This is a genomic window from Methylocystis sp. H62 (assembly GCF_015709515.1).
Taxonomy (GTDB): domain Bacteria; phylum Pseudomonadota; class Alphaproteobacteria; order Rhizobiales; family Beijerinckiaceae; genus Methylocystis.
The window spans coordinates 1-46,443 of record NZ_JADNQZ010000037.1 but is presented as its reverse complement, the minus strand read 5'-3'; the positions used below and the strand labels follow the sequence as shown (position 1 = coordinate 46,443).

The 46,443-nt window shown below is 59.7% G+C and carries 44 protein-coding genes and 11 pseudogenes; 17 read left to right on the top strand and 38 right to left on the bottom strand.

What is annotated here, in order from left to right; genetic code table 11:
- Positions 1 to 186 precede the first annotated feature (186 nt).
- A complete protein-coding gene (locus IYY11_RS02485) occupies positions 187 to 594 on the bottom strand; it encodes an ISAs1 family transposase (protein ID WP_196402592.1) in 408 nt (135 codons plus the stop codon).
- 294 nt (positions 595 to 888) lie between these two features.
- Here IYY11_RS02485 and IYY11_RS02475 point away from each other — a divergent pair.
- Positions 889 to 1,467, top strand: a pseudogene (locus tag IYY11_RS02475) (TCP-1/cpn60 chaperonin family protein); the annotation flags it as partial.
- A gap of 170 nt (positions 1,468 to 1,637) precedes the next feature.
- Here the strand turns inward: IYY11_RS02475 and IYY11_RS02470 are convergent.
- The gene (locus tag IYY11_RS02470) at positions 1,638 to 2,900 is read right to left on the bottom strand and encodes an ISKra4 family transposase (RefSeq protein WP_246719574.1); all 1,263 of its coding nucleotides are present in this window, start codon (positions 2,898 to 2,900) and stop codon (positions 1,638 to 1,640) included.
- 9 nt (positions 2,901 to 2,909) lie between these two features.
- On the opposite strand from IYY11_RS02470, the pseudogene IYY11_RS02465 reads away from it, so the two are divergent.
- Positions 2,910 to 3,056: pseudogene (locus tag IYY11_RS02465) on the top strand (ISNCY family transposase); the annotation flags it as partial.
- A 325-nt stretch (positions 3,057 to 3,381) separates the two neighbouring features.
- On the opposite strand, the gene IYY11_RS02460 reads toward IYY11_RS02465, so the two are convergent.
- Entirely contained in the window at positions 3,382 to 3,552 is a 171-nt protein-coding gene (locus IYY11_RS02460) for a hypothetical protein (RefSeq protein ID WP_196402590.1), read from the bottom strand.
- A 47-nt stretch (positions 3,553 to 3,599) separates the two neighbouring features.
- Here IYY11_RS02460 and IYY11_RS02455 point away from each other — a divergent pair, with 47 nt between their 5' ends.
- A complete protein-coding gene (locus IYY11_RS02455; protein WP_196402596.1) occupies positions 3,600 to 3,830 on the top strand; it encodes a DUF1403 family protein in 231 nt (76 codons plus the stop codon).
- Between the two features lie 250 nt (positions 3,831 to 4,080).
- Here the strand turns inward: IYY11_RS02455 and IYY11_RS02450 are convergent, their stop codons facing one another.
- The 9 genes and pseudogenes from IYY11_RS02450 to IYY11_RS23605 all read right to left on the bottom strand — a co-directional run.
- Positions 4,081 to 4,362 (bottom strand): formate dehydrogenase subunit delta, encoded by a 282-nt coding sequence (locus IYY11_RS02450; RefSeq protein ID WP_196402589.1) that lies wholly within the window; start codon positions 4,360 to 4,362, stop codon positions 4,081 to 4,083.
- Positions 4,359 to 7,230: pseudogene (gene fdhF / locus IYY11_RS02445) on the bottom strand (formate dehydrogenase subunit alpha). Before fdhF ends, IYY11_RS02450 begins: the two are co-directional and overlap by 4 nt.
- 8 nt (positions 7,231 to 7,238) lie before the next feature.
- Positions 7,239 to 7,547, bottom strand: a complete 309-nt coding sequence (locus IYY11_RS22700; RefSeq protein WP_312029685.1) for a hypothetical protein — start codon at positions 7,545 to 7,547, stop codon at positions 7,239 to 7,241.
- Between the two features lie 39 nt (positions 7,548 to 7,586).
- Positions 7,587 to 7,892, bottom strand: coding sequence for a hypothetical protein (locus IYY11_RS22695; RefSeq protein WP_246719578.1), 306 nt, complete (start codon positions 7,890 to 7,892; stop codon positions 7,587 to 7,589).
- 363 nt (positions 7,893 to 8,255) lie between these two features.
- Positions 8,256 to 8,714 (bottom strand): MucR family transcriptional regulator, encoded by a 459-nt coding sequence (locus tag IYY11_RS02425; RefSeq protein ID WP_196402587.1) that lies wholly within the window; start codon positions 8,712 to 8,714, stop codon positions 8,256 to 8,258.
- 495 nt (positions 8,715 to 9,209) lie between these two features.
- Positions 9,210 to 9,617 (bottom strand): response regulator, encoded by a 408-nt coding sequence (locus tag IYY11_RS02420; protein ID WP_312029684.1) that lies wholly within the window; start codon positions 9,615 to 9,617, stop codon positions 9,210 to 9,212.
- Positions 9,571 to 9,915 carry a sensor histidine kinase gene (locus IYY11_RS02415; RefSeq protein ID WP_196402586.1) on the bottom strand — a complete coding sequence of 115 codons (345 nt, stop codon included), beginning with the start codon at positions 9,913 to 9,915 and terminating at the stop codon, positions 9,571 to 9,573. The genes IYY11_RS02420 and IYY11_RS02415 overlap by 47 nt, the downstream gene beginning before the upstream one ends.
- Before the next feature lie 31 nt (positions 9,916 to 9,946).
- Positions 9,947 to 10,147 (bottom strand): HWE histidine kinase domain-containing protein, encoded by a 201-nt coding sequence (locus IYY11_RS23610; protein ID WP_281431662.1) that lies wholly within the window; start codon positions 10,145 to 10,147, stop codon positions 9,947 to 9,949.
- Positions 10,148 to 10,174: 27 nt separating this feature from the next.
- Positions 10,175 to 10,801: pseudogene (locus IYY11_RS23605) on the bottom strand (PAS domain-containing protein); the annotation flags it as partial.
- Positions 10,802 to 11,077: 276 nt separating this feature from the next.
- Between IYY11_RS23605 and IYY11_RS02405 the strand changes: the two are divergent.
- Entirely contained in the window at positions 11,078 to 11,581 is a 504-nt protein-coding gene (locus IYY11_RS02405; protein ID WP_196402584.1) for a hypothetical protein, read from the top strand.
- A gap of 240 nt (positions 11,582 to 11,821) precedes the next feature.
- Here the strand turns inward: IYY11_RS02405 and IYY11_RS02400 are convergent, their stop codons facing one another.
- Both IYY11_RS02400 and IYY11_RS02395 read right to left on the bottom strand, forming a co-directional pair.
- A complete protein-coding gene (locus IYY11_RS02400; protein WP_196402583.1) occupies positions 11,822 to 12,079 on the bottom strand; it encodes a hypothetical protein in 258 nt (85 codons plus the stop codon).
- Positions 12,080 to 12,572: 493 nt separating this feature from the next.
- A complete protein-coding gene (locus IYY11_RS02395) occupies positions 12,573 to 12,809 on the bottom strand; it encodes a hypothetical protein (RefSeq protein ID WP_196402582.1) in 237 nt (78 codons plus the stop codon).
- A 398-nt stretch (positions 12,810 to 13,207) separates the two neighbouring features.
- Between IYY11_RS02395 and IYY11_RS02390 the strand changes: the two genes are divergently transcribed.
- Positions 13,208 to 13,420, top strand: a complete 213-nt coding sequence (locus IYY11_RS02390; RefSeq protein ID WP_196402581.1) for a hypothetical protein — start codon at positions 13,208 to 13,210, stop codon at positions 13,418 to 13,420.
- Positions 13,421 to 13,448: 28 nt separating this feature from the next.
- Here IYY11_RS02390 and IYY11_RS02385 read toward each other — a convergent pair whose 3' ends face one another.
- From IYY11_RS02385 to IYY11_RS02320, 17 genes and pseudogenes are all read right to left on the bottom strand, one after another.
- Entirely contained in the window at positions 13,449 to 13,775 is a 327-nt protein-coding gene (locus tag IYY11_RS02385; protein WP_196402580.1) for a hypothetical protein, read from the bottom strand.
- A 739-nt stretch (positions 13,776 to 14,514) separates the two neighbouring features.
- Positions 14,515 to 15,156, bottom strand: a complete 642-nt coding sequence (locus IYY11_RS02380; RefSeq protein ID WP_196402579.1) for a glutathione S-transferase family protein — start codon at positions 15,154 to 15,156, stop codon at positions 14,515 to 14,517.
- A gap of 446 nt (positions 15,157 to 15,602) precedes the next feature.
- On the bottom strand, positions 15,603 to 15,740 hold the full coding sequence (locus tag IYY11_RS22690) for a hypothetical protein (protein WP_246719573.1): 138 nt from the start codon (positions 15,738 to 15,740) through the stop codon (positions 15,603 to 15,605).
- Between the two features lie 431 nt (positions 15,741 to 16,171).
- Positions 16,172 to 17,056, bottom strand: coding sequence for a TniQ family protein (locus IYY11_RS02365; protein WP_196402578.1), 885 nt, complete (start codon positions 17,054 to 17,056; stop codon positions 16,172 to 16,174).
- Positions 17,053 to 17,934: pseudogene (locus tag IYY11_RS02360) on the bottom strand (TniB family NTP-binding protein). The gene IYY11_RS02365 and the pseudogene IYY11_RS02360 overlap by 4 nt, the downstream one beginning before the upstream one ends.
- A gap of 51 nt (positions 17,935 to 17,985) precedes the next feature.
- Positions 17,986 to 18,408, bottom strand: a complete 423-nt coding sequence (locus IYY11_RS22685) for a Mu transposase C-terminal domain-containing protein (protein WP_246719572.1) — start codon at positions 18,406 to 18,408, stop codon at positions 17,986 to 17,988.
- Positions 18,409 to 19,145: 737 nt separating this feature from the next.
- Positions 19,146 to 19,226 (bottom strand): annotated as a pseudogene (locus tag IYY11_RS23600) (hypothetical protein); the annotation flags it as partial.
- 1,096 nt (positions 19,227 to 20,322) lie between these two features.
- Entirely contained in the window at positions 20,323 to 22,044 is a 1,722-nt protein-coding gene (locus IYY11_RS02350; RefSeq protein WP_196402577.1) for an OFA family MFS transporter, read from the bottom strand.
- Positions 22,045 to 22,097: 53 nt separating this feature from the next.
- Positions 22,098 to 22,892: an ABC transporter ATP-binding protein gene (locus tag IYY11_RS02345; protein ID WP_196402576.1), complete on the bottom strand. Its 795-nt coding sequence runs from the start codon at positions 22,890 to 22,892 to the stop codon at positions 22,098 to 22,100.
- 10 nt (positions 22,893 to 22,902) lie between these two features.
- Positions 22,903 to 23,784 (bottom strand): nitrate ABC transporter permease, encoded by an 882-nt coding sequence (ntrB, locus tag IYY11_RS02340; RefSeq protein WP_409455211.1) that lies wholly within the window; start codon positions 23,782 to 23,784, stop codon positions 22,903 to 22,905.
- 26 nt (positions 23,785 to 23,810) lie between these two features.
- A complete protein-coding gene (locus tag IYY11_RS02335) occupies positions 23,811 to 25,121 on the bottom strand; it encodes a CmpA/NrtA family ABC transporter substrate-binding protein (protein ID WP_196402574.1) in 1,311 nt (436 codons plus the stop codon).
- A 424-nt stretch (positions 25,122 to 25,545) separates the two neighbouring features.
- Entirely contained in the window at positions 25,546 to 25,827 is a 282-nt protein-coding gene (locus IYY11_RS23425) for a hypothetical protein (RefSeq protein WP_312029687.1), read from the bottom strand.
- Positions 25,828 to 25,919: 92 nt separating this feature from the next.
- Positions 25,920 to 25,967, bottom strand: a pseudogene (locus IYY11_RS23420) (hypothetical protein); the annotation flags it as partial.
- A gap of 110 nt (positions 25,968 to 26,077) precedes the next feature.
- Positions 26,078 to 26,173: pseudogene (locus IYY11_RS23415) on the bottom strand (ABC transporter substrate-binding protein); the annotation flags it as partial.
- Positions 26,133 to 26,573: an ABC transporter substrate-binding protein gene (locus IYY11_RS23410; protein ID WP_312029683.1), complete on the bottom strand. Its 441-nt coding sequence runs from the start codon at positions 26,571 to 26,573 to the stop codon at positions 26,133 to 26,135. The pseudogene IYY11_RS23415 and the gene IYY11_RS23410, both read right to left, overlap by 41 nt.
- 264 nt (positions 26,574 to 26,837) lie before the next feature.
- Positions 26,838 to 27,131, bottom strand: coding sequence for a hypothetical protein (locus tag IYY11_RS02325; RefSeq protein ID WP_196402573.1), 294 nt, complete (start codon positions 27,129 to 27,131; stop codon positions 26,838 to 26,840).
- 2 nt (positions 27,132 to 27,133) lie between these two features.
- Positions 27,134 to 28,306: an alpha-amylase gene (locus tag IYY11_RS02320; RefSeq protein ID WP_196402572.1), complete on the bottom strand. Its 1,173-nt coding sequence runs from the start codon at positions 28,304 to 28,306 to the stop codon at positions 27,134 to 27,136.
- 795 nt (positions 28,307 to 29,101) lie between these two features.
- Between IYY11_RS02320 and IYY11_RS02315 the strand changes: the two genes are divergently transcribed.
- The 3 genes from IYY11_RS02315 (at position 29,102) to IYY11_RS02305 (ending at position 31,140) form a co-directional block, all read left to right on the top strand.
- Positions 29,102 to 29,281, top strand: coding sequence for a hypothetical protein (locus IYY11_RS02315; protein WP_196402571.1), 180 nt, complete (start codon positions 29,102 to 29,104; stop codon positions 29,279 to 29,281).
- Positions 29,282 to 29,330: 49 nt separating this feature from the next.
- Complete coding sequence (locus tag IYY11_RS02310) at positions 29,331 to 30,533, top strand: NAD-dependent formate dehydrogenase (RefSeq protein WP_196402570.1); 1,203 nt, start codon at positions 29,331 to 29,333, stop codon at positions 30,531 to 30,533.
- A 310-nt stretch (positions 30,534 to 30,843) separates the two neighbouring features.
- A complete protein-coding gene (locus IYY11_RS02305) occupies positions 30,844 to 31,140 on the top strand; it encodes a hypothetical protein (protein WP_196402569.1) in 297 nt (98 codons plus the stop codon).
- 98 nt (positions 31,141 to 31,238) lie between these two features.
- On the opposite strand, the gene IYY11_RS02300 is transcribed toward IYY11_RS02305, so the two are convergent.
- A complete protein-coding gene (locus IYY11_RS02300; RefSeq protein WP_196402568.1) occupies positions 31,239 to 31,556 on the bottom strand; it encodes a hypothetical protein in 318 nt (105 codons plus the stop codon).
- Between the two features lie 126 nt (positions 31,557 to 31,682).
- Here IYY11_RS02300 and IYY11_RS02295 point away from each other — a divergent pair, with 126 nt between their 5' ends.
- From IYY11_RS02295 to IYY11_RS23405, 3 genes are all read left to right on the top strand, one after another.
- Positions 31,683 to 32,711: a class I fructose-bisphosphate aldolase gene (locus IYY11_RS02295; protein ID WP_196402567.1), complete on the top strand. Its 1,029-nt coding sequence runs from the start codon at positions 31,683 to 31,685 to the stop codon at positions 32,709 to 32,711.
- A gap of 246 nt (positions 32,712 to 32,957) precedes the next feature.
- Positions 32,958 to 33,149, top strand: a complete 192-nt coding sequence (locus tag IYY11_RS02290) for a hypothetical protein (protein ID WP_196402566.1) — start codon at positions 32,958 to 32,960, stop codon at positions 33,147 to 33,149.
- Between the two features lie 217 nt (positions 33,150 to 33,366).
- Complete coding sequence (locus tag IYY11_RS23405) at positions 33,367 to 33,717, top strand: GcrA family cell cycle regulator (protein WP_196402565.1); 351 nt, start codon at positions 33,367 to 33,369, stop codon at positions 33,715 to 33,717.
- A gap of 90 nt (positions 33,718 to 33,807) precedes the next feature.
- Here IYY11_RS23405 and IYY11_RS02280 read toward each other — a convergent pair whose 3' ends face one another.
- Together IYY11_RS02280 and IYY11_RS02275 are read right to left on the bottom strand one after the other, a co-directional pair.
- Positions 33,808 to 33,972, bottom strand: coding sequence for an alkylphosphonate utilization protein (locus IYY11_RS02280; protein WP_196402564.1), 165 nt, complete (start codon positions 33,970 to 33,972; stop codon positions 33,808 to 33,810).
- Between the two features lie 52 nt (positions 33,973 to 34,024).
- Positions 34,025 to 34,246, bottom strand: a pseudogene (locus IYY11_RS02275) (transposase); the annotation flags it as partial.
- A gap of 125 nt (positions 34,247 to 34,371) precedes the next feature.
- On the opposite strand from IYY11_RS02275, the gene IYY11_RS02270 reads away from it, so the two are divergent.
- Positions 34,372 to 36,156: an alpha/beta hydrolase gene (locus IYY11_RS02270; RefSeq protein WP_196402562.1), complete on the top strand. Its 1,785-nt coding sequence runs from the start codon at positions 34,372 to 34,374 to the stop codon at positions 36,154 to 36,156.
- Here IYY11_RS02270 and IYY11_RS02265 read toward each other — a convergent pair.
- Positions 36,156 to 36,597, bottom strand: a pseudogene (locus IYY11_RS02265) (Mu transposase domain-containing protein); the annotation flags it as partial. The gene IYY11_RS02270 and the pseudogene IYY11_RS02265 overlap by 1 nt on opposite strands.
- A 246-nt stretch (positions 36,598 to 36,843) precedes the next feature.
- Between IYY11_RS02265 and IYY11_RS02260 the strand changes: the two are divergent.
- The gene (locus IYY11_RS02260; RefSeq protein WP_196402597.1) at positions 36,844 to 37,605 is read left to right on the top strand and encodes a hypothetical protein; all 762 of its coding nucleotides are present in this window, start codon (positions 36,844 to 36,846) and stop codon (positions 37,603 to 37,605) included.
- A gap of 313 nt (positions 37,606 to 37,918) precedes the next feature.
- On the opposite strand, the gene IYY11_RS02255 is transcribed toward IYY11_RS02260, so the two are convergent.
- Together IYY11_RS02255 and IYY11_RS02250 are read right to left on the bottom strand one after the other, a co-directional pair.
- Positions 37,919 to 39,553, bottom strand: coding sequence for a phosphoenolpyruvate carboxykinase (locus IYY11_RS02255; RefSeq protein ID WP_196402561.1), 1,635 nt, complete (start codon positions 39,551 to 39,553; stop codon positions 37,919 to 37,921).
- 171 nt (positions 39,554 to 39,724) lie between these two features.
- The gene (locus tag IYY11_RS02250) at positions 39,725 to 40,099 is read right to left on the bottom strand and encodes a phasin family protein (RefSeq protein ID WP_196402560.1); all 375 of its coding nucleotides are present in this window, start codon (positions 40,097 to 40,099) and stop codon (positions 39,725 to 39,727) included.
- A gap of 889 nt (positions 40,100 to 40,988) precedes the next feature.
- Here IYY11_RS02250 and IYY11_RS02245 point away from each other — a divergent pair.
- Both IYY11_RS02245 and IYY11_RS02240 read left to right on the top strand, forming a co-directional pair.
- Positions 40,989 to 42,238 (top strand): annotated as a pseudogene (locus tag IYY11_RS02245) (IS3 family transposase).
- A gap of 306 nt (positions 42,239 to 42,544) precedes the next feature.
- Entirely contained in the window at positions 42,545 to 42,805 is a 261-nt protein-coding gene (locus tag IYY11_RS02240) for a hypothetical protein (protein WP_196402559.1), read from the top strand.
- Between the two features lie 129 nt (positions 42,806 to 42,934).
- Here IYY11_RS02240 and IYY11_RS02235 read toward each other — a convergent pair whose 3' ends face one another.
- Positions 42,935 to 43,579, bottom strand: coding sequence for a glutathione S-transferase family protein (locus tag IYY11_RS02235; protein WP_196402558.1), 645 nt, complete (start codon positions 43,577 to 43,579; stop codon positions 42,935 to 42,937).
- A gap of 116 nt (positions 43,580 to 43,695) precedes the next feature.
- On the opposite strand from IYY11_RS02235, the gene IYY11_RS02230 reads away from it, so the two are divergent.
- Together IYY11_RS02230 and IYY11_RS02225 are read left to right on the top strand one after the other, a co-directional pair.
- On the top strand, positions 43,696 to 44,910 hold the full coding sequence (locus IYY11_RS02230) for a polyhydroxyalkanoate depolymerase (protein WP_196402593.1): 1,215 nt from the start codon (positions 43,696 to 43,698) through the stop codon (positions 44,908 to 44,910).
- A 108-nt stretch (positions 44,911 to 45,018) separates the two neighbouring features.
- On the top strand, positions 45,019 to 46,296 hold the full coding sequence (locus IYY11_RS02225) for an ISL3 family transposase (RefSeq protein ID WP_196402557.1): 1,278 nt from the start codon (positions 45,019 to 45,021) through the stop codon (positions 46,294 to 46,296).
- Positions 46,297 to 46,443: the final 147 nt, after the last annotated feature.

Genomic DNA, 46,443 nt, shown 5'->3' with positions numbered 1-46,443 from the left:
ATCAACGGCGCCCATTCGTCGTCATCGAGGGCGGCGCCGGGAGCATAGACTTCGACACGCCGGTCTTCCTGGCGATTTCGCGTCAGATTGCGGCTGTCGTCGACGGCGATTGGAGCCGCCGTCGCGGCGATGTGCTCGCAGCGTTGCGACAAACCCGGCTGATTAGCTTTGACTTGAACGATCAGTTCATTGCCGGTCCCGCGTGCGATCTCGAAGGTTTTTTTGGCAGTGCATGGCGTCGAGCGTGAAGACGCGGTCGCTCAGGCCCATGGCGGCGATCAGCGCCTGCGCGGCGGGGATCTCGTTCGATTTCTCGTCGATCACTTCATGCGCGAGAATGATCCGATGGTCGACGGCGAAGGCGCTGAGCACATGTGCGGCCTTGCGGTCGGCGAAAGCGTCGAAGCTTTGCCGCAACGTCTTTCCGTCGATGGCGATGAAGCGGGACGGCGCGGCGGCGCAGGAAACGTCGAGACTTTCCGCATGACGGCGAAACGCCTGCTCGACTTCGTTCGGATCGAGTCGGCGCAGGATTCCGCGCACGGAGGAATAAGGCTGGCGCTCGTCGCAGCGCAGCGTCCGGAAAAGCCGCATTGAGCACGCAAAGCCTCGCGCGGATCAGGGCATGGATTTGGCGATACGACCGAGCGCCGCTCAGCATCGCGATGATCGAAAACAGAATGACGCCGACCTGACCGTAAATCTTTCCTTCGGCGCGCCGCCGATCCGGGATGGCGGCAAGACAGGATGCAAGATCGATCGTCGTCATAGGGCAACCTCCGATTCGGGTTGCTCCCCATAGATTCAGACACTTCCCGACCTGAAAAGCGAAAAATCACCCCTCTCGGTCAAACCAAAGCACTGAGCGTTGAACAGCCCTGATTGCGGATGGCGCACAAACAAGTCCTGTTTCGCTCCGCCGCGCGTGAAAAGATACTACGCGGCGCCACGCAGCTCGCCGATGCGGTTCGTGTGACTTTGGGGCCGCGATCGAAATCTGTATTAATCGAAAGGAAGTGGGGCGCTCCGATCGTCTGCAACGACGGCGTCACCATCGCAAAGGAATTCGATCTCAAGGACCCAGAGGAGAATCTGGGCGCTCGGATGCTGTGCCAGGCAGCCGAAAGGACGGGCGACATGGTCGGCGACGGAACGAGCACAGCAACGATTCTGGCTCACGCGATATTGGCCGACGGCGTACGCAACGTCGTCGCCGGCGCAAGCGCGATCGACATCAAGCGCGGCCTGGATCGGGCCGCCAAGGGCGCGATCGAAGCATTGCGGGCCCTATCGCGACCAGTGGCGACGCGCAAAGAAAAGGCCCAGGTCGCCGCGATCTCGGCGCACAACGATCCCACCATCGGCGAGCTCGTCGCGGAGGCCATGGACAAGGTCGGCAACGAAGGCGTGATCACGGTGGAGGAATCCAAGACGACAGAGACGGTGCTCGACGTCGTAGAAGGTATGGGGAGCATGCAAAGTCGTGGGGTTCGTCACGCTGAGAGCCGCATTGGGTGATTTTCATTGTCTGGTTCGAAGTCTGGATAGAGCCGCCTGAACGAGCCAGCGAGGGTCTTGTTGAGAACGGCAACACGCACGTCAAGAAAGGGCTGCACAGTCCACCTATTCCATCGCATCTACTGCTTCTTGATCATGCGCTTTGATAGGATTTCATTAACTGCGCTTTCCACAAATGCGGTTGAAATCGGCAGCCGATCGCGGTGTCGCCGTCCGTAGTTCACGAGCGCAAGTTCATTGGCGTAGAGATATTCAATCAAATCGTTGATATGTCGCGGGACCGCGGCGGCGCCTTTGACGTCTCTGACATGAGCGGCGTCGAACCAATGCATCAGGCGCGCCAAGCGCCCAAGACATGCGCTGGAGCGGCCGTGCCTGAGTCTCCACTTGGCGCTCTCGAGTTCGCGGATCGGATGGCCTTGGAGGTAGTCGCTGAAAGTGCCGGCGCCAAGGCCGCGCGCCGCCTGCAGGGCGTGTTCAAAACGCATGGCGATATGGAACCAGTCGAGGACGAGACTCGCCTCTGGCATGACCTGACGCTGCAACTTCCACAGTCCAGGGTCGCCGTCGCAAAGCACCGTCGCCGGCGCGCCGAGACGGACGCCCGCGCTCACAACCGCATCGGCAAATTCGCTCGCAGAATTGCCGTTGCGAGCAAAGGCGAAGCGATGCTGCGATCCATCGACATTGAGCACCTTGCCCGTTAGCACTTCGAAATTCCGCTCGGGGCGACGATGCCGGCTGCGCAGATAGCCTCCATCAAGGCCGATCACGACTGCGGGGGTCACTGCGTCAATGTCGGGATCCGCCACTCCCTCGGGACGCAGTCGCGCGATATGCTCGCCGACACGGCGAGTTCGATTGCGCACCGTACCGGCATTGACGGCGCCGCCGATGGGCAGCAACTCCGCGAGCAGATCAGCCACCTTGGCAAACGGCGCAAGCGCGGCGAATTTGGCGGTGACGTAGGCGAGTTCGGGCGCTATGCCGCGTTCAAGCGTCAACGCCGAAAAACTTCTCGGTTCATCCGCGACTTCGCGGCAGCATTGGCAGTTCGTGAACCGACGAACTCGAAGCGGCACGTCGCCGAAGAGGGATCGAAAGGTGACCGATCTGTACCCTTTGCTCGCCAAGGTCGAACCGCAATGCACGCAGCAGCGGAAGCGCTCGCCCATCGTCTCCACCTGCGTGCGAACCATTTCCGTTTGAATAGCAGCGGTAAGGCGTTTCCCTTCGCCAAGCGAAAGACCAAGCGTTTCCGGGACAGTGAACTCGTCTCTTTCGATCCGGGCCACCTCCGCCGCTTCGTCCCCAAAGTCCGCGACAAGCTTCACCCGCCAAACAGCTTTTGCATAGGCTCGCCTCCCCCCACAACCTTGCATGCTCTCCAGGTCGATCAGGCTGCGATTGTCGAAAACAAGCGATTGGGACCAGTGTTGGCCTATATCGCAGAACGCCAGAAGCAGCTCGGCGTGAGCCGCAGTAAGAAGGCGCCGCGCCGGGGCGGCCAGGCCAAGAGCATTTTCAAGGTAGGCTGAAGGTCTCTGAAAGATCGCGGTTCTGTTCGAGCAGCGCGGCAGCGCAACCCCGACTAGCGAAGACAACATCCGCGTCGAACTCAAGGACATGCGCGGGCTCGAGCCGGTCAATGGAATGGTGAGTTCCGGCGGAAAGTTTCTTCGCCGGCTGCTCAAATCAGCAAAACTGTCGCGGTTTGCGGCGTAATGACCAGCCCGACGCTTAACGCAGCGTTCGGTCTTCTCTTTGTTGAGCCCGGCGTCTGGCGACCTTGTTGAAAAAACTCCACTCCGGTTCACCCAAAAAGCTCAGCTTGGCGGCGCGATCCATTTTCGAGAACGGGTTTCAGGCATTGAAGGCATGAAGCCGACGCGGCGACTCACGCCCGCCGAGAACGCTAAGGTCGTCGTATTGAAACAGGCCTCTCCCAGCTTCGTCGTAATGCGCCAACTCGCGATGCGCTTTCGAAGCATTCTGCGCGGCGATGATCCAGACAAGCTCAATAATTGGCTTCATGACGCAAAGCATTCCGGGGTGCGTTCTATGCAGCGCTTGCCGGCGAACTGTGGCGTCGCTCGGAAACATTGTTGAGTCACGCGCCGAAATTGCGCGCCAAAAGAGCGGTGCGCGTCGTCGATTTGCTGCTTTCGGATGATTGCGTTTCGGCGTCGCGCGCGGCGAAGGCGGCGGGGCTTTCCGATCGCGCTGCGCGGCGTCTGTTCGATCGACTGGTCGCGGTCGGTGCCATTCGGGAACTCACCGGCCGCGCCAATTTTCGGCTGTATGGACTGTAGCGTTTTCGAGCAAAGTGGGAACCGGTTTGCGTGAAGTAAACGCGCAAAAAAATGTGATGGGAGGGACGCCGACATGCGGTCGACGAAGGCGGCGCGCGCTGATGGCGCAGCGTCCGATGAGACGCGCGCACGGCCCAGCCGTTGCGCGACAGGGCGGGGCGCCGACCTGCTGTTCGACGCCGACATCGTCATTTCGCAGCCTTTTTGGCCGGCTTATATGACCGCGAGCGGATTGCGAAGGTGCCCAAGGTCACGCCTTAGGCGGGCCATAATAGCCGGGCTTCCCGTGCGACTCGTCGCGCAAAAGCGCCGCGCCTTCGACGACATGGAGCGCAAGCCCCGCGCCGCCGGCGGCGATATGCTCCAGCAGCTCCTCGCGCATCCGCGGATCCCAGTAGGTCCGCAAATGATTGCGAATGCCCTCAGCACAACGTTCCGGTGGATAGGCAGAGAAGAAATCCCCGATCTGATTGGCCATCACGATAATGCGCTCCAGCGCTATCACGTCGCCGTCTTGCGCCGAGCCTGTCATTCCGCGGGCTCCAGTTCTTTCGCCGGCGTCTTGACGCCCGGCCTTGCGCCTTCATTGGCGTCGGCGGAAGCGGGTGCCGAAATGCGCACCACATCCACTGCCGTGACCTTGTATTCCGGACAGTTCGTCGCCCAGTCGGAAAGGTCCGAGGTGACGGCGTTCGCCTTCGATTTCGCGTGGTGGAAGGTCGTGTAAACGACGCCGGAATTGACGCGCTCCGAAATCTGCGCGCGCAGTTCGATCTGACCGAAGCGGCTCGAAATATGCACCCAGTCCCCGTCCCTTAGGCCACGAGGCGCAGCGTCGTCCGCGTTGATCTCCAGCACGTCCTCGGGATGCCACATGGAGTTCGCGGTGCGGCGCGTCTGCGTGCCGACATTGTATTGCGTGAGAATGCGGCCCGTCGTCAACAGCAGCGGATACTGGTCCGACGTACGCTCCGCCGTCGGCACATATTCCGTCAGCATGAAGGTCCCCAGTCCGTTGGCGCGCGGGAACTTCACGCGATGAAGAACCTCCGTGCCCTCGGGCGCTTCCTCGTCGCAAGGCCATTGCGCCGAACCGATCCGGTCGATAAGCGCGAAGCTCATGCCGCGATAGGCGGGCGAGAGCCGCGCGATCTCGTCCAGAACCTCCCCGGCGCTCGAATAGGAGATCCGATAGCCCATCGCGTTCATGAATTTGACGGTGATCTCCCAGTCTTCGTAGCCGGCGAGCGGCTCCACGACCTTACGGACGCGCGAGACGCGGCGCTCGGCGTTGGTGAAGGTGCCATCCTTCTCCAGCGACGACGAGCCGGGGAAGAAGACATGCGCGTATTTCGACGTCTCGTTGAGGAAGAGATCATGGAGTACGACGCATTCCATGTTCTTCATCGCGGCGATGACATGATGCTGGTTGGGATCGCTCTGCACCGGATCCTCGCCCATCACGTACATGCCCTTGAACGCTCCGGAGACGGCCGAGTCGAGCATGTTGGGCAGGCGCAGGCCCGGCTCCGCGTCGAGCGTCACGCCCCATTCGGCCTCGAAACTATGGCGCGTGGCGTCGTCGGTGACAAAACGATAGCCGCTAAACACATGCGGCCAGCTGCCGAGGCAGCTTCCACCCTGCACATTGCCCTGGCCACGCAGCGGGTTCACGCCCACGCCTTCGCGCCCGAGCATGCCGCAGGAGAGACCCAGATTGCCCAAGCACATCACGCCGGTCGAGCCTTGCGAATGTTCGGTCACGCCGAGCCCGTAATAGATCGCGCTGTTCGGGCCGCCCGCATACAGGCGGGCCGCCTTGCGTATGTCTTCCGGATCGACGCCCGCGATCGGACCGACAACTTCCGGCGCATATTTGTCGGAGCCGACGAGCGCCTTCCAGTTCTCGAATTCGTTAACCTCGCAGCGGGCGCGCACGAAAGCCTCGTTATAGAGCTTCTCGCGCACGATCACGTGAGCGAAGCTGTCCAGCGTCGCGACATTCGTGCCCGGACGGATCGCAAGATGAACGTCCGCCTTGCAGTGCGCCGACTCAACTGTCTCCGTCTTGCGCGGATCGATGACGACCAGCTTCGCGCCCTGGCGGATGCGCCGCTTCATCAGCGAACCGAAGACCGGATGACCCTCGGTCGGATTGGCGCCGACCACCATGATGACGTCGGCCTGAAGGATCGAGTCGAAATGTTGGCTCGCCGCGCCCCAGCCGATCGTGTTGGTGAGGCCGAACTGCGTCGGCGAGTGGCAGATGCGGGCGCAATTGTCGATGTTGTTGTTGCCGAGCACGGCGCGCGCGAATTTCTGCACGAGGAAGATTTCCTCATTGGTGCAGCGCGAGCTCGAGACGGCGCCCACGGACTTGACGCCGTACTTGGCCTGGATGCGCTTGAACTCGCTCGCTGCATGGCTGAAAGCCTCTTCCCAACTCACCGGCGCCCACGGATCTTCAATTGAGGCGCGAATAAGCGGTGTTCGCACGCGGTCCGCAGCGATGTAATAGTCATAAGCGAAGCGGCCCTTGATGCAGCTATGGCCGTGGTTCGCCTTTCCCTCCTTCCAGGGAGTCATGCGAACAATCTTGTCCCCGCGCGTCTCGGCCTTGAAGCCGCAACCGACGCCGCAATAGGCACATGTCGTGACGACAGATTTCTCAGGCTTCAGCGGATTGGGCATGACGGTACTCTCCCTCGAACAGGCTCTTTTCGACCAGTGCGTGACTAGGGCACGCCTGCACGCAGGCGCCGCAGCTGACGCATTCCGATTCGAAGAACGGCTGGTCCTGACTGGCCACGACCTTTGACTCGAAACTTCTCCCCGCGATCGTAATCGCGAAGGTGCCCTGCACCTCGGCGCAAGCGCGCACGCATCGGCTACAGACGATACACTTGGCCGGGTCGAAGAGAAAATATGGATTCGAAGCGTCGATTTCACTGTCGAAATGATTGCATCCCGCCCCGTAGCGGTTCTCCGCGACGCCCTCCGCCTTGAGAGTTTCGTGGAACTCGCTCCAGCCGTCTGGAATTTCGCTCGGCGGAAAGTCCGAAAGGTAAAGCTCCAAGACCCCGTGGCGTAACCTTTGCAGTGTCGGCGACTGCGTCCGCACACTCATGCCTTCGGCGACGGGCGTCGTGCAGCTGGCCGGATAGCCGTTTCGCCCCTCGACCTCGATGAGGCAGACGCGGCAGCTGCCGAAAGGTTCCAGCATATCGGTCGCGCAAAGCTTGGGGATGTTGCGGCCGGCCTTGGCCGCGGCAAGCATCACGGAGCTTCCCGCCGGAACGCTGACGGTCACGTCGTCGATTTCAAGCGTTACGGGCGACCCGTCTCTGGGCGGGGTGCCAAAATCGATCTCGTCCTTCAGTCCGCGCAGTTCAGACCACATTTGCCACCTCACCAATCCAAAGCTGTTTTTCTTGTATCCTTCAAGAAGTGAGCCGACCCTCTTGAAGAGCAGGTTAGGACGCTTTCCTTCCCCCATCCAGTTGTTTCCATCTCTGGCGACGGGCGACACTCTCCATCTACTCGTGCATCACATCTGCACTTGTCGCCGAATTGGCGAACCGCGTCGCCAAACTTGATCTCGAACTCGCCCTCAACCGTCGAATAGACGGCCGAGCCTGGGCAAGAGAGCGCGCATTGGCCGAGCCGGTTGACGAACTGCTTCTCGGCATCCTTCGACGACATCGCGAAGAGCAGCACGCGGGGTGTCGATTTGCTTTCAAGGGGGTCTGCGTCACTTTACGTGCACATGGCCGTTTCGAATGGAAGCATTCGCGCTCGCAGCAGCTCAATGCCTGCGCGGCCGTACATGGCGCGCTTAAGTGTCTTGAGGCGATTGATCTGCCCCTCGGCTTGGCCACTGCTCCAATGTTCGACGATGGCGTTCCTGACGGCCTCGATATCTCGAAAATCCACCATCTCCTCGTATTCGGTCGTCTCATCAGGGTCATCGGCGGCGAGTCCGATCAGCTCATCGCGCAGCGCGGGCAGGGCGGCGGTCTTCCTGATCCAAACGACGACGGCGAATTTCGGCAGGAGGGGCATGAGAGATCCTACGGCGGCGTCGCGTATTCTGGTTTCCGACGTGTGCGGTCATCCTTGTGCGCGCTCCGCGTAATACACGTTCCAGAGCTGCTCGAGCTCTGCAAGGAGCCTGGCGAATTCGCCCTCCGCATCCGCGACGGTTTGATCGGTTTTGTCGACTCCCCTCGTCCTTGAGCTGCGTCAGTCTCCTTCCGCGCTGCTGCAACTGGACGAACGCCGCCCGCCAGTCATCGAGGAAGCGTTTGTCATGTTCGTCTGGCATTCGGGGTGTGGCCTCTTATCAATTATATGATAAAGGGCATTATCATACGTAGTGAAGCTCAGGAAGGATCGTGGCAGCGACGCGCACGTCCACCGCGATTGTTAGGCGCTCGCCGTCGGCTTGCGGCCGCCCGGAGCCGGCGCGACCTTCTTGCGCGCGTGACCGAGCCCCATGCCCTTCGCCAGTTCCGACCGCTGCGCCGCGTAATTCGCCGCGACCATCGGATAGTCGCCGGGCAAGCCCCACTTGGCCCGATACTCGTCGGGCGACATTCCGAGCAAACGGAGGTGCCGCTTCAACGATTTGAACTGCTTCCCATCATCCAGACAGATGAGATAGTCAGGCGTGACCGACTTACGGATAGAGACTGCGGGCCCGGGTTTTTCGCGCGGCAAAGCCGCCGTCGCCGGGGTGCCCGTCGCGAGACGACGCAACGCCGTATCCACGGACAAGATCAGGGCGGGAAGCTCCGAGGCTGGCAGCGAATTGCGAGAGACGAACGCCGCTACGATTTCGGCGGCGAGCTCGGTTATATTCGGCTGATCTGTATTTGATGACACGGAAAATCCTCGTCGATAGGTTCGCTGCTTCCGGCACCATCAAAAATCGTGCCTCAATTCTTTCTTCACGAATCCGCCGGGCAAATCCGCCGCCCCTGATTCAGGCACGCTTCGTGCTCGTCTCGTGCCTGAAGTCTCGAGGCGGGATACTCGAATTCACAAGCGGGTAGGACTCCCTATCGTCTGTCGTCGGCACACACGGCCAATCGCGCTGGTCACGCGCCCAATTGTGCAAGTAACTTCTGCAACAAAGAATCCAAGCAGAATCAATGGTCCCGCGACAGCGGATTCCTGGAAAGTGAAGGAGGATCAACAATGTTCGCTATCCTACGTGGCGCGAGCGGCCGCCGCCACGAAGTGGATTTCCTAAACGATCCTGTCCTCGTCGAGCTCTCGATGGAGGCGACCACCATTCAAATCACAATTCTGCTCCCTAGCGCCGTTTAAAACCACCGCGCGGCGAATGCGCGAGCCTGGCGTTACGAACCAGAGTTTTTATTCCGGAAAAAATCGCGCAAGCGCCCGCGTATCGATTGGCTTTTTGAAATGCGGGGCATTCGCGTAGGCGGTAGGTACGATCCACGCGTCATGGGCAGTGGCGAAGACGAACGCCACCCCACGCGCCTGCAAGACGTCGGCAACAGGGAAAATCTTCTCCGACCCAAGCGTGACGTCGAGCACCGCAACGTCGATCGCCCGTTCGCGGGCGATCAGGGCCAAGGCGTCGGCCACCGACCCTGCAGGGCCGATCACCTTGGCGCCGAGGCCCTCAAGCGATTGCGCCAGGTCGGCAGCGATTATGTACTCGTCTTCGACGATGAGAATGCGCCGGCCGCTCAGTGTGTCTGCTGTTCGCTCAGCCATTGGCTCCCACCTCGCGCTCAATTGCGAGAACGATTCCACAGCGCACGCCATCCAGTCCGAATTCCAAGCTCGTTGAGGCCTTGAGCTGGTAGGGGAGCGCACGCTCGATCAGCTCGCGGCCATAGCCTCTCCGCATTGGAGCGCCTCGGTCTGGCATATCGACGCCCGTTTCCCGCCACTCCAACGCCACGCGCCGCTCCTCGTTGTCGCCGTCATCTATTCGCCACATAACCTCAAGCTTTCCTGAGCGTTGCTTAAGCGCGCCATATTTTATCGCATTAGTGGCGAGCTCATGGATTGCAAGCGCCAAAACCTGCGCCACAGTTGCGGACAACATCACGCTCGGATCCTCAATCCTCACTTTGTCATTACCCAGATCGTCGCCCGCGCAAATCGATGGAACCGTGATCAAGCCGCGCGAGCAGTCCCTGAACTCGGCTAAGTGCACGCAACCGCCCCTCGAATTGAGGTACAAACTCGTCTAGGGAGCGGCTAGTGCGTATGGTCTGGCGCGCAATCGACTGCACAACGGCGAGCAGGTTTCTGGTTCGGTGCTGGAGCTCCGCCAAGAGAACCTGCTGGAGCTCTTGAAACTCACGCAACTGGTGAACGTCGGTTGAGGTGCCAACCCAATCGCCCTGGATCTCGGCGATAGGCTTCGCCCTGGTCTGGTGCCAGCGATATTCCCCGTCGCTTCCCCGCCGAATCCGATGCTCCACACAATATTCGCCAGTCTCTTCCGCCGCGGCCCAGGCGGCGACAGTTGCGTCATGGTCCTCGGGATGAATCGCTTCAAGCCATCCAAAGCCCAGGCTGTCCTCAAGTGAGAGGCCTGTAAATTCGATCCACTGTGGGCTGCCCCAGGCGCGCGCGCCATTACCTTTAGTTCGAAAGACAAGCTGTGGGATGTTGGTCGCGAGCAGACGGAACGATTCTTCGCTCTCGCGGATCCGCTGCTCGGCCACTCGACGCTCGGTCAAATTGCGAAAGATTTTCACGAAGCCGCTGCCGTCTGCGAGCGGCATCATGACGCCCGAGCCCCAGAACCGCGAACCATCCTTTCGCTGATGCCAACGCTCGTCCTCGGCGCGCCCCTTTGCCCTAGCCTCGGCCCGCTCGCGCTCGGGTGCGCCGGCCGCCCGATCCTCTGGCGTGAAGATGATGTCACTGCTTTGATTGAGCATCTCCGCTGATGTCTGGCCAAGCAGACGTTCAGCACCGGCGTTCCAGCTCGTACGCTGCCTTGGCTGTCGATCGAGATGATGGCGAAGTCGGTTGCGCTTTCGACTAGTAGCCGGAGCAGTTCTTCGCTGCCTGGGCCGCCTCCGCCCCCGCTACATGGTCGACCTGTCACATTCGTTCACCCGCAGCCTTTCGGCTGACATTCGAGCGCACGCGGAAGCTGCCGCGTGCTTGCTAAAGGCAACTGTGGAGGCTCGACGATGTTTCATCATAATTACAGTTGACGGAAGCAAATTTATGACAGGAATAAAACATCGTTGGCCAATTTATTATCAGCGTTATGCCCATTTTTTATGCAGAAATCTCTTGAAGCCTCCATTTTGGTTATGAATATTTTGAATGCGCAGTTATTTACTATCGATAAAAAGTGGATGTGTATTGCTATCATTAGCAATAAGCAAATGCACGAGAACGAAGCCTTGAAAAAGATCGCCCCGGCGATGGCAACGGCTCATAGGTGGCGGCGGCGAGCGCCTGAGCGGGAGATCGCCCGTGCGCGCCGCAAGGTCGACCATCTGCGTCGTTATCGCGAGATCGATCGTCGCCACGCCCGATCTTCGTCAGCGCGTCGGCCAGAACGGCCATTGCGCCTCTTTGTCGCTCATTACGAATTTCTCCCGCCGCCGCTCTCAGCTCCGGCCAATCGAAGCGCTCGAGGCGGCAGGCAAAGAGACTGGCGCGCCCTCCCGTCTCCGGTCGCGCTGCTCGCCGCCCGTTCACGGCGAAAACGGAGGTTCAAATGCGCTTGGGCGCGCCAATGATTTCAATATCTTGCGACTGAAGATGCCCCGCGACTAGCGCGCGCCCCACATTTACCCGATAAGCGTCGCCGGACGCCAGCGTACGACAATTCCTCTCAGCGACATTTTTGACTGTTCGTCTGTGTCGACGAAAGCTCGAGCATGCATGTTAGTCATTTATAGTGCCCGCCCCTCCGACAATTGCCACCTTTACGCCGAGAGAGCTCGAGTAGAACACCCTTGCGCTCTAACCGTTTCGGGTCAATTGGCGCGGGAATCTCCACGAGCCTCCGAAGCGTCCCACAGCGAAAGTTCTCGCTCAATCTCGCGCACAATTCGCCCGATCCGATCCAGTTCGACAAGCAACACCAGCGTAGTCGCTTCGGACGTCATTCCTGAGCGAAGCAGTGCTGTGAGCGTCTCATGTGGTTCAATACATGGTTCGCGCTCGGTTCCCTGCGGCATCGACGTCACGCTGCGCTTCCAGGAAGACCGGAGAAATTCGGAGTGATTCAGCATATGCGCTCCTGTGTGCGCATTTGTGCGCAACGCGATATGCCCCAGTAAAAATATGGAGTCGCACCATCGATTGCCAAGCGTGACTGTTGGCGCAGCCCGCGCCCCGCGACGTCGACGCTTGCCCACGGCTGGCTCGTCGCCGTCGGCGGCCGCCGTTTTGAGTGGGTGCCGATGGCTCAGGCGCGAGCAAGAGTTAACGCCAAGAGTTAACGCCGCTCGACACGTCCGACCCTGAAATTTCCCCCGGCTAGTTCGCCGAAGACCTTGAGGCGAGCGCCATTCGGGAGGCACAAAAGCGCGGTAAGCGCATGTATGCCATAGGCTTCGATCACAAGTGTCTCGCCACTGTCTGTGGCAATGGCAGCGACAACACGCGCCCGCCCTCCGGCCGTAAACCCAAGCGTTGGCGTCGAGGCCAGCCGACCGGAGATCGTGGACGAGTACTGCTTTATTCCCGCGCATGCGCCTCCATCTTCTTTGCTGCGCTCGGGTTTTAAGTTCGATCGCCAGTCGCAGCGTCATATTCGTGATTTTTGCCGTTCGTGACGCCAAGCCAATAATCGACAAAATCCCCTGAAGGCTCAATTTCCGCGGCATTGTTATGCCAAGGCACGACACCGTATTTGTTGCGGCAGTCGATGACAAAATCGCTCCATGCGTGGCATTCGCTCGCATATGCAACGCGGCGGTTATAAGCTTCAAGTTCTCGTCTGAGTTTGTCTAAAGTCATGGCTCCTTTTCCTCAGGCCCCGGGGAGCATAACCGCTCGGCGGACCGCACCCTGGCGCGGCTAGGACGGCGAGATTGCCGCAACAGCGTCGTCGCGCAAAGGCGACAGCGCCTACTCGCTGATTTTCTCGCGGCGCTCAGCGTCGCGTTGTATGGTGCGCTCTGACTGGCCCATCTTCGCGGCCGTGTCGGAGTTGAGGCGGTCGGCAGATTCTCAAATGTCGCCAACTTGGCGACATTTACCGGCGCGTCCCGGCCTGGCCTCATACTTCGTCTCCGGGTGAAGCGCCTCATAGGCCTCCTTGCGGCGTTTGGTGAACAGCGCGCCAAACACTTGCCAGGGGATGCTGGGACGCTAACTGAGCAGCCGTCGCTCGGGATCAACGAGGGAGGGTGTCTATGACTCGCTATAAAGTTGTAGGATTTGCGATTAGCCTGTCGTTGCTTTTCGGTTATGAGCCGATCGCTGATGCTGCCCCTGTGACGGTCCCATCGAGCGCCGTGATCTCGAACGCCGACGGCCTTTTCGTTCAGGCTGTGATTGCCGGTGGTGTCTGGCGCAGGGAAGCCCGTCGGCAGAAGCGCCGTGCTATCCGCCGTCATGGCTACTAAACGGCCGCACGCACTGGATCTCACAAGGTCACGCTCGGCAGGCCTCGCCGCCTGGACCCGGTAGCGGCCAACATTTGCTTGATTTGAGCCTCGGCCAAGCGCAGCGTCGTCTCACGCGTTCGGCGCGCAGCTCTGCGCGGGCCAATTCTTCTTTGACCGCATCGGCGACTTCATGAGCGCGCATTAGCGATCGAGCTGCCTGTTCATCGAATGCTTTGATTGCCGCCGCTGTTTCCGACACAAGATTTAGCGCGGCGGCGACATCGTAGCTCTCACGGGCAGGCTGATGAGCCAAATCCTCGTTGCCGCCGGTGGCTTCGTTCGTGGTCTGGTTATTCAAATCGGGCGCGTTCATGGCGACGCCTCCGGCCGTCATCCGTTTGGGCTTGTCGAGAGGCTCTTCGAGCACCCGACGTTCTGCGGTGGCTGCGCAAGTGAACAGCCAATCGGCGACAGCGCGGGCGAGCGAAGAATTATGCCGTGGTGCAAATTACGTCGAAAGGTGCAAACTGATGGTGAGGAGGCCGTAGTTCGTAAAGTTTGGCATCTTGGCAACGCTGGAAGCGAAGATCGGCAAGGAGCACGAGGTTGCGACGTTCTTGAAATCGGCGCTGCCGCTCGTAGAGGCGGAGCCTGGCACGTTTCGTGGCTAGCGATCCGAGTGTCGCCCACCATTTTTTTGCATCTTTGACATCTTCCATGACGAAAGCCGGGAGAGACGCTCATCTTGCCGGGGAAGTCGCAAAAGCGCTCATGGCAAAGGCGCCGGAGGTTTCTAGCAGCCGCCCAAAATCGAGAAAATTGTCGTGCTGGCATTAAAGCTGGGCTGATCGCAAAAAAACGCCCCGCCGTTACATCCACGGTCGGGGCGCTCCTGGTGCCGGCAAAGAGGAGATCAAAACCGGCGACGTATAAAGCTTAATCCATTACACCTTAGGGGTCATCGCAGAAATTTCCCATAATCGTACTCTGAGGCGCTGATGGAGGTCGCTGGTAGTTTGGCGATGGAGTCGCGCAGATATTAAGGACTTCGGGTAAATGTGTGACCATCGGTCTTGAGCTGTACGGCAGGAACGTTGGGCACCCGATATTGCTCAGTCTGCCGCAGCAAAATGGACCATCTGATCTGCGTGCGCCTTCACAAAGGATGGGCGAGCCGTGGCACGCGCGACATAGGCTCGACAAGCGGGAAATTCCGCCAGCCCGTCAAATCGATCAACAAGGCGCAGCACATCCGCCATGAGGATGTCGGCGACCGAAAAGGTCCCTGCCAACCATTTACGTTGTGCCACTACCGGTTCCATGTGCCTGAGTCGGCTCTTGTTTAGGAAATCGTCAAAAAAATTCCACATCGGCGTTTCTCCGGCATCACCGGAGAACTTGAAGAAAGACCAAGGTTGGCTTGCCGCCTCGACCGATGCGAGTGCGGCAAACAGCCATTCCTTGACTTCGCTGCGACCGCGCCGCTCGACAGGCATCAGCTTGTCGCTCAGTTCGCCCAGATGGAGCAGGATCGCGCCGCTCTCGAAGATCACAATGTCTCCATCTGTCAGCCATGGCACTTGACCGAAAGGCTGGCGCGAGAAGTGCAGAGGTTGCCGATCGCGAAATGATGTGCTCTCGACGCGATAGGACAACCCGGCTTCTTCCAGTGCCCAACGCACTCGTATGTCACGCACAAAACCGCGCGGCGTCTCGGGAACCCAATCGAAGGTGGTGAGGATCAGGTCGACCATCCGGTTGCTCCATTCGTCGGCGCCGATTAGATCCAGCTCTCACGCTTGACTTGCGAGCTGAAGTTCAAACTGACGCACTACCAAGTTGTTGAATCTATTGCAAAGATATTTGCCAATAATGAAGGCAGAGCACACAACACTCATATACTATTCGACCAATGTGCTAGCGTTGGTCCATGTTGTCAGGCTCGAATCTGATCAAACGTTTCAGGATTTAGTTCTAACACTTCATCATTGCCATATGCATACCCTAAGCAATACGGCGCCGTTCAAGATAATAGAAAATCACCTCGGGAGAGCAATAGTGCGGCAACAAGCTGTACAGATCGTCCAAGGCCCGGTTTCACTTAGCCCTAGCGGTTCATCGTCACTTAGCTGCCTTCTTCGCGATCTCGGCACGCCGCTCTGGCGTCATACCTCGGCGCGCTTCTTACCGCCCTTGCGGCCTAGCTCGGCGGCGGCTGGTTCTTCGCGGGGGCGTTGCCGTAATCCTCCGGCTCATCGCCAGTGGCGATCCGCATGACTTTCACGGCGCGGGCTATAGCGTCGGCGAGGCGTTTTTCGCCTTTAGGTCCGATTGGCATTTCAAATCCTGCGGTCAATCGGCTCCCGATAGGGCCGATACGTGAAAGGGTCGCCGGAAACCCCAAGGCCATCGCGATCAATCCGCTTCTGCTCGATCAAACGAAGGCAAGCGGCATTCACGCTCGCTGCATGGCAATTGCTACCGAACAACCACTCTGACATGTCTTTGTGGGTCAACGGGAGCCTACGGGTTTTTTGCTCGACCAGCGATGCAATAGCGTCGTCAAGTTCCGCTCGTGTCATCGACATCATATTGCCGATCTCCTGCTTTGCGCTAAGCATTACACGTGAATTGTGTCGACACGAGCGCGCGTCAATCCCACGAAAATTCAAACTGAGACTGTCGGGAGCCATCTTGGCTTGAGAATACCCGATTCCGAATGGAAAAAGCCATTAAACGTGAAAATATCGACCTTCAATATTCTCACGCTTAATGGCTTTCTTTTGTGGTTTGAGCTTCGAGACGAGCTGTCTCGCATAGGCGCTCGAATGCTCTTCGACCTCGCAGGCTCGTCTCATCTCGAACAGCGTCGAGGATTGCGGGACTGGCGATGGTTCGCGCAACGCCCGCCAAGAGCGCCGGCCGGAGCGAGATTGGAAGAGCTGCAACAGCCGCATGATTGATCCTGCGCTTGATTGGCCGCGCGAGATTGTCGAATTCGGGAAAGATCGCGCCAAGCGCCCATCCGGCCGCAGGCTCACGGCCATTCGCGCCGCATGGCCGCCACGTATGCACGAGCAGCGCGCGCATGAGCGCGATCGGCGAATAGTCGAACGAAACGTCGCCTTGCAGGAAGCGCTCAATGATCGCTTCGCCGGCGACAGCTTCTTTCCAAACGCGCGCGAACGGGCTGGTGTCGCGCAATGTTTCACCGGCGTCGGGACGCTCATTCGTGTCTGACAAAGGCGCGCCGCAAGCGGGGCAGGTGATGCGCCAGACTTTTCGCCAATGCTTCGGAACCGCGCCTGATGCGCCCTCGCGCGCGTGCCGCTCCGCGCAGGACCGACAAATTTGTGGCGCTCTGTTGCGGCAGATCAATTCAGCGGATCGTGCCGGAGTATCAATGAACGTCATCGCGATGAGCGCGATCGGATCGCATCGGAGCTTTTCAGATAAGCGCGCGACCTGCGTCAACCCTAGCCGATGATCGAGGAGCGAGAGGTTGCGCGTGCCGAGCATCAGCCATTTGGCGAAAAACGGTCCCGACACACCATAGTATGCTGCGTGCCTTTCCAACCACGACGAGAGCAGTTCGTCGTCGACCGGCTTCAGCACCACCGGCAGGGGCCTCTGGGCGTCATCGTCGTCGATCATTGGAAAGTCGCCTCGTCTTCCCCCACGGGCTTGTAGCGCTCCAGCGCTTCGTCGGTGATCCGTTCGGCGCCAGTTTCAATGGCTTCGATCGCCACGTCATTGAGCATGCGGAAAATCCGTGCGCTGACTCCACCGCTGACCAACAGAATGCGTCGCAAGCCTTTCACCGTCAGAACGCTCGGTTCCTTCAAGGGCAGGTTACGCACGATGGCAAGGACGAGTTGCTCGAACTCTTTGTCCGCTATCCATCGCGGCAATGAGATGGAGTCAAAGCGGCGCGCCAATTGCACATCGCCATTGATCGCCTGGCGCGCTTCCATAATCCCAAAGCAAACCAAAGACAGTTTCAGTTCGTTGCTCAAATAGCGCAGTGTGTTGAAGACGACGCGCTGTTCGCGCCATGACGCCGCGAGCAGTTTATGGATCTCGTCTAAAACCAACACTTGGACGCCGAGGTCGTCCAGCAGGCGGACTGGGGTCCTTTCGAGTTCGACGATCGTGGCGCGTGGGTTTTGGGGCGCGCCCAACACCGCGAGAATTTACGCGAAGAGACGGCGCTCATTCGGCCGTCCCGCCAGTTCGACAATCAACAATTTTGCCTTCGGTCCGTGTGGCTTTTCGCGGGCGCTCAGCGTGTAGTCGTCTTTGAACTTTTCCACCAGCATGGATTTGCCCATGCCGCTGTCGCCATAAACAGCCAGAGACGGCATCCGCGTTGTCCGCGGATGCTTGAGCAGGGCGTTCAGATGTCCCAGTATCTCAAGCGCTTTGGGATAGGCGATCCACCGCTTCGAGCGGACAAAATAGATGCGCTCGTCGATGCTCTCGGCCAAAACGGCGCCGGCGTCATCCGTCAGATGGTCGGGTGTTCCGGTCACGCTGCCGCTCCACGAGTTCCAACACAGTTGGTATGCGCGAGTCGATGCCGCTCATCGAGCCGAAATCCGCCTCATCCCATTTTTTGTTTTGATCGGCGCCCGTCGTGCGGCTGCGGTCTTGGCGATCGCTTCGTCGATCAGTTTGCGCTGCGTCAGCGCGGTCTTGGTGATCTGCTCGTCGTTCCGCTCCCTGCGGCCTTTTCCACCCAGCGCTTTCCTGCCTTGCTTCCACTCCCGCAGGCCGATGGCAGGGAAGTTAAGAGGCCGCGCGCGGGCTTCTAAAAAGCGACCGTCGGGATGTTGAACGAATATTCGTGAAACATCTCGTGGATCGAATTTGACGAGAAGCTCGCCTTTCGCGCGTCCAACCTGGCCAGAGAGCGCATTCGACCAATAGGGAATATCATGGAGCCAGATCCCGTCCGGCCTGAGCGTACGATGTGCGTCGGGCAGGAACGAAACCCAAAACGCCATTCGGTCTTTGGGCATGCGCAACGCCAGCGAAGCCTCATATTCGCGCCATACAGCGATGGGGGGCGGAGCAGGGCGCTGTGAATTTCCTCGTTGTAGCGGCCGGCGATCTCCCATCCCAACGCGCATTCGAATTCGCGGAATGTCATCGCCGCGAAGCGCCCGGGATTGTTGCCCTGGCGCGCAATTAGATTGGCGAAAGTCGATCCTGGATAAAAATGCACGCGCCCCATCATCGTGCCAATCAGGCGTTCAATGTGCCCGCCATAATGAGGAGCGCCTGGGGGTCGAAAGATGAGCTTGACTCCCTCTTCGCGGCACGCCCATGCAAAAGCACGGCTACGAAAATCAGCGCCATTGTCCGCGTGCACGGACTCAGGCAATCCGGCGGCCGGCCACGACGCGTCGATCTTGCGTTCCTTCAACCACGCGCTCTTGTCGTAAACCGCGTTCAACATGCAGAGGCCGAGTGAGACGCGCGACGGCTTGTCCATCGACAAATGAAATCCAACGACCATGCGCGTGAACACGTCGATGGCGAGCGTCAACCAAGGTCGCTTTTTTATTGTTTCCCTTGTCGTTTCGTCGACCAGGAAAACATCGACTTCTGTGTGATCGATCTGCACGACTTCAAGCGGTCGCGACGCCACATACTGACCCGGCACGGCTTTTGTGGCTTTGACGCCCTTTAGATCCTTGCGCTTTAGAGCAACAGTTCGTCGATCAATTCGATCAACGCGCGCCTTGATCGAACGGCGATCTGGAAGCGGCAAGCCTTTTTGCGCGCATCGTGCCCGCACTTGCTCAATCAGATACGTCATGGTCGGGCGCTCGGGCTTCAGATAAATCTCGTGGATCGTCGCAGCGATGAGCTTTTCCCGCTTGGCGTCCAACACGAGCGTATCTTTTCGTCGCCCCAGCGCGCGCGGTTCGACCGACGACACCGTGCCCTTGGCTCGATAGGCCGTGATCAAACGATACATCGTTGATCGGCTGACGCCCAATTCCTGCGCGATTTCATCGACGGCGCCGATCGAGAGCCTCTTGTCATCGTGCCGCTTTAATAGGCCACGAATTGCCTCTTCGCGCCGGCAGCCTTCTTCTCTGCGCCGAGAAGCCGCGTCATCCTCGGGAAAGTCGTCTTCGCCGCCCATTGCCGCCTGCCGGATTTACAAAAAAGGTTGCGGCTTCAAAATCTCAAATTAAGCGGCTTTTGCAAGCCATATTGTCAAATTAAATGGATATTCCGTACTATGATGGCTTCGATTAAATCATTGATTTTTCTGAAGGCGCATTCTCAAGCCAAAATGGCTCCCGACAGGCGGTCCTCGCGTCTACTCTTACGAGGCATTGCTCAGAGTCGTTGCCCATGAAGCTAACCTCAAGCCTATTTTGGTTCCGGTCCCGTTCGGCGTCTGGCGCACGCTGGCTTGGGTCGCGGAAATGCTCCCGAGCCCGCCCGTCACTCGCAATCAAGTAGAGCTGATGCAAGTCGATAACGTGTCCTCGCCAGAGATGCCAAGATTTGAAGATCTCGGAATTTCGCCGCACTCGGTCGAGGAAATACTCCGGGAGATCTTACGGGATCACTGATCAAAGGGGTTCTTCGGCAGATCCGCTCGCGAAATCGGTGGCCGGCTTCGGCTTTATGATTTTGCAAGCCATGTCGTCACGCTGCACTTATGGGTCTGAGTCACAGAGGCGGTAGTCAAATCATCGTCGTTAACATTGTCGGTAACTGACTTTCACCCATGTTCGAAGGCGGCCGCGATTGATCCGACGAGGGGTCGTCGCATTTCGCCGTTAACCGCAGCAGCGCTTTGCGTAAAGCCAAGGGGACAGATGACGCCACGGCAAATCCGCATCGTTGACGCATTGAATGCGGCGTCGAAGGAGTTTGCGATAATGCGTCAGTTTCTATCGAAACAGCGCTGCTGTCTTAAGAAGCGTCATCCAGACGCCCCAGGCGAGGGGGATGCCGACGGCGGCCCAGGCGAAAACCAGCAGCAGCGATCCGCCCTTTGAGCCGGGCGGCGCGCGCGCGGCGATCGGCGGAGCGGAGTCGGTCGCAGCCGGCTCCAGCGCCTCTTCGACAAAATCCTCGAAGTCGGCGTGGACCTCGTCATCTTCCTTGACGACCTCGGCGACCGTGATGTGCTTTTGCGCCGCGACCTCTTCATCGCTCATGTAATATTTCTCGGCGCAGGGCCGCACCAGCAGATTGCAGACGAGACCGCAGAGCAGCAGGCCCGCGAGCACATACATGGTCTGATTATAGGCGTCTTCGCGCGGCGCGCCGTGCGCAAGCTGATATTCGCGAATGTAATTGACCAGCACCGGTCCGAGCACGCCCGCCGTCGACCAGGCGGTCAGCAGCCGGCCATGGATGGCGCCGACATGATGCGTGCCGAAGATGTCGGCGAGATAGGCGGGAATCGTCGCGAAGCCGCCGCCATACATGGTGATGATGACGGCGAAGAGCAGGACGAAGAGGCCGACCATGCCGCCCTTCGCCGCGAAGGGTTCGGCGGAATAAAGCGCGATGCCGACGATAAAAAAGATCGCGTAGGTGACCTTGCGGCCGAATGTATCGGACGCCGAGGCCCAGCCGATGCGCCCGCCGATGTTGCACAGGCTCAACAGGCCGGTGAAGCCCGCCGCGATCGCCGCGATCTGCTTTTTCTGATCGGGGGCGAGCTGATCAAAACCGATGTCCAGACCGATCAGTCTGCCGCCGAAAACTTCCTGCAGCATCGGCGAGGCCATGCCCAGAACGCCGATGCCGGCGGAGACGTTGAGACAGAGCACGGCCCAGAGCAGCCAGAATTGCGGCGTCTTCCATGCGACGTCGAGATGCACATGGCGATGCGTCACCATGGCGTTCTTGGCCGCCGCGGGCGGCGTGAAGCCTTCCGGCGCCCAACCCTCGGGCGGCACCCGGTAGCTGAGCGCGCCGGCGACCATGAAAGCGAAATAAATCGCGGCGAGCGTGACGAAGGTCTGCCAGACGCCGGGCGAAGCCGGCGTCGCATAGAAGCCCATCAGCCGATCGGCGAGCGGCGCGCCGATCATCGCGCCGCCGCCAAAACCCATGATGGCGAGACCGGTCGCGAGGCCGCGCCGGTCCGGGAACCATTTGATGAGCGTCGAGACCGGCGAGATGTATCCAAGCCCGAGACCAATGCCGCCGATCACGCCGGAGCCGATCCACAGCAAAGAGATCTGATGGAGATAGACGCCGAGCGCCGAGATCAGCAGGCCGCCGCACCAGCAGCAGGCCGCCGCGAGTCCGGCCTTGCGGGGGCCGGCCGTCTCCAGCCAATGGCCGAAGACCGCCGCCGAGGAGCCCAGAAATACGAAGAACAGCGTGAACGTCCAGCCCAGCCAGCTGATCTTCCAGTCGCAGTCGGTGGCGACGAGCGTCGCGAAAAGACCGAGCGTTTCTGCGCATTCCTTCGGCTGCGCGCCGCCAATGATCCGCGACAGCGGCAGCCAGAAGACGGAAAAGCCATAGGCCATGCCGATGCAGAGATGAATGGCGAGCGCCGCCGGCGGCACGAGCCAGCGATTGAACGCGGGTGAAGCGACGGTTCGCTCGCGAGACAAGAAATCGCGATGGGCAATGGATATCGCCGGCATAAAGTGGCTCACGAGCTATGTTGTGCTGGATAAAGGGCGCGACCCGCGGCTCCTTACGCCGCTTCGATGTAGCTGTGGCGCTCATAAAGAAATTGCAGCACTCGTCGCCGGCATTCGAGATAGATTGGATCGACGGCAAGCTGGATGCGGTCGCGTGGACGCGGCAGCGGGACTGGCAGAACTTCGCCGATCGTCGCGCGCGGCCCGTTCGTCATCATCACGATACGGTCCGAGAGCAGCACGGCCTCGTCGACGTCGTGGGTGATCATTATCACGGTGGCGCCAAGCTTCGCCTGCAGCGCCATGACCTGATCCTGCAGATGTGCGCGCGTCAGCGCGTCGAGCGCTCCAAATGGCTCATCGAGCAACAGGACTTTCGGCTCCATCGCAAGGGCGCGCGCAATGCCGACTCGCTGCTTCATGCCGCCCGATATTTCGCCGGGGCGCTTATCTTTTGCGTGCGTCATCTGCACGAGGTCAAGCATTCGCATCGTGCGCTCATGCCGCTTGACGCGAGTCTCGGTCTTGCGGAACACTTTATTGACGGCGAGTCGTACATTGTCATAGGACGAAAGCCAGGGAAGCAGCGAGTGGTTCTGAAAGACCACTGCGCGGTCGGGACCCGGTTCGTTGACTTCCCGCTCCTCGAGAATGACGCCGCCGCTCGTCGCCGTCAGAAGGCCAGCGACAATGTTAAGCAGCGTGGATTTGCCGCAGCCAGAATGGCCGATGATGGAGACAAATTGCCCTTTCTCCACTCGCAAATTGATGTTCTCCAAGACCTTCGTCGTCGCGGAGCCGTGCGTAAAGATCTTGTCGACGTTTTCGATCTTAAGAAAACTTGACATGTTGACCTCCCTAGTTCGGCTGCGCGCCGCCCGTCACCAACGCGCCGATGAAGCCGATGAGTCGATCCAGAAAGAAGCCGGTGAGGCCGATGTAGAGCAGCGCAACGAAAATGTCTGGCAGGCGTGAGGAATTCCAGGCGTCCCAGATGAAAAAGCCGATGCCGACGCCGCCGGTGAGCATCTCCGCTGCGACGATTGCGAGCCAGGAAAGCCCGACCCCGATGCGTAGTCCGGTGAAAATGTAAGGGGCGGCACTTGGCGCGACGATGCAGTAAAAGAACTCGAGCGCGTTGAGCCGAAGCACGGCGGCGACGTTGCGATAGTCCTGCGGAATGTTTCGCACTCCGACGGAGGTATTGATGATGATCGGCCAGATCGCGGTAATGAAGATCACGAAGATCGCCGACGGTCGACTGTCGCCAAAGGCGGCGAGCGAGATCGGCAGCCAGGCGAGCGGCGGCACCGTGCGCAAGACCTGAAAGATCGGATCGAGGCCGCGCGCCGCCCATTGCGCTTGTCCGACGAAGGCGCCGACGATCACGCCCGCGACGCTCGCCAGCCCGAAGCCGACAGCGACGCGCTGAAGCGACGTCAACACGCGCCAGCCGAGCCCTATGTCCTGCGGACCATTGACGAAGAATGGATGCAGGATGAGATCATTAGCCTCGGTCCAGATGCGCGCGGGCGACGGCAGCGCCGAATTGGGCCGCGCGCATATGATCTGCCAGACCAGGAGGATCACGGCGCACGTGATTATGGGCGGCAAGGTTGCAGCGAAAAAGGCGCGAATCTGCGTTCGATATTTGACCGCGAGCGGCGTGCGGTGTCGACGAAAGATTTCGTCGGCGTCGTCGAGCGGGCTCGCCGAGATTGCGTTCTTCGTCAATGGCATCGTCATGTTGGCCTCGCGCGTCGAATTCAAACTTCGGCCCGCTTGATGGCGAGGCTCTTGAGATAGGCGAGCGGCTGATCGGGATCAAAGACCTTGCCGTCGAAGAAGGTTTCCTTGCCGCGCGAGGTCGAGGCGGGAATGTCCTTCGCCGGGACGCTGATCGATTTGGCGGCCGTGCGCCACAGGTCCTCGCGGTTGACCTTGTCGACGAGAGCCTTGACGTCTGTCTTGGAATCGAGCTTGCCCCAGCGCATGTCTTCGACGATGAACCAGGCGTCATGGCTCTTGAAGGGATATGACGCGTGATCGCGCCAGAACTTCATGAGCTGCTTTGTTCCCTTTTCGACTCGGCCGTTTCCATAATTGATGTCGCCTTTGAGCCGACCGATGATGTCTGTCGTCGGCACGTTGAACCACTGACGACGGCCGACAATCTCGGCGAGCTCGGCTTTGTTTTCGTTCTTGTCGCACCACTGCTGAGCCTCCAGGACGGCGGCGGTCAGCGCGATCGCGGCTTTGGGATTTTTGTCAACCCAATCGGCGCGCATGCCGAGCGCCTTTTCGGGATGTTTCGCCCAGATTTCGCCAGTGGCGCACGCGGTGTAGCCGATTCCCTGGTTGACGAGCTGCTCGTTCCACGGTTCGCCGACGCAGAAGGCGTCCATATTGCCGACCTTCATATTCGCGACCATCTGGGGCGGCGGAACAACGATCGTCGAGACGTCCTTGTCGGGATCAATTCCCGCGGCGGCGAGCCAATAGCGGAGCCACAAATCATGCGTCCCGCCCGGGAAGGTCATGGCGACCTTCACCTCCTTGCCTTCGGCTTTCTTCTTCGCGAAAGCCGCTTTTAGCGCGTCGGCTTTGGCGGTGGCCTTGAGGTCCTTATATTCGTTAGCGACCGATATTCCCTGGCAATCGAGATTGAGCCGCGCGAGAATATACATCGGCGTCGGCGCATTATTCTGCGTCACCTTGCCGGTCGTGATGAGATAGGGCATCGGCGTCAGGATATGCGCGCCGTCAATGCCATTATTGGCGCCGCCCAGGACGAGATTGTCGCGCGTCGCGCCCCAGGACGCCTGTTTCAGCACTTCGACGTCCGGCAAGCCGTGCTTGGCGAAGAGGCCTCTTTCCTTGGCGATAATCAGCGGCGCTGAATCGGTGAGCGCGATGTAGCCAAGGGCCGCTTTAGTGGTCTCGGGGCCAGCGTTTTGCGCAAAGGCGCCACAAGGCAATAGGGACTTCGCCGCGGCCAATGTCGCCACCGCGCCTTTCAGTGTGTCGCGTCGATTGATCGCCGGCTGGCGCGAAACGTCGGCTTTGTCGTTGCCCATTTTGGTCCTCGTCATTTGTCGCAGAGCGAATAAAAAAAAGCCGCTTGCCGGGAGCGTCGCGCAATTGCGCTTGTCTCTCGGAACAGCGGCGTTGCTGATGCGTCCCGTCATTGGGTCGCGTGGCCGGGGAGGGGTGTCCGGCGATTCCCCCTCATCTTTGCAAGTCAGGTGCCAGAACCGAGTGCTGGAATTCCGTCATGTCCAGCGCGTAAGCGAGACGGCGGCCCCTATTGGCCGATCAAACAAGCGGCACTGTGCCGTCACGGTGTGCGTTGATTGGGGAAACGCTAAAGCTTTCGGCCGATCGAGAAGCCGCAAGATAAGCGCGCAAATTGTCAACGGGAGGGGACGCGTCGAAAGCGCCGACCGGATCGCCAAAGCGGCTGCGCCGGGCGCGTCGTCTCCGATCGCGGCGTCGAAGAGATCAGCTCGGAAAACGCGCGTCGCCTCTTCGACGCGCTCCATGGACGAATCCGCTTGTCCCCCCAGCGCTGCAATTGCGCGTAAAGCCATATCGCATGCGCCGCGTCGGGCCGCAGCGCGCCGCCTCGCCGAGGATGAGGTAATTCGGGTTAGCGCGGGTCTCGTTTGCGACGATCTTGAGTTCGCCAACGAGCGTCCGCTGGATAAGACGCGCGTCAACGCTGACGCGGTCGGGCCGCGCCAACATCGCCGCGATTTCCTGGCGCCCTCTGGACTCTTCCATATAACACGCCGCCGTTGCGATGGCTCCCGTGAGCGTTGCGCGACGTCGGGCGCGGCTTCAATGTCGCGCGCGCTGAGCGCCAGCACCTTCTCTGGCGCGCGGCCAAAAATATCGCAACCGAAATGCAGGATGCGGCCCACGCCGGCCTCGACGGCGCCGGAGCTCCATGGCGCGCCGACGCAGAATCCCCGTCTACCTGCCCCTGCGCCATCGACTCGACCATAAAGGGAGGCGGCAGCGTCACGAGCCTTAGATCCTGATCCGGATCGACGCCGCCAGCGGTCATCCAATAACGCAGCTGATAATTATGGGTCGAAAACGGAAAGGTCATCGCAAAGGTGAGCAGCTCGCGCCCTTGCGCCTCGCGGACGCGAACGGCGGCGGCCAGCGCGCGCGCTCGACGCCGGGTTGAGTAGATCGCCGTCGGCGGCCAGCAACTCCTCGTACAGCGCACCGCAGACAGTGATGGCGTTGCCGTTCATCGCCGAGTTCATCGGCGCGACGAACGGCGCCTTGACCTGGCCGAGGCCCATGCTCGATCCGATCGCCAAAGGCGCAAGCAAATGGGCGGCGTCAAAAAGGCCGATGGCCAACTTGTCTCGAATGTTCCACCAGTAGACTTCCCGCACCAACTCGATATCGAGACCTTCGTCGGCCGCAAAGCCGCCGTCGACGGCGACGACGAGCGCCGCAGCGTCGACAAGCGGCATGAAGCCGATCCGCAAGCGCTTCATGGCGCCGGTCATTTGAGGAGCTCCGCCGCCGAGATGATCGCCCGCGCGATTCCGGCGATTTCTTGTTTTCCCACATTGCCGCCGTGCGCATCAGCCGATAGGGCTTCTCCTCGGAGAAGCCCTTGCTTTCATCAGCAGCCCGCGCGGATCGGACTTTCATCGACGACAACGATCTTCAAGCTCTGGCGCGCAGCGGAGTCCCTAGTAGCGTATGAGGGGTGAATGCGTGATTGTTTTACGGACCGCGCAGCGCGGCGGAAGGCGCCGCTTTCGGTTTCAGCGGTGAATCGCATCCAATAAGGCGTCGACAAATTTGACGGTCGCTGCGGTGCCAAGGACGATCGCGGCAATCAGCAGCGCAGCTTGCGCCACACCGACCGCAAGACGCCAAGCCGTGCTCCCAGCCAGGCGAGCCAATAACCGCGCCAGATCCGCGTCTTTGCAGTTGGCTGCACACCCTGTGATTGCGCCAAAGCGGCCCCGTGCGTTCCCCAACGACATCGCGAACATCCTCAGCTTCGGTTGATGCGACGGCAAAAAGCGGCTATTCCCTATGGAGTAGACGAGCACGTTTAGATTTTGAACCGCAGCGACATGCCCGCCTGCCAGTTTTTCATAATCTGCGGACCGTTGAGATTCTGATAGACGGGCAGACCGGCCTCGACCGCGACCGTCGCATTGTCATAGCCGATAAATTTGCCGCTGATCGTCGCGCCGCCGAAGAGCTCGACCCGCTGCCCGCCGTAAAAGGCCGGATTGGCGGGCACGGCCGGGCCGCGGATTTCCGGATCGAAGCCGCGAATCGGGCCCTGCGTCGAACCGCTCACGCGGAAGGTGGTGGTGAGTCCGGGCGTCCAGGTGTAGCCGCCCCAGGCGTTGAATTCATGCAAATCGCCCCAGCGGTAGCCCCCCGTAGGAGTGGGGCCGAGCGGGAAGCGCAGGCGATATTCGAGCAGGTAGTCCCCGGAATAGCCCAGTGAATTTGCGGCCAGCGGGAAGCGCCCGCGATAGCCGAGGCCCCACGACCACGGTCCTAGATAGCCTGCATAGATGACGCCGGGGAGGAAATCGAACGTGCCCGTGCCGGGCTGCATGCCATAAAACGCCCGGACGTTGCGGCGGGTTCCATCGGGCAGGAGAAAGTCCTTGAAGGTGGCGGTATAGCTGCCGGCGGGGAAGGAGAAGCCAAGAGAGAGCTGAATGCGGTGGACGTCGTCTTGATAGATGCGATAGACGCCCGACAAAGTGACGTCGGCAAGGCTTGTCGTTCCCGGCAAACTCCTGCCCAGCGGCAGAATTCCCGACGCGCCCTTGAAGGTTAGCGCGTTGAGATTCTTCTCGATCATGCCGGCCGTGAGAACCACTGCGAAATCTTTCGTGACCCCGTAGCTGAGGCCGACAATTTGCGTCGCGATCGCGATGTTTTGCGGGATGATGCGGACGGTTTGCCTCGGATTGAGAAAGAACGGGACCGTCGTGACGATATATTCGTTTGAGACCGTGCGGGTTCCCATTTTGATGCCCGACAGATTGGCGAAGACGGGCGTAATCGAGAGAACGAGTTTGCCGGCGGCCGGCATATCGGCGCCAAATACTCCCATGGGCGCCGGTGGCGGCGGAGGCGGCGCGGCCGGCGCCGCGGCTGTCGGCGCCGCGACTTGCGGTTGAACCGAAGTCGCCTTGGCGGAAGCCTTCGCGCTGGCCGCGGCACTTGCGCCAGTCCCCATGATGACGGCGGCCGCCATGCTCGTCGCAAACGCGTCGCGGCCTAGACGGCGCCGATGCGTCCGTCCTCGAAACTGTGCTTTCTTCATCGCGAACCTCGAGTGCGTCTCGCCTGCACGGCGTCGGAAACAAAAAAAAACCGCTGCCTGAATGTCTGCGCAGCAGACGTTCAGGACAGCGGCGATGCTGGGGGCCCCTCTGTGGACCTTGACGTCGCGAACGACGCCTTCGAATGAATGGATGCAATCCGGGCGCCACCTACAGCGAAGTAGTTGTGCCACTTCAGGCGAATAGCGACGAGGGACCACGATTCTTTGGGGTTCTGGTCGAAACGGCCCATGAGCGATTCGCCCAAGAAGGCCTGCCGGACGGTGCCGAGTGGACATGAATGCGGCGCCGCACGCTGAAAAAATTCGCAATTTGCTTGAAAGGAGCGATGTCTCCGGCGTATCTCTTTGGGCGCGTCCTTCGCGAGCGACTCGTTCCCGCGTTAAGCCCTTGCGTCTTTCGTCATTTTTAACCCGGTTGCGGTTTTCGAATTAGCGCATCGCATGTCTCACCTAATCGTGGCGCACCCCAATACTTACGCAAATCCCCATCGCCATTACGGCCTGTCGAGCCCGGTCAAATTGTGAGCGATCACCAGTTGGCCTGACAATCGGGGCGGGCGAATGTGGTCGGAACTGCGCCGTCTGAAAGACGGGATCGATTTCGGAACGCCGCCGAGTGACGGACCAAAGCGTTATAGTGCAGGCAGGGCAATGCCGGGCGGATGGGGGCGACGCCGCTCTCGATCGCATTGTCGGCTGGTAGACATGTCGGCTGTCGTCGCTCGCTGGATATCGTCTTCGGTGAAATCGACAGATAACCCTGAACGCATCGCCTATGAAACGATCTGCGCTATCTACGTCGACAACTATGATGAGGCTGGTGAGGCGGAGCTAGCGCGTATCCATGAGCGAGGCCAGTTCGCGCTTGGCGCTGCTGATGGGTAGAGCCACGAAAGCTTAGCACCCTGCATCCCAGCGAGAGAGGGAGCGGAACATGGCCAAGATCGTATGCGTGCTGTATGACGATCCGGTCGACGGTTATCCGAAAGCCTATGCGCGCGATGAGGTGGCTCAGCCCAAACGCTATCCCGACGGACAAACGCTGCCCTCCCCAAAAGCAATTGATTTCAAGCCGGGTACGCTCCTTGGCAGCGTTTCCGGCGAACTAGGACTACGCAAATTCCTAGAGTCGAACGGTCATCAGCTAGTGGTGACATCCAGCAAGGACGGCGCGGACAGCGTACTCGACCAAGAGCTTCCTGACGCCGACATCGTCATTTCGCAGCCTTTTTGGCCGGCTTATATGACCCGCGAGCGGATTGCGAAGGCGCCCAAGCTCAGGCTCATCGTGACCGCGGGCATTGGATCTGATCACACCGATCTGCAAGCAGCGATCGATCGCAATATCACCGTCGCTGAAGTCACATACTGCAACAGCATCAGCGTATCCGAACATGTGGTGATGATGATCCTCGCGCTGGTTCGCAATTACATCCCTTCGTACCAATGGGTCGTGACAGGCGGCTGGAACATAGCCGATTGCGTAGCGCGTTCTTACGATCTTGAAGCCATGCAGGTCGGCACTGTCGCCGCCGGCCGCATCGGCTCGGCAGTACTGCGGCGGTTGAAGCCATTCGATGTCGGCCTTCACTATTTCGACCGGCATCGCCTTCCGGAGTCCGTCGAAGGAGAACTGAATGTAAGGTATCACCCCAGCGTGGAAAGCATGGTCGAGGTTTGTGACGTCGTCACTATAAATTGCCCGTTGCACCCGGAGACCGAACATCTGTTCAATGACGCATTAATTGCCAAAATGAAGCGCGGCTCCTACATCGTTAACACCGCGCGCGGCAAGATCTGCGATCGCGACGCCATCGTGCGTGCCCTCGAAAGCGGACAATTGGCCGGCTATGCGGGCGATGTCTGGTTTCCTCAACCAGCACCGGTCGACCATCCATGGAGAAGTATGCCGCACCATGGCATGACGCCGCATATTTCTGGCACCAGTCTGACGGCGCAGACGCGTTATGCAGCTGGCGTGCGGGAGATTCTCGAATGCTGGTTCGACAATCGCCCGATCCGCGATGAATACCTCATCGTTAGCGCGGGGATGCTCGCCGGCGCCGGGGCGCATTCATATAGCGCAGGCGACGCAACCAGCGGATCGGAAGAAGCCGTCCGCTTCAAGAAAGGCTGACGTTGCCCGTTTCCCGACGCACTGGAGCTGGCCCTGGCCCCGATCATGGACGACTGAAGCATTGCTTTGGTGTCGGACTCGGGAGCTCAAACAATTACTTCATTCGAGCGCTATCATTTGCCGAGGGCTTTTCGGACCTTCTCTCGCCAAACCTCCAAGTCTCGAAGCAAAAGCGACCTCTATACAATCGACAGGCGATACGACAGAACGCGTCGGCTCTTGTGTGGGAGTTTGGGTAGGCGCACGATCCATTGCCCGGCACACCTCTGAACGATGGCGGCGGACTTAATCCCAACGCCACGAGGCAACCATGAACACCGCGAATCTTCAGCTTGAGGGCCTTTACGTCGTCATTTCCGCCCTGCTTGTCGCTTTGCGCGAAAAGGGAGTTTTCGAGGAAGGGGAAATCGATCGGCTGTTGGCGGAAGCAGAATCGGCTCTGGTGGCGGATCCTAATCGGCCCGCCGAACTGCGGGGCGCGAATGTGGATGCGATCTGCTTCCCGGTGCGCTTTCTGAGACAGGAGTTACAAGCGTCATCCGAGGGCCGTAGCCAATCCTTCGCGCACCTCGCTTCGCGGGTGGGGCAAGTGAAACGAGAGCGCTGAGTGTTGAACGGGGGTGTCTCGTGTGGGGACGCTCGCGTCGAATGCAAGGATTTTCTTTGGGCGCGAGCATGTGGTCGGGCGCTTTCGTGTGTCCGGCCTCATAATGCCGCGGGCACGTATGGCAAGTACGCAGATCGGATCCAAATCGGCGTGGCGCGCTCGTGGCGCTCTGAAACACTCTGGTTATTCCGACCCGTCTTATCGACTGTACAATTGGCACTTGATCTGACCGACGGCATGAGCTGGCCCGTTGGTGGTTCAAGCGGCGGCGCCAAAGGCAGCGCATCAATGAAGGTCTGCATTGGCGTTTTTTCCGAGACACCATTTTCCTTGATGCGGGCGAAGTTCATTAAACTGTCAGTCTCGGCAAGAAGCGCGACGGCGGCCGGCGTCAGGTGGGAGCGTTCATCATTCATGTCAGCGTCTGTTCAATTCGTAGCTTCAACAAAGGCACATACGCGTCGGCATAGCGGAAGAGGAAAGCGCCCGAGGATGCATCTCTAAACTAGTCATCGACCGGGCTGGCTCAGAGGAGAAGGATTATGAACAAGGACGTGCTCGTTCGAACCGCGAGAGCCATGGTCGCACCGGGGAAGGGCATTCTCGCCGCGGACGAGAGCGCCGGAACGATCGCGAAAAGGTTCGCGGCAATCGGCGTCGACTCTACCCAGGCGACGCGGCGCGATTATCGCCAATTTCTGTTCCGCGCCGAAGAGGCAATTAATCGATATATTTCTGGCGTCATCCTCTTCGATGAGACCATTAGACAGACCGCCAGCGACGGGACGCCACTCGTCAAATACATCGAGGCGGCCGGCGCCATTCCGGGCATCAAGGTCGATTTGGGGGCAAAGCCGCTTGCCAATTTTCCCGGCGAAACGATTACTGAAGGTCTCGACGGTCTGCTCGAACGGCTGATCGAATATAGCCGCCTAGGGGCGCGCTTCGCAAAATGGCGCGCGGTTATCAGCGTCGGTTCCGATAGTGGTATTCCAACGGATTTCGCGATCGAGACGAATGCGCAAGCGCTCGCCCGCTACGCGGCGCTATGCCAAAACGCCGATCTAGTGCCCATCGTCGAGCCCGAGGTCTTAATGGACGGCGACCATGATCTCGAGCGATGCGGCGAAGTGACCGAATGTGTATTGAAGACTGTCTTCATGCGGCTTTACGAAGCGCGGGTCCTGCTCGAAGGAATGCTGCTGAAGCCCAATATGGTCGTCGCCGGACAAAAACATCCGAAGCGAGCGTCGCCCGAAGAAGTCGCGCTTTCGACAATTCGGGTGTTGAAAAATTGCGTTCCAGCGGCGGTACCAGGTGTCGCCTTCCTGTCGGGCGGCCAATCCGACATTGAGGCGACCGCAAATCTCGGCGCCATCAATCGCCTTGGCGGGCCATGGGCGCTGACTTTCAGTTACGGCCGAGCCTTGCAGACGGCGGCGTTGAAAACCTGGTCCGGAATGCCGAGCAATGTTCTCGACGCCCAGGCGGCTTTCACTCACCGAGCTCATATGAACGCGCTTGCCGCCCAAGGACAATGGACGGAAATGGAAGAACGCGTCGCGCCATGATTGGTTGTGTTCCCGCTGGAAATATCCTTCACATTGGACGCGCTCAGCGGCGGCATAGGCGGCGGCGCGACGCTCGCGAAGTAGGCGCGACGTCTTCGATTTGCTGTTCGGTTGGTCGTGGCGCGATGGCGGACATTGTCGCGTTGCAGTGAATGCAAGAATGCGCCGCTTCACGGGCGTTGCTGCAGCTTATTTGAGAATCATTTTCAAGACATCAGGGGTATTCGCTTAAGGAGTTCAGCAAATATGACAATTTGCCACTATCAATTAAAGCGCAGCAAACGCATCGAGATGCCGGAGCTGCCCGGCATACGGAAATTTTACGGAAAAGATGCCGTGGAACGCGGGCCATCTGATCGGGGAGCGTTCATTGTCGCGATGCTACTCGCCATCGACGTAGGATTCTTCGAAGTCATCTATTACAAGATGCTGTGGTAGGCCCCAGGAAACGCAAACCCGGATGTTCGCACACGTTCGATCAGCGGCAATTGAACAGCAGGGGCCTGCGTGCGACGGTCGTCTGCTCCTCCAGCACGCGAAGCTCCCCGCCCGTCCTCAGAGGACCAGCGCGGCACCCTTGATCTTTGCTTCCGTGCCGCACTGGCGAACCACTTGGACATTATTCTCCAATTAACGAAAGGGCTATGAAACCTAAATGACCAAGCTGAAGAAGGAGACTAACCGGCTTGCGCCCGCCGATCTGCTCGAAAGGCAAGACGCAGACCGCCGAGATATAAGCAACCTAGACCAAGACAGCAGTTGGAAACCCTTGCTGGAGTCGGTCCCTATCCTCTTCATGCAGATTCGGAATGGAAAGTGCTGCTGGCCAATTGGCGATCCGCACCATTTCGACTCGTTCCGGTTCTGCGGATGCGCATGCGCATGCGGATGCGCACCAGAGGCCATTTATTGCGATACACACAAGAATATGGCTTTTGCTCCGAACCGGACTAGGACATTCATTCCAGGAAGAGCCGTTCCACTGCCGGCGACCAAAGTTTCCTGATGAAAACCGGTCTTCTTGCTAATCGCTAGGTGCGCAGGTCGAGAATTTCGATGGGTCGGCTCGTCCTGCGCGCCATTCGATGACGAGCAGCTAGGCCTTCCTGACGAACTCCGTACGCAGCACGAGCCCTTTTACTTTTTCAGCGCGGCAATCGATTTCGGCCGGATCATCCGTGAGTCGGATATTTTTGATCAAGGTCCTGCGTTTGAGGACGACGGATGAGCCCTTAACCTTCAGGTCCTTTATCAAGGTCACGGAATCGCCGTCCTTGAGTTCTGCGCCATTTGCTGTCTTTCACAACTACCGTCACCTTCACGGGCAGGAAGAAGCTTGGTTTGCAGGCGATCCAGCGCCTCCCGTCGAGCGAGACGCCGCCGCCGGGGACGACGCAATGGACGTGGGGGTGATGCGTGAGCGTCTGCCCCCAAGTGTGAAGGACGGCGAGCAATCCGATCTTGGCACCGAGACGCCTCGGATTTTCGGCGAGCGTCATTGTCGCCTCGGCGGTGGCGCGCATCAGCAAGGCATACCGCAAACGCGTTTTCACACAACCAAGACCCGTAACCGACTTTCGGAGAGTCCGCTCGCGCCCAGCACTTGACCAGATGGTATGACAAGGATTGCATGGACGCAGAATGGACCGCAGGTAGGCATATGGCTCAGAATTCGACGCAGCCAGGATGGGATGCAGCCGCTCTCGCGACGCAATTGGGCAAGATCGCCGAGCAGAGCCAGCGGCTCGTCCAGGACTTCCTGCGCGATCGGCCGGACATCTCGCAGCTCGGCATGGGCGATGTGACGACGCTACCCGGCGCTTTCATCGAACTGACGACGAAGATGATGACCGATCCGGCCGCGATCGCCCGCACCCAGATCGATCTATTCAACGATAGCCTGCGCGTTTGGCAGACGACGGCCGAGCGCTTGATGGGGCATAGCGCCGGGACCGAGGAACCGCCGCAGGACAAGCGCTTCAAACATCCCGACTGGACCGAGAGCGTGGTCTTCAATTTCGTCAAAGAGAGCTATCTCATTTGGGCCAAGGCTGTGCTCGCGGCGGTGCGCGGCGTCGAGGGGCTCGACCCGGCGACCGCGCGCAAGGTCGACTTCTATACGCGCCAGTTCGTCGACGCGCTCTCCCCGTCCAATTTCGTCGCAACCAATCCCGAGGTCCTCGCTGCGACGCTTGAGACTGGCGGACAGAATCTTCTCCGCGGACTCGAGAACCTGCTCGACGATTTGCAGCGCGGCAAGGGTCGGCTGTCAATCACCATGACCGACATGGGTGCGTTCCGCCTCGGTGACAATATAGCAGCGACGCCGGGCAAAGTCGTCTTCCAGAATGACCTGATGCAGCTCATCCAATATACGCCGGCGACGCCCGACGTGCGTCGCCGACCGCTGCTGATTGTGCCGCCGTGGATCAATAAATTCTATGTGCTCGACCTGCAGCCGAAGAACTCCTTCATCAGATGGGCCGTTGACCAAGGCCACACGGTCTTTGTCATCTCCTGGGTCAATCCCGACGAGAAGCTGGCCGAGAAGAGCTTCGAGGACTACATGCAGGAGGGTCCGCTCGCAGCCCTCGACGCGATCGAGATGGCGACGGCCGAACGTTCAGTCAACGCCGTTGGTTATTGCCTAGGCGGCACGTTGCTCGCCTCGACCCTCGCCTATATGACCGCGCGCGGCGACGAGCGGATCGCCAGCGCCTCCTATTTCGTCACGCTTGTCGACTTCGCGGACGCCGGCGACATGGCCGTGTTCATCGACAATGAGCAGCTCGCTTCGCTCGATGAGCGCATGAAGGAGCGCGGCTATCTTGAGGCGCAGGACATGGCGATGTCGTTCAACATGCTGCGCTCGAACGATCTGATCTGGTCCTTTGTGGTGAGAAATTATCTCCTCGGCAGGGAGCATTTGCCGTTCGACCTCCTTTACTGGAACGCCGACTCGACGCGCATGCCGGCAGCCATGCATTCTTTCTACCTGCGCAATATGTATCAGATGAATCTGCTGGCGAAGCCCGGCGGCATCCGCCTATACGACGTGCCGCTCGACCTGACGCAGATCACGACGCCGACCTTCATCCTGTCGACGCGGGAGGATCACATCGCCCCGTGGAAGTCCACCTATGCAGCTACCCACCTCTACAAGGGGCCGGTCAAATTCGTTCTAGCCGCCTCGGGCCATATGGCCGGGGTGATCAACGCGCCGGGCGGCAAGTACGGTCATTGGACCAACGATGACCTGCCGGCGACGCCCGACCAATGGTTCTCTGGCGCCGCTGCGCAGCAGGGTTCGTGGTGGCCGATCTGGGACGAATGGGTGACGGGCTTCGCCTCCGGTCGGATGCCTGCGCGCCAGCCCGGCGATGGCAGGCTGACCGTGATCGAGGACGCGCCGGGCTCCTACGCCCGGGTGAGATCGGACGCTTGAATTTCGACCGTCCCGACGGTCAGCCGCACGTCGACCTCGGCGCGCAAGAAGCGATAGGGAACGCTGTAATAATGGAAGCCGGCGTCGACGTGATAATCGATGCCGACGCGGCACGTGCGCCATTCGCTGAATTCATAGGGCTCGGTCGGCAAGGCCTTGAGCGCCGGGCGATCGATCTCCTTCAGCAACTGCCGGCGCGTCGCGCCGAGCCGGTGAGGGCGCTCCTCGTTGAGATGCGTCAACAGTCCGCCGATCGCGGCGTTGACCTCCGCCAGGCTGTAGAAAGTCCGATGGCGCAGCCGCCCGAGCAAGCCATCGCTCGACGATGAGGACGGCCTGCTCGACTTTCGCCTTGTCCCTTGGTTTTCTTTGCCGCGCCGGCGCGTTTGCGCCGACTTGGTCGACTTTGAAACGCGCCTGACCATAGCGAGCGCATAGTCCATGGCGCCTATCCAGAAAACCCTAACAATTTTGCAGTGTCCGATGGCCAGTTTTCCGGGCCTTCCTCGCTTACTTTCACGCTAAACGGAAATCACTGAGTTCGGATTGCGTCACTTAGGATTCGGATTGCGTCACTTAGGACTCGTGCATCTCCGGCTCGCGAGTCTTTAATAGAATTTTAGGTAGATGCCCGCGAGGCTTGTCACAGCACCCCTAGCTATCCTCGTAGCGCGTAGGAGTTCGTACATGTCCCATCCTGTGGACGCCCCGGTTACCGAGGCCAGCGTCGCCGCTGTCTCCCCACAGGATGCGAATGTGCTGGACATAAAGGTAGGGGCGGCTGATGCAACGTTCGACTCAACGTCATTCAGGAAGGCCGAGGCAGCCTTCGCGCGAAAGTTGCCCACACTCTTCAAACGTCTCTTAACTTATGCTCCGCGCGCGGCGCTGGCGGCCGGCGTGTCGGGTTTCGCATGGGTGGCAGGTTTGTATTTTTCTGGTGGTCAGATTCAGTTTTACCCCATGAAGCCTCAGCACAGCCCGACTGCCGTGGCACAAGAGAGCGTGGAGCGCGCCGAGTTGCTCCGCATCAAGCAAAAAATGGCCGATGAAATTCGTGCCCTTCAAGCCAGAGTCGAAGCGATACCTGCCGCACGAAGCATGAGTGCGAAGGATGCCACCGCACTCGAGGAGCTGAAGAGGCGTCTTGATGGTGTGAAGAGGGAGAGCAGCGCCGCGATCGCTGAGCTAGCGGGTAAAGTTGAGCACATGCAACGCGAAACCACGGCGAAGTTTTCCCAAGTTAACGAGCAGCTCGATCGGACAGAACGCCAGCACGCTGCCCCACTTGCTGCTTCATCGCGTTCCGTCACCTCGGAATTAGCAGTGGGGACTATCCAGAAGCGGGCCCAAAAACGGCGTGGCGACGCCTTCGACCCATCTCAAAACCCTGGAGCTCCAGGAGTCCCTCGCCCGCTTGGAAGCCGTGCCCACGGCCGCGAGCACTAACGCGGCGGGCGATCAGCTTCTGCCGTTCGATAACGCATGCCGGTAAAGGGTAACCGCTACTCAAAATGTTAGTTGCGAGGCCAAGACCGCGCCACAGATTTGGAACACGGTCCTTGCGGGTTGACCGCCGTCGAACGCCCGAACGCGGTATCGCGACTGTTCATTTGAATTTGCACCAGAGCCGACGCCGACAGCGCGAATATGGCTGTGCGGCCCGCGCGACGGTTTCGTCCGGTTGTCGAACGATAGACGTGAATGATCTCTCGGACGATCGTGCTCATGCTGCAGCAGTCAGGACACGAGAGTAGTGCGACTACCCCGCGCCAACTACATCGAAGGCGGCGTCCTTGACATCCGTGTCGACGTGCGGCTCGAACGTGACGAAGTTGGCGCGGAACATGTCGACGAGCTTCTTTGCGGTCGCTTCGTAATCTTCCTTCGACGCCCATGTCTTGATCGGGCTCAGCAGGTCCGGCTCGACGCCTGGCGCCGAGGTTGGCACGGCGAGGCCGAATGACGTTTCGGTGTGGAAATGCATCTTGTTGAGCGTGCCATCGAGCACGGCGGCGAGCAGGCGGCGCGTCACGCGGATCGGCATGCGGTGGCCCACGCCGTATGAGCCGCCTGTCCATCCTGTATTGACAAGCCAGCAGTCGACGTGATGGCGCGCAATGAGGTCACGCAACAGGTTGCCATAGACGATCGGATGCCGCGGCATGAACGGCGCCCCGAAACAGGTCGAGAAGGTCGCCTGCGGGTCCGTAACGCCCTTTTCCGTGCCCGCCACTTTGGCCGTATAGCCGGATAGAAAGTGATACATGGCCTGGCTCGCGTTGAGCTTGGCGATTGGCGGCAGCACGCCGAAGGCGTCACAGGTCAGCATCACGATGTTCGTCGGATGGCCGGCGCGCCCGGTTTGCGAAGCATTGGGAATGAAGTCGAGCGGATAGGCGACGCGCGTGTTCTCGGTCTTCGAACCATCGTCGAAATCAGGGACGCGGGTCAGCGGGTCGAGGACAACGTTCTCCATCACTGATCCGAAGCGTTCGGTCGCGGCGAAGATCTCAGGCTCAGCCTCGCGCGATAGCTTGATCGCCTTGGCGTAACAGCCGCCCTCGAAATTGAAAACGCCCTCCTTGCTCCAACCATGCTCGTCGTCGCCGAGCAGGGTGCGGGCCGAGTCGGCCGACAGCGTCGTCTTGCCGGTGCCGGAGAGGCCGAAAAAGATCGCGACGTCGCCGCCGGGCCCGACATTGGCGGCGCAGTGCATCGGCATCGTGTCCGAAGTGGGCAGGACGAAATTGAGATAGGTGAATACCGACTTCTTCATTTCGCCGGCGTAATGCGTGCCGCCGATGAGGACGATCTTGTTTGAGAAATCAATCACGATGACGGTCTCGGAATGGCAACCATGGCGAGCGGGATCGGCTTTGAACGATGGAAAGTCGACGATCGTCAATTCCGGCTCAAAGTAAGGCAGGTCGGCGGTCGGAGGTCGAATCAGCATGTTGCGGGCGAACAACGAGTGCCATGCCAGCTCGGTGAAGACTCGGGTCTTGACGCGAAACGCGGGATCGGAGCCGCCACACAGATCCTGCGCAAAGAGGTCCTTGCCCCTTGCGTAGGCGATGAAGTCGGCGAGCAGCGCGTCGAAGTGGCCTGTCGACATGCGGCCGCAGTTGTCCCACCAAATTGCGTTTTCGGTGAGCGCGTCTGCGACAATGAACTTGTCCTTAGGGGAGCGGCCGGTATGTGCGCCAGTATCGGCGACAAGCGCGCCGCCCTTCGCAATCACGCCCTCGTGACGACGGATAGCTTCCTCATAGAGGAGGGGCGCATCGAGATTATAGGAAATGCTCCTGAGACCGTGAAAGCCGAATTTATCCGCGCCAAAGCTCGGGCTGAAAACCCCAAAGGATTTCGGAGGGGCGTGTCTCTGAGGCGCCATGGCCGTCTCCAGGCTCTACCTGCGAGCGATGTGGTAATCCGGCGCTGGTGCGGCCTATGTTTCGGCTCTGACTCACACGCCGATAAACTCTTCGACAAAAGCCGCTCGATGAGCACAGCTGATCGAGCGGGTTTCGTCGGTTGGGATGCGACGCGTTTAACCTGCGTAAGATCAGCTCTGCTTAGCAGCGACCGGCGCCTTTGACGGCGAAGCGGAGACCGGCGACTGTGCAGGCGACGCGACATTGATCGGTTTGAAAGCTTCCTTGGCCAGGCTCGAATACGTCTCGCCAATCTTGGTGGCGTAGGCCAGGAAATCTTCATGGGCGGATTTAGCGAAGTCCGTCTGGAGCTGGATCGCCTCGTCGATCTTCTTCACGCCGGTCAGCTTGTCGAAGAACGCACGGCTTTTCTCGAAGGACTTCTTTGAATAATCCGTCGTTTCGGCCGCGATGGCCTCTAGACCCTTGGTCGACGCGGCAGTCGCCGTGGTAAACGCCTCGAACGGGTTCGTGCCGAATGCCTTAATGTCTGGGAACACTGTCATCGTTTATCCCCTTCTGGTCTAGGCGCGCGGGCAATTCCAGCGCGGCTCTAAGGGTTCACCGCCTATGTGCGCTGCACAAATAAGTCAAGATATATGTTGCGACGCAAAATAAAAACGGCGCCCGGCCGGGATGTTGCGATATGATCAAATCAAGCAGACCATGTCACATTGCACTTAATTGCAAGAATGCGCCGGTCCATTGCAAGAATGCGCCGGTCCGCGCCAGATGCTGCAAATGTGAGAATATGTTTGGTCGATATTCTCACATTTTTTCGCAACCCCAGCGGGAACGGCGAACCCTGTAGGACAGCGGACGCCCCCACCCCTTTATGGAGGCGCCGCCGAGCTCGCTTCGATCCACGACGATGTAGCTGCTCGCGGCCAAGCGGTGAGTGCACGCGCCCCTTAACGCCGCCGCTCCAAGAAGACGTCATTAGGCTGCAGAAAGCCAAGCAGCTTTTTATCTGCAGGAAGAGCTTCCCGGGTCGGGACCATGCCAGCGGAGAATGTCACGAAGCTGCGCCGGACGCGCCCATTTCGCGGCAGTACGCCAGTCGGACCCCCGCTTGCGATAGCACAACCGGTCTATTTCGAAGCTCCGTGGATGACCAGCAAGTTCTCAGGGCGCGGGCCTTATTGCGCCGCTTTGCGCAAATCTGAAACAGCTAAGCGTATTGCGGCACCCCGATGTTTACGTAGGCGCCTTGCCGCTCACACGCGCAAGGAATTGCCTCATTGAGTTCCGTCGTGGGCGCGGCTTGCTAAGCTTGTTTCGCAAGTCTAACGGATCGAGGCCCGCATCAGCGCGGCTGCGCTGCTGAAGGGGCTTGGGGTGCGGCACGGTTAGGTGAGACATCCGGCTGCGGTAACTTGAACCGCAACCGGAGATATGAAAGTGACGAACGAAGAGAAGATTAGCGCCGGAGGCCGGCGTTTTTCAGTCCAGCGCAAGATGGCGGTCGTGGCCCGCCTACTACGCGGGGAGCCGTTGGAACTGGTGGCTCGCGAGAGCAACGTCAACATCCAGAAGCTGACCGAATGGCGCGATCGGGCTCTGGCGGGCGCAGCCGCCGCTCTGAAGGAGCGTGAGCGGGACGACCGCGACGACGAGATTGCCCGGCTGAAAGCCAAGGTCGGCGAGATCACCATGGATAACGAGCTTCTTTACGCCAAGATCGACGCCCTGGAGAACAAACGCCCTTTGGCCCGCCGGAGGCGGAGGAAATGAGCCGGGTCCGCTCCCCTTTCTTCGGCTGCATCTATGGATTACTGCGCGTGACGCGGATCTGGGGCCTGTCGCGGGCAACCGTGTATCGGTCCCGCGTGGAGACGCCCAAGGACACGCCCCGACGCCGACCCGGCCCCCTTGGGGCATGTCCGGATGCTGAACTGGCGGATCACATCCGTCGCGAAATCGAGGCCTCTGAATTCCATGGCGAGGGCTACCGGAAGATATGGGCGCGGCTCCGCTTCTCCGGCGTTCGCGCCAGTCCCCGGCGGGTGCGGCGCGTGATGCGCGAACATGGATTGCTTGCGCCGCATCGGGCGGTGTCGGCGTCGGCCAAGACGCATGACGGCACGATCGTCACCGATCGCGTCAACGAAATGTGGGGAACGGACATGACGCAAACGGTCACGACCGACGAAGGCAAGGCCTATGTGTTCGTCGCTGTCGAACACGCCAACTCGGAGGTCGTTGGCGTTCATGCCGCAAAATCAGCCAATCGGTTCGAGGCGCTGGAGCCGGTTCGGCAGGGGGTCAAACGCTGCTTCGGCGTGATCGCTCCAGAAATTGCCCGCGGATTGAGACTGCGTCACGATCACGGGTCCAATTACATGTCGGAAGATTTTCAGTCCGAGGTCAAATGCTTGGGAATCGAAGCGTCGCCCTCTTTCGTGCGCGAGCCCGAAGGCAATGGCGTCGCCGAGCGCTTCATCCGCACCCTGAAGGAGAATCTGCTGTGGGTCAGGACGTTCCGCACGATTGAGGAACTCAGGGTGGCGCTCGTCGAGTTCGCCGAGCGTTATAACAAAACCTGGCTCGTCGCCCGTCACGGCTACAAAACGCCCGATCAGGTGAGAGCTGAGCAGCTTGCGGTTGCCAAGGCAATCATCGCAGAGCTACCCTTGGCCGCCTGAATAGGCGCAGCCGGTTGTCTCAAAACCGGGCCGCAGTACACTGCTGAAGGGGCTTCGGCGGGGCGTTCCTAGGTCAACTAAACCGCGTCGATCCAATACGATGACGCGAACCCCGCAAAGCCGTGGGGTTGGCGACTGTAATCATCCAACAACCATCATAAAAATTAGCTTGTCGGATCCGCTCAACACCATGTGTCGGCACGACTAATGCAGAGATGCGAGCAGACGCCGGGCCTGCTCGAACAAGCTGCGTCGCTATACCGAGCTTTGGCAAGCAAGACGAAACCAAGGGTGGGCGCAATGTCCTTGGAAAAGTCCGCCCTTCTGAAGAGCCCGAGCTGGGCCTTTTTACACACCGTCCTGATGGGCAACGCGACGCTCGTGGAACTCGCCTTTATCGATGCCGGCATCGCCTTAAATTGCGCTTGGAAGCTTTCGAGCGTGAGGTCGACGATGGAATTCAGCGACATCGTGACCAATCATACGCGTGAACAATTCGACGCCCTGTCAGAAAAGGTCGCCGAGCTGTCGGCGCTTGTGCAGAACGGCTCACCGGAGAACAGCTAGAATATGAAGCTCAGTTTATGGGACTAGAAACCGAAATATTTTACTGGCGCTAGCGATCGAAATCCATTGCCTGAGTGTTGAGGCATCGATGGGAAATAAAAGGAGTCTCCGAAGTCGCGAAGTCGGCCGTCAGAATCCGACCTCGAGTTCCTCGATCTGGTCTTCCTCAAGAAACGCTTGCGCGCGCCATTCCTGCATCGCGTCCCATGCGAAGATGCGGTCGCAATAGGCCTGGCAAACTTCATCGAGCGGGACGTCATAGGTGCGGAAGCGGGTCGCGACCGGCGCATACATCGCGTCCGCCATCGAGATCGCGCCAAACAGATATGGACCGCCATAGGCGTCGAAGCATTCGCGCCAGATCTGCGTGACGCGAGCGATGTCTCCCTGCGAAACCTTGAATCTTGGAAAATGCGCCTTGAGATTCATCGGGAGCGCCGAGCGGAGGGAGGTGAAACCCGAATGGATTTCGCCACAAACGGCGCGGCAATGGGCGCGGGTTATACAATCCGCGGGCAATAGTCCCGCCGTCGGCGCGACCTCGTTGAGGAATTCGCCGATGGCGAGCGTATCCCAGATTTTAGCCCCTTCGTAAGTGAGGCACGGAACCAGGATCGATGGCGACAGCAGCAAAATTTCCGCGCGCGCCGAGACATCGTCGGGACTGATAACGATCTCTTCAAAATCGATCCCCGAGAGCTTCGCCATCAACCATCCGCGCAAGGACCATGAGGAATAGTTCCTGCTGCTGATCGTGAGCGTTGTTGCCGGCATGACTGGGTCCCGCAATTTCCAGCCATCACAGCAAACATCATGCCATCGGAACCCAGTATGGCATGGGGCTTGCTCCAGCATCTCTTGACGAAAACCGAAAATTCCGTGACGGCACGATGTATGACGCCTACCAAAGCTATGCCGACATAAGCGATCGAATGCGCATTGTGGCGGCAAGCGGCGAGCGCTTACTGCGCCAGTGGAGCACAACGCAGTACGCCTACCCACTGCGGTGCATGGAAGCCTATTACGAACTCGTCGTGCTCGCGGGGTTCACGCATGAGCGGCCGGACTACCAGATTACGCAGCTGACGACCCATGACCGCGCCGTCGTGGATGTCGTGGAAGAAACGGTGCTGACCACACCGTTCTGCTCCTTGCTCCGTTTCTCGCGCAAGGACGCGGACAACGAGCCACGCGTGCTGCTCGTCGCGCCGATGTCCGGTCACTTCGCCACGCTTTTGCGCGGCACCATCCGCACTCTGCTGCGCGACCACGACGTCTATGTTACCGATTGGCGCAACGCGCGCGACATTTCGCTCGATAAAGGGGCCTTCGGTATCGACGATTTTGTCCAGTGCATCATCGATTTCATCAAATTCATGGGGCCGCAGTCCCATGTCGTGGCGGTATGTCAGCCTGCAGTGGCCGCGCTCGCCGCTGTGGCGGTGATGGCGGAGGACAACGACCCGGATCAGCCCGCCAGCCTGACGCTCATGGCGGGACCAATCGACACATGCGCCTCGCCGACAAAGGTCAATGAATTCGCCAAGTCGAAACCGATCGAATGGTTCCGCGAGAAGTTGATAAGTGTGGTGCCGCGATCGCTTCCGGGCGCCGGCCGGCGCGTCTATCCGGGCTTCCTCCAGCTTACCGCGTTCGTGAGCATGAACGTCGAGCGACACGCAAACGCTTTCGTTGATCTATTCAGAAGCCGCGTCGAAGGAGATTCCGAGAAGGCGGATCGGATTCGCGCTTTCTATGAGGAATATTTTGCCATCATGGACCTCGATGCGGACTTCTATCTCCAAACAATCGAGACCGTATTCCACAAGAATGCCCTTTCCGAGGGGAAGCTGCTCTTTAAAGGGCGCTCGGTCATGCCAAGCGCCATCAAGAAAACCTTTCTCCTCACGGTCGAAGGCGAGAATGACGACATTTGCGCGGTCGGACAAACACTTGCCGCGCAGGATTTGTGCAGTGGATTGCGCTCCTATATGAAGTTGCACCACCTGCAGCCAGACGTAGGCCATTACGGCGTCTTCAACGGCCGGCGTTGGGAGAACCAGATCTATCCAGTCCTGCGCGACCACATCCGGTGCAGCGTCTGAGGTAGGTCGGGTTGGGAGTGTCACGCTGCACTCAAACGGGGTCTGCGTCACTTTACGTGCACATGGCCGGTTCGATTGCCAAAGCGGAACTTGGCGCCTCAATGGCGCATGACGAAGACGAAATTAGCCTTTGGGCCCGGAGTGGTCGTGCGCAGCGCTGTATTTCGGGAGAACCGGTGGTTCGTATCGGCTGATGGAGCCGGGGCGCGGTCGTGCCCCGGGTGCGGAGAAGCGTCAGCATCGCGCCATAGTTGGCACCTCCGGCGCCTGCAAGACCTTCCAATCCAGGGCGCCCCTGTCGTTCTCGAGTTGCGCCTGGGGCGGTGGCGATGCTTGAACGAGGGGTGCGCGAGAAAGACTTTCGTCGAAAGACTGACGACGGCGTTTCCCTTTGCGCGAAAAACGCAGCGCGTCAGCGACCTCGTGAGATTGTTCGGCCATGCCGCTGGCGGCAGGACAAGCGAGAAGTTGCTGGCGCGACTGGCGATGCCAGTCAGCGACAATGCGATTCTGCGGCAGCTCAAACGTCATTCATCCGAACGTCGCGACAGGGTGCCCCTGCGCGCCATCGCGATTGATGATTGGAGCTGGCGCAAAGGTTTTAATTACGGAACGATCATTGTCGATCTTGAACGTCGGATCGTTGCAGACGTACTCGAAACGCGCTCCGCCAAAAAGACTGCGGATTGGGTCAAGCAACATCCTGAAATCGAAGTCGTCAGCCGCGATCGCTGCGGTCTTTACGCACAGGGCGTTCGGCAGGGAGCGCCGCAAGCTCGACAAGTCGCTGATCGCTTTCATTTGTTGCAGAACTTGCGCGAAAGCATTGAGCGACACATGACCCGCATCAGCCGTTTTGCCGGGCGTCCCCAACTCCCGCCGACCACCGGAGATCGTCACGCGGCGCGGCGCGGCGAATGCGGCCACGCGCGTCAAGCTCTATTTGACCGGGTCAGTTCGCTGCGTGCCTCGGGCAAGACTTTTGTCGACATCGCTGCGCAGATCGGCGTCGACCACAGGACCGTCGCGAAATGGATCAAGACAGGTTTCCCGCTACACCGTCGGCGCTTGGCGTTGAAGCCGACTTCCCCGCTGTATTTCCAAGAGTTCCTTTCCCGCCGATGGGCCGAGGGCGATCGGGTAGGCCGGCGTTTGTTTCATGACCTTCGACATCGGGGCTACACGGGAAGCTTCTCAAATCTGGAGCGCCTTTTGTCGACATGGCGCGCCGGCAGCAGGGAAAAGAAGCAGTCAGAACAGCAGTATAGAAAGTTCATTGAGATCCCGGCAGTCGATCCAGCGACCGGCTGGCAAATCTCTCCGGGTCATTGCCGCTTCTCTCTGCATGAAGCCGACGCGGCGACTCACGCCCGCCGAGAACGCTAAGGTCGTCGTTTTGAAGCAGGCCTCCCCCAGCTTCGTCGTCATGCGCCAACTCGCGATGCGCTTTCGCAGCATTCTGCGCGGGGATGATCCGGACAAGCTCAACAATTGGCTTCATGACGCAAAGCATTCCGGTGTGCGTTCAATGCA

Excerpts from the sequence above, each read along its gene's own strand:
- IYY11_RS02305 (WP_196402569.1), top strand. The coding sequence starts at position 30,844 with ATGAACACCGCGAATCTTCAGCTTGAGGGCCTTTACGTCGTCATTTCC.
- IYY11_RS02380 (WP_196402579.1), bottom strand. The coding sequence starts at position 15,156 with ATGGTCGACCTGATCCTCACCACCTTCGATTGGGTTCCCGAGACGCCG.
- IYY11_RS22695 (WP_246719578.1), bottom strand. The coding sequence starts at position 7,892 with ATGCCCCTCCTGCCGAAATTCGCCGTCGTCGTTTGGATCAGGAAGACC.
- IYY11_RS23405 (WP_196402565.1), top strand. The coding sequence starts at position 33,367 with ATGACCAAGCTGAAGAAGGAGACTAACCGGCTTGCGCCCGCCGATCTG.
- IYY11_RS02300 (WP_196402568.1), bottom strand. The coding sequence starts at position 31,556 with ATGAATGATGAACGCTCCCACCTGACGCCGGCCGCCGTCGCGCTTCTT.
- IYY11_RS02315 (WP_196402571.1), top strand. The coding sequence starts at position 29,102 with ATGTCGGCTGTCGTCGCTCGCTGGATATCGTCTTCGGTGAAATCGACA.
- IYY11_RS22690 (WP_246719573.1), bottom strand. The coding sequence starts at position 15,740 with ATGCCAATCGGACCTAAAGGCGAAAAACGCCTCGCCGACGCTATAGCC.
- IYY11_RS02460 (WP_196402590.1), bottom strand. The coding sequence starts at position 3,552 with ATGAAGCCAATTATTGAGCTTGTCTGGATCATCGCCGCGCAGAATGCT.
- IYY11_RS02290 (WP_196402566.1), top strand. The coding sequence starts at position 32,958 with ATGACAATTTGCCACTATCAATTAAAGCGCAGCAAACGCATCGAGATG.
- IYY11_RS02415 (WP_196402586.1), bottom strand. The coding sequence starts at position 9,915 with ATGTTGTCCGCAACTGTGGCGCAGGTTTTGGCGCTTGCAATCCATGAG.
- IYY11_RS02225 (WP_196402557.1), top strand. The coding sequence starts at position 45,019 with ATGACGAAGACGAAATTAGCCTTTGGGCCCGGAGTGGTCGTGCGCAGC.
- IYY11_RS02270 (WP_196402562.1), top strand. The coding sequence starts at position 34,372 with ATGGCTCAGAATTCGACGCAGCCAGGATGGGATGCAGCCGCTCTCGCG.
- IYY11_RS02395 (WP_196402582.1), bottom strand. The coding sequence starts at position 12,809 with ATGACTTTAGACAAACTCAGACGAGAACTTGAAGCTTATAACCGCCGC.
- IYY11_RS02250 (WP_196402560.1), bottom strand. The coding sequence starts at position 40,099 with ATGACAGTGTTCCCAGACATTAAGGCATTCGGCACGAACCCGTTCGAG.
- IYY11_RS23425 (WP_312029687.1), bottom strand. The coding sequence starts at position 25,827 with ATGGAAGAGTCCAGAGGGCGCCAGGAAATCGCGGCGATGTTGGCGCGG.
- IYY11_RS02320 (WP_196402572.1), bottom strand. The coding sequence starts at position 28,306 with ATGGCGGCCGCCGTCATCATGGGGACTGGCGCAAGTGCCGCGGCCAGC.
- ntrB (WP_409455211.1), bottom strand. The coding sequence starts at position 23,784 with ATGCCATTGACGAAGAACGCAATCTCGGCGAGCCCGCTCGACGACGCC.
- IYY11_RS02470 (WP_246719574.1), bottom strand. The coding sequence starts at position 2,900 with ATGCAAGGTTGTGGGGGGAGGCGAGCCTATGCAAAAGCTGTTTGGCGG.
- IYY11_RS02310 (WP_196402570.1), top strand. The coding sequence starts at position 29,331 with ATGGCCAAGATCGTATGCGTGCTGTATGACGATCCGGTCGACGGTTAT.
- IYY11_RS02230 (WP_196402593.1), top strand. The coding sequence starts at position 43,696 with ATGTATGACGCCTACCAAAGCTATGCCGACATAAGCGATCGAATGCGC.
- IYY11_RS02335 (WP_196402574.1), bottom strand. The coding sequence starts at position 25,121 with ATGGGCAACGACAAAGCCGACGTTTCGCGCCAGCCGGCGATCAATCGA.
- IYY11_RS02350 (WP_196402577.1), bottom strand. The coding sequence starts at position 22,044 with ATGCCGGCGATATCCATTGCCCATCGCGATTTCTTGTCTCGCGAGCGA.
- IYY11_RS02295 (WP_196402567.1), top strand. The coding sequence starts at position 31,683 with ATGAACAAGGACGTGCTCGTTCGAACCGCGAGAGCCATGGTCGCACCG.
- IYY11_RS02485 (WP_196402592.1), bottom strand. The coding sequence starts at position 594 with ATGCGGCTTTTCCGGACGCTGCGCTGCGACGAGCGCCAGCCTTATTCC.
- IYY11_RS02450 (WP_196402589.1), bottom strand. The coding sequence starts at position 4,362 with ATGACAGGCTCGGCGCAAGACGGCGACGTGATAGCGCTGGAGCGCATT.
- IYY11_RS02365 (WP_196402578.1), bottom strand. The coding sequence starts at position 17,056 with ATGATCGACGACGATGACGCCCAGAGGCCCCTGCCGGTGGTGCTGAAG.
- IYY11_RS02400 (WP_196402583.1), bottom strand. The coding sequence starts at position 12,079 with ATGCTGAATCACTCCGAATTTCTCCGGTCTTCCTGGAAGCGCAGCGTG.
- IYY11_RS02390 (WP_196402581.1), top strand. The coding sequence starts at position 13,208 with ATGACTCGCTATAAAGTTGTAGGATTTGCGATTAGCCTGTCGTTGCTT.
- IYY11_RS02235 (WP_196402558.1), bottom strand. The coding sequence starts at position 43,579 with ATGCCGGCAACAACGCTCACGATCAGCAGCAGGAACTATTCCTCATGG.
- IYY11_RS02345 (WP_196402576.1), bottom strand. The coding sequence starts at position 22,892 with ATGTCAAGTTTTCTTAAGATCGAAAACGTCGACAAGATCTTTACGCAC.
- IYY11_RS02385 (WP_196402580.1), bottom strand. The coding sequence starts at position 13,775 with ATGAACGCGCCCGATTTGAATAACCAGACCACGAACGAAGCCACCGGC.
- IYY11_RS02255 (WP_196402561.1), bottom strand. The coding sequence starts at position 39,553 with ATGGCGCCTCAGAGACACGCCCCTCCGAAATCCTTTGGGGTTTTCAGC.
- IYY11_RS23410 (WP_312029683.1), bottom strand. The coding sequence starts at position 26,573 with ATGACCGGCGCCATGAAGCGCTTGCGGATCGGCTTCATGCCGCTTGTC.
- IYY11_RS02260 (WP_196402597.1), top strand. The coding sequence starts at position 36,844 with ATGTCCCATCCTGTGGACGCCCCGGTTACCGAGGCCAGCGTCGCCGCT.
- IYY11_RS22685 (WP_246719572.1), bottom strand. The coding sequence starts at position 18,408 with ATGGCGTTTTGGGTTTCGTTCCTGCCCGACGCACATCGTACGCTCAGG.